This is a genomic window from Foliimonas ilicis (assembly GCF_039939195.1).
Taxonomy (GTDB): Bacteria; Pseudomonadota; Alphaproteobacteria; order Rhizobiales; family Rhizobiaceae; genus Foliimonas; species Foliimonas ilicis.
This window is the reverse complement of the sequence record NZ_JBDUUH010000006.1, coordinates 111,611-167,650: the sequence shown is the minus strand read 5'-3', so window position 1 is coordinate 167,650 and position 56,040 is coordinate 111,611. Positions and strand designations below refer to the sequence as shown.

53 protein-coding genes and 10 pseudogenes (2 of these 63 only partly in view) are annotated in these 56,040 nt (G+C 57.5%); 39 read left to right on the top strand and 24 right to left on the bottom strand.

Going from position 1 to position 56,040, the window contains the following annotated elements; all coding sequences use genetic code 11:
• The 6 genes from ABFT80_RS14935 to ABFT80_RS14910 all read right to left on the bottom strand — a co-directional run.
• Positions 1–632, bottom strand: partial view of a GXGXG domain-containing protein gene (locus ABFT80_RS14935; protein ID WP_347972719.1) — the 5' portion only. Its footprint begins 55 nt before the window's first position; the window shows 632 of its 687 coding nt (coding positions 1–632); it begins with the start codon at positions 630–632; its stop codon lies off the left edge, out of view.
• A 4-nt stretch (positions 633–636) separates the two neighbouring features.
• Complete coding sequence (locus ABFT80_RS14930; RefSeq protein ID WP_347972718.1) at positions 637–1,533, bottom strand: class II glutamine amidotransferase; 897 nt, start codon at positions 1,531–1,533, stop codon at positions 637–639.
• Between the two features lie 130 nt (positions 1,534–1,663).
• Positions 1,664–2,371: a helix-turn-helix domain-containing protein gene (locus ABFT80_RS14925; protein ID WP_347972717.1), complete on the bottom strand. Its 708-nt coding sequence runs from the start codon at positions 2,369–2,371 to the stop codon at positions 1,664–1,666.
• Positions 2,372–2,539: 168 nt separating this feature from the next.
• Complete coding sequence (locus tag ABFT80_RS14920) at positions 2,540–2,797, bottom strand: hypothetical protein (protein ID WP_347972716.1); 258 nt, start codon at positions 2,795–2,797, stop codon at positions 2,540–2,542.
• A gap of 23 nt (positions 2,798–2,820) precedes the next feature.
• The gene (locus ABFT80_RS14915; protein WP_347972715.1) at positions 2,821–4,242 is read right to left on the bottom strand and encodes an ammonium transporter; all 1,422 of its coding nucleotides are present in this window, start codon (positions 4,240–4,242) and stop codon (positions 2,821–2,823) included.
• 195 nt (positions 4,243–4,437) lie between these two features.
• The gene (locus tag ABFT80_RS14910) at positions 4,438–4,587 is read right to left on the bottom strand and encodes a hypothetical protein (protein ID WP_347972714.1); all 150 of its coding nucleotides are present in this window, start codon (positions 4,585–4,587) and stop codon (positions 4,438–4,440) included.
• A gap of 313 nt (positions 4,588–4,900) precedes the next feature.
• On the opposite strand from ABFT80_RS14910, the gene ABFT80_RS14905 reads away from it, so the two are divergent.
• The 7 genes and pseudogenes from ABFT80_RS14905 to ABFT80_RS28100 form a co-directional block, all read left to right on the top strand.
• Positions 4,901–6,580 carry a formate--tetrahydrofolate ligase gene (locus ABFT80_RS14905; protein WP_347972713.1) on the top strand — a complete coding sequence of 560 codons (1,680 nt, stop codon included), beginning with the start codon at positions 4,901–4,903 and terminating at the stop codon, positions 6,578–6,580.
• 26 nt (positions 6,581–6,606) lie between these two features.
• A complete protein-coding gene (gene folD / locus ABFT80_RS14900) occupies positions 6,607–7,512 on the top strand; it encodes a bifunctional methylenetetrahydrofolate dehydrogenase/methenyltetrahydrofolate cyclohydrolase FolD (protein WP_347972712.1) in 906 nt (301 codons plus the stop codon).
• A 154-nt stretch (positions 7,513–7,666) separates the two neighbouring features.
• On the top strand, positions 7,667–8,800 hold the full coding sequence (locus ABFT80_RS14895) for an aminomethyltransferase family protein (RefSeq protein WP_347972711.1): 1,134 nt from the start codon (positions 7,667–7,669) through the stop codon (positions 8,798–8,800).
• Between the two features lie 8 nt (positions 8,801–8,808).
• Positions 8,809–9,399: a dimethylamine monooxygenase subunit DmmA family protein gene (locus ABFT80_RS14890; protein ID WP_347972710.1), complete on the top strand. Its 591-nt coding sequence runs from the start codon at positions 8,809–8,811 to the stop codon at positions 9,397–9,399.
• Positions 9,396–10,361, top strand: coding sequence for a PDR/VanB family oxidoreductase (locus tag ABFT80_RS14885; protein WP_347972709.1), 966 nt, complete (start codon positions 9,396–9,398; stop codon positions 10,359–10,361). Before ABFT80_RS14890 ends, ABFT80_RS14885 begins: the two co-directional genes overlap by 4 nt.
• 27 nt (positions 10,362–10,388) lie before the next feature.
• The gene (locus ABFT80_RS14880; protein WP_347972708.1) at positions 10,389–11,429 is read left to right on the top strand and encodes a heme-dependent oxidative N-demethylase family protein; all 1,041 of its coding nucleotides are present in this window, start codon (positions 10,389–10,391) and stop codon (positions 11,427–11,429) included.
• Between the two features lie 619 nt (positions 11,430–12,048).
• Positions 12,049–12,149: pseudogene (locus ABFT80_RS28100) on the top strand (Lrp/AsnC family transcriptional regulator); the annotation flags it as partial.
• 22 nt (positions 12,150–12,171) lie between these two features.
• Here ABFT80_RS28100 and ABFT80_RS14875 read toward each other — a convergent pair.
• Entirely contained in the window at positions 12,172–13,602 is a 1,431-nt protein-coding gene (locus tag ABFT80_RS14875) for an NAD-dependent succinate-semialdehyde dehydrogenase (RefSeq protein WP_347972707.1), read from the bottom strand.
• 181 nt (positions 13,603–13,783) lie between these two features.
• Between ABFT80_RS14875 and ABFT80_RS14870 the strand changes: the two genes are divergently transcribed.
• The 10 genes from ABFT80_RS14870 to ABFT80_RS14825 all read left to right on the top strand — a co-directional run bounded on the left by ABFT80_RS14870 (position 13,784) and on the right by ABFT80_RS14825 (position 24,709).
• Positions 13,784–14,431: a GntR family transcriptional regulator gene (locus ABFT80_RS14870; protein WP_347972706.1), complete on the top strand. Its 648-nt coding sequence runs from the start codon at positions 13,784–13,786 to the stop codon at positions 14,429–14,431.
• A 6-nt stretch (positions 14,432–14,437) separates the two neighbouring features.
• Positions 14,438–15,430 (top strand): proline racemase family protein, encoded by a 993-nt coding sequence (locus tag ABFT80_RS14865; RefSeq protein ID WP_347972705.1) that lies wholly within the window; start codon positions 14,438–14,440, stop codon positions 15,428–15,430.
• A gap of 24 nt (positions 15,431–15,454) precedes the next feature.
• Positions 15,455–16,291 (top strand): transporter substrate-binding domain-containing protein, encoded by an 837-nt coding sequence (locus ABFT80_RS14860; RefSeq protein WP_347972704.1) that lies wholly within the window; start codon positions 15,455–15,457, stop codon positions 16,289–16,291.
• 91 nt (positions 16,292–16,382) lie between these two features.
• Positions 16,383–17,039 (top strand): amino acid ABC transporter permease, encoded by a 657-nt coding sequence (locus tag ABFT80_RS14855; protein ID WP_347972703.1) that lies wholly within the window; start codon positions 16,383–16,385, stop codon positions 17,037–17,039.
• The gene (locus ABFT80_RS14850) at positions 17,036–17,887 is read left to right on the top strand and encodes an amino acid ABC transporter ATP-binding protein (protein ID WP_347972702.1); all 852 of its coding nucleotides are present in this window, start codon (positions 17,036–17,038) and stop codon (positions 17,885–17,887) included. The genes ABFT80_RS14855 and ABFT80_RS14850 overlap by 4 nt, the downstream gene beginning before the upstream one ends.
• Before the next feature lie 75 nt (positions 17,888–17,962).
• Positions 17,963–19,441, top strand: a complete 1,479-nt coding sequence (locus ABFT80_RS14845) for an aldehyde dehydrogenase family protein (RefSeq protein ID WP_347972701.1) — start codon at positions 17,963–17,965, stop codon at positions 19,439–19,441.
• Between the two features lie 13 nt (positions 19,442–19,454).
• The gene (locus ABFT80_RS14840; RefSeq protein ID WP_347972700.1) at positions 19,455–21,149 is read left to right on the top strand and encodes a GMC family oxidoreductase; all 1,695 of its coding nucleotides are present in this window, start codon (positions 19,455–19,457) and stop codon (positions 21,147–21,149) included.
• Between the two features lie 13 nt (positions 21,150–21,162).
• On the top strand, positions 21,163–21,945 hold the full coding sequence (locus ABFT80_RS14835; RefSeq protein ID WP_347972699.1) for an HpcH/HpaI aldolase family protein: 783 nt from the start codon (positions 21,163–21,165) through the stop codon (positions 21,943–21,945).
• A 24-nt stretch (positions 21,946–21,969) separates the two neighbouring features.
• Complete coding sequence (locus ABFT80_RS14830) at positions 21,970–23,253, top strand: NAD(P)/FAD-dependent oxidoreductase (protein WP_347972875.1); 1,284 nt, start codon at positions 21,970–21,972, stop codon at positions 23,251–23,253.
• Between the two features lie 43 nt (positions 23,254–23,296).
• Positions 23,297–24,709, top strand: a complete 1,413-nt coding sequence (locus tag ABFT80_RS14825) for an NAD(P)-dependent oxidoreductase (RefSeq protein ID WP_347972698.1) — start codon at positions 23,297–23,299, stop codon at positions 24,707–24,709.
• Between the two features lie 228 nt (positions 24,710–24,937).
• Here the strand turns inward: ABFT80_RS14825 and ABFT80_RS14820 are convergent, their stop codons facing one another.
• Positions 24,938–25,657, bottom strand: coding sequence for a DMT family transporter (locus ABFT80_RS14820; protein ID WP_347972697.1), 720 nt, complete (start codon positions 25,655–25,657; stop codon positions 24,938–24,940).
• Positions 25,658–25,666: 9 nt separating this feature from the next.
• Between ABFT80_RS14820 and ABFT80_RS14815 the strand changes: the two genes are divergently transcribed.
• On the top strand, positions 25,667–25,915 hold the full coding sequence (locus ABFT80_RS14815) for a hypothetical protein (protein ID WP_347972696.1): 249 nt from the start codon (positions 25,667–25,669) through the stop codon (positions 25,913–25,915).
• A 53-nt stretch (positions 25,916–25,968) separates the two neighbouring features.
• Here ABFT80_RS14815 and ABFT80_RS14810 read toward each other — a convergent pair whose 3' ends face one another.
• Entirely contained in the window at positions 25,969–26,439 is a 471-nt protein-coding gene (locus tag ABFT80_RS14810) for an Lrp/AsnC family transcriptional regulator (RefSeq protein ID WP_347972695.1), read from the bottom strand.
• A gap of 103 nt (positions 26,440–26,542) precedes the next feature.
• On the opposite strand from ABFT80_RS14810, the gene ABFT80_RS14805 reads away from it, so the two are divergent.
• A complete protein-coding gene (locus tag ABFT80_RS14805; protein ID WP_347972694.1) occupies positions 26,543–27,547 on the top strand; it encodes a DMT family transporter in 1,005 nt (334 codons plus the stop codon).
• A 300-nt stretch (positions 27,548–27,847) separates the two neighbouring features.
• Here ABFT80_RS14805 and ABFT80_RS14800 read toward each other — a convergent pair whose 3' ends face one another.
• Together ABFT80_RS14800 and ABFT80_RS14795 are read right to left on the bottom strand one after the other, a co-directional pair.
• Entirely contained in the window at positions 27,848–28,267 is a 420-nt protein-coding gene (locus ABFT80_RS14800) for a hypothetical protein (RefSeq protein ID WP_347972693.1), read from the bottom strand.
• Positions 28,260–28,502: a type II toxin-antitoxin system Phd/YefM family antitoxin gene (locus ABFT80_RS14795; RefSeq protein ID WP_347972692.1), complete on the bottom strand. Its 243-nt coding sequence runs from the start codon at positions 28,500–28,502 to the stop codon at positions 28,260–28,262. Before ABFT80_RS14795 ends, ABFT80_RS14800 begins: the two co-directional genes overlap by 8 nt.
• 130 nt (positions 28,503–28,632) lie before the next feature.
• On the opposite strand from ABFT80_RS14795, the pseudogene ABFT80_RS14790 reads away from it, so the two are divergent.
• Positions 28,633–29,190, top strand: a pseudogene (locus ABFT80_RS14790) (IS30 family transposase); the annotation flags it as partial.
• A 54-nt stretch (positions 29,191–29,244) separates the two neighbouring features.
• On the opposite strand, the pseudogene ABFT80_RS14785 reads toward ABFT80_RS14790, so the two are convergent.
• Positions 29,245–29,367 (bottom strand): annotated as a pseudogene (locus tag ABFT80_RS14785) (helix-turn-helix domain-containing protein); the annotation flags it as partial.
• 363 nt (positions 29,368–29,730) lie between these two features.
• Here ABFT80_RS14785 and ABFT80_RS14780 point away from each other — a divergent pair.
• The 4 genes from ABFT80_RS14780 to ABFT80_RS14765 all read left to right on the top strand — a co-directional run bounded on the left by ABFT80_RS14780 (position 29,731) and on the right by ABFT80_RS14765 (position 33,581).
• Complete coding sequence (locus ABFT80_RS14780; protein ID WP_347972691.1) at positions 29,731–30,207, top strand: 3'-5' exonuclease; 477 nt, start codon at positions 29,731–29,733, stop codon at positions 30,205–30,207.
• Between the two features lie 141 nt (positions 30,208–30,348).
• Complete coding sequence (locus ABFT80_RS14775; protein ID WP_347972690.1) at positions 30,349–30,936, top strand: DUF6088 family protein; 588 nt, start codon at positions 30,349–30,351, stop codon at positions 30,934–30,936.
• The gene (locus tag ABFT80_RS14770) at positions 30,926–31,870 is read left to right on the top strand and encodes a nucleotidyl transferase AbiEii/AbiGii toxin family protein (RefSeq protein ID WP_347972689.1); all 945 of its coding nucleotides are present in this window, start codon (positions 30,926–30,928) and stop codon (positions 31,868–31,870) included. Before ABFT80_RS14775 ends, ABFT80_RS14770 begins: the two co-directional genes overlap by 11 nt.
• 481 nt (positions 31,871–32,351) lie before the next feature.
• Positions 32,352–33,581: a Fic family protein gene (locus ABFT80_RS14765; RefSeq protein WP_347972688.1), complete on the top strand. Its 1,230-nt coding sequence runs from the start codon at positions 32,352–32,354 to the stop codon at positions 33,579–33,581.
• 154 nt (positions 33,582–33,735) lie between these two features.
• Here ABFT80_RS14765 and ABFT80_RS14760 read toward each other — a convergent pair.
• Both ABFT80_RS14760 and ABFT80_RS14755 read right to left on the bottom strand, forming a co-directional pair.
• Positions 33,736–34,089, bottom strand: a pseudogene (locus ABFT80_RS14760) (transposase); the annotation flags it as partial.
• A 206-nt stretch (positions 34,090–34,295) separates the two neighbouring features.
• A complete protein-coding gene (locus ABFT80_RS14755; RefSeq protein WP_347972687.1) occupies positions 34,296–34,757 on the bottom strand; it encodes an NUDIX hydrolase in 462 nt (153 codons plus the stop codon).
• Between the two features lie 674 nt (positions 34,758–35,431).
• Between ABFT80_RS14755 and ABFT80_RS14750 the strand changes: the two genes are divergently transcribed.
• The 3 genes from ABFT80_RS14750 to ABFT80_RS14740 all read left to right on the top strand — a co-directional run bounded on the left by ABFT80_RS14750 (position 35,432) and on the right by ABFT80_RS14740 (position 37,218).
• Positions 35,432–35,554, top strand: coding sequence for a hypothetical protein (locus ABFT80_RS14750; protein ID WP_347972686.1), 123 nt, complete (start codon positions 35,432–35,434; stop codon positions 35,552–35,554).
• A 91-nt stretch (positions 35,555–35,645) separates the two neighbouring features.
• Complete coding sequence (locus ABFT80_RS14745; protein WP_347972685.1) at positions 35,646–36,152, top strand: PTS sugar transporter subunit IIA; 507 nt, start codon at positions 35,646–35,648, stop codon at positions 36,150–36,152.
• A gap of 157 nt (positions 36,153–36,309) precedes the next feature.
• Entirely contained in the window at positions 36,310–37,218 is a 909-nt protein-coding gene (locus ABFT80_RS14740; protein ID WP_347972684.1) for a mechanosensitive ion channel family protein, read from the top strand.
• A 370-nt stretch (positions 37,219–37,588) separates the two neighbouring features.
• Here the strand turns inward: ABFT80_RS14740 and ABFT80_RS14735 are convergent.
• Positions 37,589–38,572: pseudogene (locus tag ABFT80_RS14735) on the bottom strand (IS5 family transposase).
• A gap of 191 nt (positions 38,573–38,763) precedes the next feature.
• Positions 38,764–39,177, bottom strand: a complete 414-nt coding sequence (locus ABFT80_RS14730; protein ID WP_347972683.1) for a helix-turn-helix domain-containing protein — start codon at positions 39,175–39,177, stop codon at positions 38,764–38,766.
• Positions 39,178–39,938: 761 nt separating this feature from the next.
• Here ABFT80_RS14730 and ABFT80_RS14725 point away from each other — a divergent pair.
• Positions 39,939–40,154, top strand: a complete 216-nt coding sequence (locus ABFT80_RS14725) for a hypothetical protein (protein WP_347972682.1) — start codon at positions 39,939–39,941, stop codon at positions 40,152–40,154.
• Positions 40,155–41,079: 925 nt separating this feature from the next.
• On the opposite strand, the pseudogene ABFT80_RS14720 reads toward ABFT80_RS14725, so the two are convergent.
• Positions 41,080–41,590 (bottom strand): annotated as a pseudogene (locus tag ABFT80_RS14720) (ISNCY family transposase); the annotation flags it as partial.
• On the opposite strand from ABFT80_RS14720, the pseudogene ABFT80_RS28095 reads away from it, so the two are divergent.
• Positions 41,589–41,989, top strand: a pseudogene (locus ABFT80_RS28095) (DDE-type integrase/transposase/recombinase); the annotation flags it as partial. The pseudogenes ABFT80_RS14720 and ABFT80_RS28095 overlap by 2 nt on opposite strands.
• Before the next feature lie 450 nt (positions 41,990–42,439).
• Entirely contained in the window at positions 42,440–42,694 is a 255-nt protein-coding gene (locus ABFT80_RS14715; protein ID WP_347972681.1) for a helix-turn-helix domain-containing protein, read from the top strand.
• A 639-nt stretch (positions 42,695–43,333) separates the two neighbouring features.
• Here the strand turns inward: ABFT80_RS14715 and ABFT80_RS14710 are convergent.
• From ABFT80_RS14710 to ABFT80_RS28090, 3 genes and pseudogenes are all read right to left on the bottom strand, one after another.
• Positions 43,334–43,546 (bottom strand): annotated as a pseudogene (locus tag ABFT80_RS14710) (transposase); the annotation flags it as partial.
• Positions 43,459–43,713, bottom strand: a complete 255-nt coding sequence (locus tag ABFT80_RS14705) for a hypothetical protein (RefSeq protein WP_347972680.1) — start codon at positions 43,711–43,713, stop codon at positions 43,459–43,461. The gene ABFT80_RS14705 and the pseudogene ABFT80_RS14710, both read right to left, overlap by 88 nt.
• A 214-nt stretch (positions 43,714–43,927) precedes the next feature.
• Positions 43,928–44,455: a cupin domain-containing protein gene (locus ABFT80_RS28090; RefSeq protein ID WP_455189945.1), complete on the bottom strand. Its 528-nt coding sequence runs from the start codon at positions 44,453–44,455 to the stop codon at positions 43,928–43,930.
• Between the two features lie 93 nt (positions 44,456–44,548).
• On the opposite strand from ABFT80_RS28090, the gene ABFT80_RS14700 reads away from it, so the two are divergent.
• The gene (locus ABFT80_RS14700) at positions 44,549–44,848 is read left to right on the top strand and encodes an ArsR/SmtB family transcription factor (RefSeq protein WP_347972679.1); all 300 of its coding nucleotides are present in this window, start codon (positions 44,549–44,551) and stop codon (positions 44,846–44,848) included.
• Between the two features lie 67 nt (positions 44,849–44,915).
• A complete protein-coding gene (locus ABFT80_RS14695) occupies positions 44,916–46,184 on the top strand; it encodes an MFS transporter (protein WP_347972678.1) in 1,269 nt (422 codons plus the stop codon).
• Between the two features lie 157 nt (positions 46,185–46,341).
• On the opposite strand, the gene ABFT80_RS28085 is transcribed toward ABFT80_RS14695, so the two are convergent.
• Positions 46,342–46,647 (bottom strand): EAL domain-containing protein, encoded by a 306-nt coding sequence (locus ABFT80_RS28085; protein WP_455189944.1) that lies wholly within the window; start codon positions 46,645–46,647, stop codon positions 46,342–46,344.
• A 484-nt stretch (positions 46,648–47,131) separates the two neighbouring features.
• The gene (locus tag ABFT80_RS14685) at positions 47,132–47,530 is read right to left on the bottom strand and encodes a winged helix-turn-helix transcriptional regulator (protein ID WP_347972676.1); all 399 of its coding nucleotides are present in this window, start codon (positions 47,528–47,530) and stop codon (positions 47,132–47,134) included.
• Between the two features lie 114 nt (positions 47,531–47,644).
• Here ABFT80_RS14685 and ABFT80_RS14680 point away from each other — a divergent pair, with 114 nt between their 5' ends.
• Positions 47,645–48,043: a nuclear transport factor 2 family protein gene (locus tag ABFT80_RS14680; RefSeq protein WP_347972675.1), complete on the top strand. Its 399-nt coding sequence runs from the start codon at positions 47,645–47,647 to the stop codon at positions 48,041–48,043.
• Between the two features lie 324 nt (positions 48,044–48,367).
• Here the strand turns inward: ABFT80_RS14680 and ABFT80_RS14675 are convergent.
• Positions 48,368–48,959: pseudogene (locus tag ABFT80_RS14675) on the bottom strand (transposase).
• A gap of 649 nt (positions 48,960–49,608) precedes the next feature.
• Between ABFT80_RS14675 and ABFT80_RS14670 the strand changes: the two are divergent.
• The 3 genes and pseudogenes from ABFT80_RS14670 to ABFT80_RS14660 all read left to right on the top strand — a co-directional run.
• Positions 49,609–49,701: pseudogene (locus ABFT80_RS14670) on the top strand (TetR family transcriptional regulator); the annotation flags it as partial.
• A gap of 124 nt (positions 49,702–49,825) precedes the next feature.
• On the top strand, positions 49,826–51,217 hold the full coding sequence (gene nhaD, locus ABFT80_RS14665) for a sodium:proton antiporter NhaD (protein ID WP_347972674.1): 1,392 nt from the start codon (positions 49,826–49,828) through the stop codon (positions 51,215–51,217).
• A gap of 1,804 nt (positions 51,218–53,021) precedes the next feature.
• Positions 53,022–53,510, top strand: a complete 489-nt coding sequence (locus tag ABFT80_RS14660; protein WP_347972673.1) for a retropepsin-like aspartic protease — start codon at positions 53,022–53,024, stop codon at positions 53,508–53,510.
• On the opposite strand, the gene ABFT80_RS14655 is transcribed toward ABFT80_RS14660, so the two are convergent.
• Positions 53,507–53,752 (bottom strand): hypothetical protein, encoded by a 246-nt coding sequence (locus tag ABFT80_RS14655; protein WP_455189951.1) that lies wholly within the window; start codon positions 53,750–53,752, stop codon positions 53,507–53,509. The two genes, ABFT80_RS14660 and ABFT80_RS14655, sit on opposite strands and share 4 nt — an antisense overlap.
• Before the next feature lie 107 nt (positions 53,753–53,859).
• Here ABFT80_RS14655 and ABFT80_RS14650 point away from each other — a divergent pair, with 107 nt between their 5' ends.
• The 3 genes from ABFT80_RS14650 to ABFT80_RS14640 all read left to right on the top strand — a co-directional run.
• The gene (locus tag ABFT80_RS14650; protein ID WP_347972672.1) at positions 53,860–54,348 is read left to right on the top strand and encodes an HIRAN domain-containing protein; all 489 of its coding nucleotides are present in this window, start codon (positions 53,860–53,862) and stop codon (positions 54,346–54,348) included.
• A 365-nt stretch (positions 54,349–54,713) separates the two neighbouring features.
• Entirely contained in the window at positions 54,714–55,694 is a 981-nt protein-coding gene (locus ABFT80_RS14645; RefSeq protein WP_347972671.1) for an SDR family oxidoreductase, read from the top strand.
• Between the two features lie 81 nt (positions 55,695–55,775).
• Positions 55,776–56,040: the 5' portion of a PRC-barrel domain-containing protein gene (locus tag ABFT80_RS14640; protein WP_347972670.1), read on the top strand. Its footprint extends 32 nt past the window's final position; only the first 265 of its 297 coding nucleotides appear in the window; the start codon lies at positions 55,776–55,778; its stop codon lies off the right edge, out of view.

The following is a 56,040-nucleotide window of genomic DNA, read 5'->3' as shown; positions in this document are numbered from 1 at the left end:
TAGCGGGTGAACTCGCTGGGACGAACGTCGCTGATACCCGCATCCGCAAGCAGTCCCTCAAGAAGGGAAATATGCTCGGGCCGCATCTCCTTCTCGATGCAGTCCGCACCCAGGCTGTTCACCCTGCCGCGCACGAAGAGCCGCGCCTCGTAGATTGAATCGCCCAGCGCGTCACCGGCATCGCCAAGCACGACAAGATTGCCGGACTGCGCCATGAAAGCCGACATGTGACCGATATTGCCGCGCACGACGATGTCGAGGCCTTTCAGCGAAATGCCGCATCGCGAAGACGCATTGCCATCGATGACCAGCAGACCGCCACGGCCGGTCGCGCCTGCATATTGGCTGGCGTCGCCCTTGACCACGATTTTGCCCGACATCATGTTCTCGCCGACACCAGGGCCAGCCGATCCGTCGACGATGATCGTCGCCTGCGAATTCATGCCGCCGCAGTAATAACCCACGCTGCCGCGCACCTCTACGGTCACGGGGGCATCAACACCCACCGCGACAGAATGGCTGCCTCGAGGATTCAGAACTTCGAATACCGTTTCGTTGGCACCTTCACGCACTTCGTGGAGCGCCTGATTCAGCACGCGCAGGGGCACTTCTGAAAGGTCGATGACCGGCATGAACTCAGTGCTCCCAGAAATAGACGGTGGAGGGTTCGGGTTCCCAGATTTTCGCGTCTTCGATCCCCGGCAACATGGCGAGCGCCCTGTATTCGGACCCGAAGGCGACATACTGATCTGTCTCGGCCAGCACCGCTGGCTTGCAGGCAATCGGATCCCGCACGACGCCGAAACCCGACTCCGTACCGACGACGAATGTGTAAAAGCCATCAAGATCGTCGAGCCCGCTTTCCAGCGCCTCGCCAAGCGAAGCGCCCTGCCCGATGCGCGAGGAAACATAGGCCGCTGCCACCTCTGTATCGTTCTCGGTCTCGAAGGTGATGCCCTGCCGTTTCAACTCGCGGCGCAGATTGTTGTGATTGGACAATGATCCATTGTGCACGAGGCACTGGTCGGGGCCGGTAGAGAACGGATGTGCGCCAAGCGTCGTTACCGCCGACTCTGTCGCCATGCGCGTATGCCCGATACCATGCGTGCCCGACATCGCGTCCACGCCAAAGCGCTCGACGACCTCTTGAGGCAGACCGACTTCCTTATAAATCTCCACGACACCGCCGGAGCTCATGACGCGTATGTCGGGGGCCAGCTCGCTAATGACCGCGCGGGCCTCGTCCACCTTATCGGCAGGCACGGCGACGACCGCATGAGTGGATTTGCGCGTAAGCTTAACATCCACGCCCAGCTTCTCCGACAACGATTTCTCAAGTCCTGGAAAATCGCGATCGGGGAAGGGTGACTGCACCGTGATCTTGGCGCGGTTGCCATCCGGCGCACCATAGATCGCTATTCCGGCGCTATCGGGGCCGCGATCGGTAAGTGTCACGAGCATTCGCGACAGCAGCGCGCCAAGCTCAGGCTCAAGCGACTTGTCCTTCAGGAAAAGTCCGACAATTCCGCACATCTCCGTCACCTCATTCGGATAAGGTCTTCTCAGAAACTGCTAGCAGCTTCGGAAACCAAATTCAACTGAGATGAATTTTATTTTCTTAAGAGAAAACGTCGGATGGCACCGGTCGCCAGAAAAAACGCGTTTATTCGCTCTGCCTGCCTAGCGGATAAGAGATGATCGAGAGATATCTGATCGGCCGGCGGGTTAGTTCTTCGGGACCGTGCGGGGCATCGGCATCGAAGAACAGGCTATCGCCTGCCGTCATGCGGAAAAGGCCGTCGCCATGCCGGTAAACGACCTCGCCTTCCAGCATATAGATAAATTCCATCCCTTCGTGCTGGAAGGTAGGAAACACGTCGGAATCCTCACTCAGCGTGATCAGATAAGGCTCAACAACGACACCGCTGGAATTGGCACCGATATGACCGAGCAAATTATATTGATGGCCCGCCCGCGTGCCGCGTCGTTCGACATCGACCCCTTCGCCCGCCTTGACGAATACGGCGCTGCGTTCCTCCTCGAAGCGGCGAAACAGTGAGGTAAGCGGCACGCCGAGTGCCCGCGACAGCGACTGGAGCGTGGTGAGCGACGGAGAGGTGATGCCGTTTTCGATCTTGGACAACATGCCCAGCGAGATGTCCGTCGCGGCAGCCAAATCTGCGACGGTAATTCCGAGTTGCTTGCGAAAGGCACGCACTTCATGGCCAATCGCGACCTCCAACACCTTTTCGCGTGTGTCGCGAACGGCGTGAGGATTCTGTACCAGCCGTGCACCTGCCCGCGGCACTGTCGGCTGGTCTTTGACAGAGCCTTCTGCCGGTGCGGACTTGCTGCTTTTCTTCGGTTTCATTGTTCCAGCCATCTGCGCCCACAGCTATCGGCCACTCATCGGCCCACTGGCCTCTCCTAACATGAATGGCAAGGGACTCAAATCATACTCTTGGCCCGAGCATAGCGAATGCGGCGCATTGGGATGTGGCGGCGACGCCCGGCGCTTTTGCAGCGCCGGGCGTCTTCTTTACTCTCCGATCGACAGAGGCGCGTCTTCTTTCGGTCGACGCGGCTTTCCGTCAGGTGACAGACATTTATTGATGCCGTGGCGGCGATAATACTCCACGGCCTCCCGCATCTCTTCATTTTCATCGCGGATGCAGCGCCAATGCCACCACAGCCAGAAGATCACCGTTGCAACAACGAGCAGCCATTCCAACCCCTGGAAAGGGTAGAAGGCGTTGATCTGGTCCAGATTGGTCCAGTCAGTGAGTCCATTCCACATGTCAGGTCTCCCTTTGTTGGAAATTAAAGTTTGCTGGCTTCGTCCCGCTCGATTTCCTCGAACTCGGTCACCACGCCTGCGCCGTACGGATACATGTCCTGATTACGCCAGGCATCGGCACCAGCCAGTTCGATCTCGATCGGTTCCCGCAGAATTCCCATATTCTGGAGAATCTTGGCGACCACCCAAGTAGCCAGGAACCCGAACAGACCGAAGCAGAGGATCGCGCCGATGATCATGCCCAGCGGGTTGATCGCCGGATCGCCCGCTGCGGTGACGCCGAGCCAGCCGACCGAGCCTGCCCAATTCTGCACAGCAGGTGCGGCCGGCGCAGCCGGATAACCCCACAATACAAAGCCGCAGATGATAAGACCCCAGGTGCCTGCATAGCCGTGCACTGCGATCGCGCCGACAGGATCGTCGATCTTGAAACGGCGCTCGACATAGTAATGCATCTTATAGGCGATGACGGCGCCCGCAGCACCAATGAACATTGCAATGAGCGGGTGGTAGAGGTCATTACCGGCCGACGCCGAGATAATGCCTGCAAGTCCGCCTGACAAAGTCCAGAAAGGATCACCGCGGCTGACCGTATAGGCTGCCATCAGGCCACCGGCCAGCGACATCAGGAAGTTGAAGGTAATGGCCGACAAGGTCGTCGGGGTACCGTAGATGGTCGTGGCGGCAAAGCGCACGATGCCTTCATCTCTGCTCACATCGATGATCGGGATATTGCAGGCCGCATAGAAGCCCCAGAACCCGGTGTAGATGATGAACAGGCCGATGACCGACTGGAACGAGTTATGCGGTTTGATGTCCCGCACTTCTCCATTGGGTCCGAACTTGCCGATGCGCGGGCCGAGCACGATGGTCAGCGCAAGGCAGGCGCCGCCGGCGATGGCGTGAATAACGCCCGACGCGTATGCGTCGTGATAGCCGAGAAGCTGAACCGTCCAGCCTTCCGCATGCCATCCCCATGATGCGTGCCAGATCCAGGTCACCGAGCCGATCAGCACCGCCAGGATCATGAATGCGCCCGTGCGGACGCGCTCGATGGCGACGCCCGACAGGATCGCCGACATAACCCATGAGAAAAGTAGAAAGGCCGCCCAGAAAACACCTTGAATGTTGTCCTGGAAATTCGGTCCCATCTCCCGCGCCCATGGCAGCGCCGCGGCAGTGGCATCATTGGAAATCAGGCCACCGAACAGGAACGGACCGTTGTTGAAGGCCCAATAGATCCACCAGGCGAACAGGAACCACGTTACGGTCACAAGTGCCAAGCTCATTGTGTGACGGGTCAGCGTCTGATTGAGGTTCTTGGGTCGTGTAACGCCAAATTCGTAAGCAAGCAGTCCCACATGAATCAGGAACATCATGACCACGGTGACCCAGTAGTAAAATTCAGTGAATATAATTGTCAGTGCTGTATGTTCATTGTCCATCACTTCCCCCTGGAAATGGGTACGTCTTCTTTTGCACTTGGCTCTGGTTGTTATCGGCAGCTTACCGGGGGAGGCATGAAGGGAGGACGGAAATTGCATCCGGGCATGAGTACATTGCGCGTGCCGGAAAGCCTTGCCGCTGTCATTTTGCTTCTCATATTCAGCGCGGCTTGCCTCCCTGTGTCATCGTGCGAGTCAGGTCGTCGAACAGTTCACGAAAGCGGTAGCAAAACGGGGCCGGAGCATCAGGTCGATGCCAGCCGACAACAACTCGAACAAATCAGTCCAGCAATCCATGATGGTGGCGGCGAGCGAGCTGTCGCCGCAGGCATTATGGTCCATCATCCCCTCCTGTTCAGGTAGAGCGCTCTTGCTGGCGGCTTTCCTTTACAGAAATATCATTTCCTAAGAGGAATTTCTAACAGAACCGAAGGATTGTCAACTCGCTATGAGTTTGCCGGCCAACCGCTTTGTGCGGTCTTTTTGGAAGGCCGATCACTTATTCTTTTTATGAAACTTTCTTTCTTTAAGGTTGACGCCCTGAAATGCCGATTGTTATGATTCTCGGCAATTGACGGTCAGTAACGGCTGGGCGAACTGGATACGGCTGACACTACGATTTCCTGTCATCAATCGACGTTTCTTAATTGAGGAATCCATGGCCCAAGTAAAAAGCGACATCGAAATTGCGCGCGCAGCGCAGAAAAAGCCGATTCAGGAAATCGGCGCCAAGATAGGCATACCCTCGGAACATCTCCTGCCCTACGGGCATGATAAGGCCAAGATTTCGGCTGCCTTCATCGCGGAGGCCCGCCAAAAGAAGGATGGCAGGCTCATTCTGGTGACGGCCATCAATCCGACGCCGGCCGGCGAAGGCAAGACCACTACGACCGTTGGGCTGGGCGACGGCCTGAACCGCATCGGCAAGAAGGCGATCATCTGCATTCGTGAAGCCTCACTCGGCCCTTGCTTCGGCGTGAAGGGCGGAGCCGCTGGCGGTGGTTATGCGCAGGTCGTGCCTATGGAGGACATGAACCTGCATTTCACCGGCGATTTCCACGCCATCACCGCCGCGCACAATCTCCTCTCGGCGCTCATCGACAACCACATTTATTGGGGCAATGAGCAGAACATCGATACGCGCCGCGTTGCGTGGCGTCGTGTGATGGATATGAACGACCGGGCACTGCGCGAGATCATCTGCTCGCTTGGCGGCGTCACCAATGGCTATCCGCGCGAGGCAGGCTTCGACATTACGGTTGCCTCGGAAGTCATGGCGATCCTCTGCCTTTCGAAGGATTTGAAGGATCTGGAAGAACGTCTCGGCAACATCATCATCGCCTATCGCCGCGACAAGACGCCGGTCTTTGCGCGCGACATCAAGGCCGATGGCGCGATGACCGTTCTGCTCAAGGATGCAATGCAGCCGAACCTTGTGCAGACGCTGGAGAACAATCCGGCCTTCGTCCATGGCGGCCCGTTCGCCAACATCGCGCATGGCTGCAACTCGGTCGTCGCGACGACGACGGCGTTGAAGCTTGCCGATTATGTGGTGACGGAAGCTGGTTTTGGTGCCGATCTCGGTGCCGAAAAATTCTTCGACATCAAATGCCGCAAGGCGGGCCTCAAACCTGCAGCCGCAATTATCGTTGCAACCGTGCGCGCCATGAAAATGAATGGCGGCGTCAAGAAGGACGATCTCGGCACGGAAAATGTCGAGGCAGTCAAAAAGGGCTGCGCCAATCTCGGCAGGCATATCGAGAATGTGAAGCAGTTCGGCGTGCCCGCTGTCGTTGCCATCAATCATTTCCATTCAGACACCGAGGCCGAAATTCAGGCCATGAAGGACTATGTCGCTTCGATGGGTGAGGACGCGATCCTCTGCAAGCATTGGGCAAAGGGATCGGAAGGCATAGAAGAACTGGCGCACAAGGTGGTCGCTCTGGCCGAATCCGGCGCATCGCAATTCGCGCCGCTCTATGCAGATGAGATGCCGCTGTTCGAAAAAATGGACACGATCGTCAAGCGCATCTATCGCGGCTCGGAGGCGATTGCCGACAAGAGCGTGCGCGACCAGCTTCATGCCTGGGAAGCTCAGGGCTACGGCAAGCTGCCGGTCTGCATGGCCAAGACGCAATATTCCTTCTCGACCGATCCGAATCTGCGCGGTGCGCCGACCGGCCACACCGTCCCTATTCGAGAGGTGCGCCTTTCGGCAGGTGCTGGCTTCGTCGTGGCGATCTGCGGAGAGATCATGACGATGCCCGGCCTGCCAAGATCGCCCTCCTCCGAACGGATTTTCCTCAACGAGTTGGGGCAGATCGAAGGGCTGTTTTAGAGCGCTGTATCAAGGGCACAATCAGCATGAAAGGCACGAGACCAGGCCATGGCGCAAAGATCATCGACGGCAAGGCCGTCGCGGAAGCGTTACGCGAAGAATGCCGCCAGAAGGTGCATTTGCTTCAGGCGCGGCACAATGTAACTCCCGGCCTCGACGTCATTCTGGTCGGCGCCGATCCAGCGTCTCAAGTCTATGTCCGCAACAAGATCCGCGCTTCGGCGCTCGTTGGCATAAATGCGCGGCTGCACGAATTTCCCGCGACGATCGATCCACAGGAGGTGCTGGGTCTTATCGACCGGCTGAACGAGGATTCGGCGGTGCACGGCATTCTTGTTCAGTTGCCGCTGCCGCCGCATTTCAACATCTACAGTGTCCTTCATCGCATCTCGGCAGCCAAGGATGTCGATGGTTTTCATCTCTACAATGTCGGTGGTCTCGTGGTCGGCGAAACCGTGTTTCCGCCTTGCACGCCTTTCGGCGTCATGAAGCTTTTTGAGCACGAAGGCATCGAGGCGGCGGGACAGAATGTGGTGATCGTCGGCGCGAGCAACATCGTCGGGAAACCGATGTCGCTGATGATGATGCGCGAGGAGGCGACCGTGGCGGTATGCCATGCGCGTACGCGCGATCTCGCCCAGTTCACCATTCTGGCCGATATTCTGATCGTCGCAGCCGGCGTACCGAACCTCATAGTGCCCCAGATGGTCCGGCACGGCGCAGTGGTAATCGACGTCGGTATCAATCGTTTGCCTGACGGCCGGATCGTTGGCGATGTCGACTTCGAGGGCGTGCGGCAGAAAGCCAGCCACATTACACCGGTCCCCGGCGGCGTAGGACCCATGACGGTCACCATGCTGCTGGCCAACACTATCGCCTCGGCAGAACGAACCACTATGCTGGATGGCGCAGCAGGGCTTGCGGCGTCCTGAATATATCCTATCAGTAAAAAAAATTTCCTTATAGTGTTGCAACCCTATGTCAAATTGTTGCACACTCTTCGAGCGGCAAGGGAACGTCGCCATAGGGAAAACGCCGAAGGCGACCGGCCTGCTCAAAGGCATTTGCAATGCGGAGGCGATTTGAATGACAGCATCATGGCGATTCTCGGCCCTGGCGGACAGGCATCGCGCGCTGGGCTCAAAGCTCGAAGACTGGAGCGGCATGGGCACCGCCTGGAGTTACGATGGGGATCCCGACGCCGAATATACCGCGATCCGCACCAAGGCCGGGCTGATGGACGTTTCGGGCCTCAAGAAAGTTCATATTACCGGCGCACATGCCTCACACGTCATCGATCTGGCGACCACGCGCAATGTTGAAAAAATCTATCCAGGCAAATCTGCCTATGCGTGTCTGCTCAACGATGCCGGAAAATTCACGGACGACTGCGTTATCTACCGCACCGGTCCAAATGCGTGGATGGTCGTGCATGGCTCGGGTACCGCATATGAAGAGCTGACAAAGGCTGCGGTCGGGCGCGACGTATCGATCCGCTTCGACGACAACCTCCACGACCTGTCCCTGCAGGGGCCATTGGCGGTGGACTATCTGTCAAAACATGTGCCCGGGATAAGGAACCTCCCCTATTTCCACCACATGCAGACGCAGCTTTTCGGACTGCCGGTGATGATCTCGCGCACTGGTTATACGGGCGAGCGCGGCTATGAAATCTTCTGCCGCGGCCAGGACGCCCCGGCGATTTGGGACCGAATCCTCGACGAGGGCAAGGAACTCGGCATCATCCCATGCCGCTTCACGACGCTCGACATGTTGCGTGTGGAAAGCTACCTGCTTTTCTACCCCTACGACAATTCGCAGAAATACCCGTTCGAGAACGAAGGCCCGGGCGACACGCTGTGGGAACTTGGCCTGGACTTCACAGTCAGCCCCGGCAAGACGGGCTTTCGCGGGGCGGAGGAGCATTACCGGCTGAAAGGCAAGGAGCGCTTCAGGATTTACGGCGTGTTGCTTGAAGGCAGCGAGCCAGCCGACGAAGGAGCGGAAATCCGCGCCGACGGCAAGAAAGTCGGTGTTGTGACCTGTGCGATGTATTCGCCTCTGGTGAAGAAATCGATGGGCATTGCCCGGCTCGATGTCGGCAAGGCGGTCAAAAACACCCCGCTGGAAATCGTCAACACGAGCGGGACCATCAAGGCTACGGCGCAGCCGCTTCCGTTTGACGACCCGACCAAATCAAAGCGGACTGCCAAGGGCTAGGTTCCGGTATGAGCATTATCAGCCGACCCTTATATGGCAGGCTGTCGCCCCAGACCGGGGTGGACCAGCTTCTCGTCGGCGACGCCGAAGGTGCCGAGGCAATAATCGATCTCTCTGACCGGATCCCCGAAGGCTTCTTCGACGCGGCTGCTATCGTTTATATTCCAGGCCGCTCAGGTGACGCCTATCTTGAGCGTCTCGCCGCGCTCCGGCCTCGAAGCCTGCGCGAAAAACCGTCGATCCATGCCGCATTGCCGGGGCTGAAGCAGGTATTTACAACCGGCCATATGGGCTTGCGTGTCTACCTCGCCGGCACTGAAGGGCTAATCGGACAAGTCATGCAGGCGGCCCTCGAAGCCGGTATCGACCACACATCGATCCAGGCCGAGCAGCGCGGCTCGCTGGCGCGGCGCGTGCAATGTGTGCATTGCAAAGGCATTACCGAAAATGTGACGACTCAACCGGCGACATGCTCGCATTGCGGCCTGCTTCTGCTTGTAAGGGACCATTACTCGCGCCGGCTCGCCGCTTTCCAGGGCGTATGCATCAATGCAGAGGATCCAAGCGACATTCCAGCAACGGAGGAGCTTTTCCGATGAGCGCCGGAACCGACAAGTTGCAGGTGACCGTTACCGATGTGGTCGAGGTCAACGAGTTGATCAAGCGCTTTCACTTTCGCCGCACTGACGGCAAACCCCTGCCGACTTTCTCCGGTGGCTCCCATATCGTGGTTGAAATGCCGGACGACGATGCTACCCGGCTCAATCCTTACTCACTGATGAGTTCGCCACTCGACACAAGCGAATACACAATCAGCGTGCGGCGAGACGATACCGGTCGGGGCGGCTCACTATTCATGCACAACGCCGTCAGGCCAGGCATGGGGATGCAGATCAGTTATCCAGTCAATCTGTTCGCGCTCGACCTGCGGGCGAAGAAGCATCTGATGCTGGCGGGCGGTATCGGCATCACGCCGTTTCTTGCGCAGACGGCCCAGCTCGCGGCCGTAGGCGGAAATTTCGAGCTGCATTATTGCGCGCGCTCGGCCCCGCTCGCGGCCTATGCAAGCCAGCTCCGGGAACGCTACGGCAACCGCCTCCACATCTATCATGATAAAGAGGGGCAACGGATCGACTTCAAGCGTCTGTTCGCTCTACAGCCTCTCGGCACCCATCTCTATGTCTGCGGGCCGGCAGGGATGATCACGGCGGTTCGTGAGATCGCCGCAGCCGCTGGCTGGCCCCATGAAAATATCCACTTCGAGCATTTTGCGGCACCCCCGCCTGGCAAACCTTTCGAAGTCAAATTGGCCAAATCGGACCTCACCATCCAGGTCGGCTCGCACCAGAGCCTGCTGGAAGCAATCGAAGCGGCCGGCGTCGACGCCCCTTATCTGTGCCGCGGCGGTGCCTGCGGACAATGTGAAACCAAAGTGGTGTCGAGCGACGGCCTCTTTCTTCACAATGATCATTGGCTCACCGAGGAAGAACACGCCTCGGGATGCAAGATCATGCCATGCGTATCACGCTTCGAAGGAAAATCGCTCGTCTTGGAACGCTAGAGGGATCATATGCTGAGGAGCCAGTAGATGGGTATCGATTTCAGGAAAGAGACTTTCCGCGGCGACTTCACCTACCGCAACAGTCCCGACCACATCAGGCGGTTTCCTTTCCCGTTCCATGAAGACTCCTACATGTACGCCGTCAACATCGAGCCCCACACGGCAGGGCCGAAAAACAGCGTGTTCGAACATCTGATCGACGTCGACGAGCATTATATATCGGAGATGGAGGATCGGGCGCTTGTCCTGGCAGAAGACCCGCTGCGCTGCCAGTCGCTGCCCCATATGACGTTGGCGGGCTGGGACCTGCTCGAACTGCTGATGATTTCCAAGGCAGAGAGCTATCCCGAGCACTTCGAACTGCACCGTGAAGGCGACCGCTGGCGCTGGGTCAACTGGCCGCTCGGCATCGACGACACATTCACCTTCGGCGACGTTTCCACCCTGCCCTATGGACCCATGGAATACATAACCCGTCAGAGTCAGGGCGACTACGTATTGCTCGACCAGCGCGACGGCAATCTCTGGATGGACGCGGGCATGGTCACGACACAGGCCGACTGGTCGCTGGATTTCGACATCAGCATGAATTTCTTCGAATGGCATGCACCCGTGCCGCTTGCACACGAAATGGGCGTATTCCAAAGAGCATTGAAATTCCTCCTCAACATTCAGCAAGGCAGGCCCGCCCGTCGCCTCAACTGGACGATGACGATCAACCCGCGCCTCGACACCAGCCCGGAAAATTATCACAAATGGGGAACCGACCGGGCCACGGTGACGACGGAAAATGTCGGCGAAAAGGTTCATCTGCGTGTCGAGCTGCAAAGCTTCTGGCGATTGCCGCGTTCCAACGCGATGGTGTTTCCGATCCGCTGCTACCTTATCAGCATGAACGAACTCGTCACCTCGCCAAAATGGGCGCGCAGGCTGCACCGCGTGATTCGCGACCTGCCAGACGAACTGGCCGACTACAAAGGCCTTACCCGCTATCGCTCGACGCTGCTCGAATGGCTATCGAAACTCGATGACGGAAAGTCGACAGGTCCTGGTTTTGGTCCAGACTAAGCGAGTGATCAACGCCTCCGCTATAGTAGGCGCGGTCTATTTCAGTTGTTTTGCGACTTTTGAATCGCAGATTTTCTGGCAGCGACCGACTTTCAAAGCATGTGCCATTTGAAACCTGCTCACATTCTATTGCCTTCTCATCGCTTGTAAGAACCGAGCATATGAACGCTGCCGCACAAAACCTGCCACGGTAGCGGCAGGATAGCCCGGCTGCAGACGGAATAAACCGGTCATCTATTTTCCTTCTGCAACACTGCAGCTGCGCTTGGCTTGCTCGGCGGGTATGCCGAAGTGTCAGGCTGCGAAGCATTTCGATATCACGCGACGGCGTGGCGCGTGGCCAAGTTGCTGGCGTGTCCGACACCGCCCGGTTATCGGCGTATGCCGCGAGACCGAGCCCGTCATGCGGGCCTCCGCGAAGCGTTGGCAGGTCTCGGTTACTCGCGCTAGCGCACCGCGAGCCGGTGACCCGGTCGGTTGCGGGATGGGGGATTGTGGATCCTGCAATATCCGCAGACCGAGGGCGAAGTACAGATAGAGAATAGCGCAACGACGGTAGGAGCACAGCATGCCGCTGGCGCTGTCGATATCATGGCCAAAGATGTAACGTAGTATGACGACCGTGCACATCATGGCGGAGAATCCGCAAATCAAGCGGATTCACACCGATGTCGTTCTAAGGAGCTGAAAAAAATTGGGCTTTTCGTGCCGGTGCCTTAAGCCCCGGCACCAACATTTATCATTAGATCTCAGTAACGAATTTGGTCCTGAGATATGCGTCAAGGCCTTCGCTGCCGGATTCTGAGCCGTACCCGCTTTCGTTTACGCCGCCGAAAGGCGTTTCTGCGGTCGAGACCATCATGTGGTTGACGCCCACCATGCCCGCTTCAAGCGCCATTTCGGTCTTCTGAGCGAGTGAGCCATTCTGGGTGAAGACGAAGGAAGCGAGGCCATACGGCAAAGAATTTGCCCGTTCGATCACCTCGTCAAAGGTCGAGAAGGTTGTCGTGGGCGCAATCGGACCGAAGGGCTCCTCCGACATGATGCGGGCGTTGTCAGGTACATTCTTCAGGAGCGTCGGAGCGTAGAAATACCCCTTGTTGCCAAGGCGCTCACCGCCAGTCACCACTTCGGCACCGCTGGCCCTTGCGTCTGCAACGAAGCCATCCATCACGTCGAGACGGCGGGCCGCGATCATTGGACCCATCTGGGTGCCTTCTTCCAGGCCGTGGCCGATCTTCAGCTTTCGGGTGCGATTTGCGAAGCCATCGATGAAGGGCTCATAAAGCGCTTCATGCACATAGAAGCGGGTCGGCGACGTGCAGACCTGGCCCGCATTGCGGAATTTGAAGGCAACGACGGTATCGAGCGCCTTTTCAAGATCAGCGTCGGCATGAACAATGACGGGCGAGTGGCCGCCGAGTTCCATCGTACAACGCTTCAGCGTATCTGCCGCCTGTTTTTGCAGCAGTTTGCCGACGGTCGTCGAACCGGTAAGCGAGACTTTCTTCGGGATAGGCGAAGCAAGGAGGTATGAAGAGACTTCTGATGGCACGCCGAAGACAATATTGAGCACGCCCGCCGGGAGGCCCGCCTCTTGGAAACAGCGGCCGAAGGCGATCGCCGTGCCGGGAGTTTCCTCGGCCGGCTTGATGATGATCGAGCAACCGGCACCAAGGGCGCCACCGATCTTGCGGATAACATTGCTGGCCGGGAAGTTCCAGGCGGCGAAGGCCGCGACGGGACCGACCGGCTCCTTGAATACCATCTGGCGAACGCCCGGCAGTCTCGCCGGTACGATGCGGCCATAGGCGCGTTTGCCTTCTTCCGCGTACCAGCGCACGACATCCGCGGAAAACTGCACCTCACCCGCCGCCTCGGCAAGCGTCTTTCCGTTTTCGAGCGTCAGAGTGCGGGCAATCTCAGCTTTGCGGGCCTCGATCAGGTCGGCTGCCTTATACATGATGGCGAAGCGCTGAATTGCAGTCATCGCCTTCCAGACCTTGAAGCCGCGCGCTGACGCAGAAAGCGCCTCGTCGAGATCGGCGGTCGACGCGTGCGGCAGATGCCCCAGCACGTCACCTGTCCCTGGATCGATCAAATCCTCGCCAGCCCCTTCGCTGCCCTGCCGGAACACGCCGTTAATCAGTAGCTCAAGTCGCTCGTGGTACATGTCTTTAATCCCTTATCTCTGACCATTGAGAGTCAGCCAGCTGCTGCTCCCAAGCTGCGTCCTGCACCGCCCAAGCGAACGTTTGAGACGGCGCTCGAAAATCTTTTCTAATCGCGATTGACATGTACATTGTATACACTATGGTGTCGACATGATTTTGCAAAGCGCACCCAAATGGTCGATGTCAATTCCAGAGAGCCTCGCTGAGACTTTGCAGGAAGAGATAATCGTTGGCCGCCTGACTTCAGAGGAGCGTTTGACTGAGGAGATGGTGGCTGAACGCTATGGCGTCAGCCGATCACCAGTTCGCGAAGCGCTTCGCCTCCTTGAGCGTGACGGATTGGTCATTCGCGAGGCGCGTCGTGGCATCTGGGTCTCACCCATGTCTCAGAAGGACTTCGATGAGGTTTATACCTGTCGCATACCACTGGAAGGGCTCGTAGCGCGCCAGGCGGCCGAATCCGCCAATGCCGAGCGCAAGGCGGAATTCCGTACAGTGCAGGCTGAGCTGGAAGAGGCGCAGGCGCGCGGCGACGTTCGCGAATTCTTCACTGCCGACATACGCGGCTCATTCATGATTTATGAACTGGCGGAAAACCGGACGCTTAGCCGGCTTCTAGAAGGCCTTGAAAAACAGGCCCTTCGCTACCGGTTCCATGCCTACGAGCAGAACCCGGACATGATTAAGCTCTCGCTTGACGACACGACGCGCATCTTCGACGCGATCCTGGCCGGTGACGGAGCGACCGCACAAGCCGTTACGGAAAAACTGATCCGTGAAATCTGGCAAAACATGCGCGGGGAAGTCGGCCGGTTCTTCGGAAAGTAACAAGTTATGGTGTCCCTGAGTGCTTCATTCTCTGTCATAGACAGCCACACGGCGGGGCACCCGACACGAGTCATTCTGAGCGGTATCCCGAAGCTTTCAGGCAACAGCGTTCTGGAGCGCCGCGACGATTTCCGTAATCGCTTCGACCATCTGCGATCGGCGCTTCTGCACGAGCCTCGCGGCCATGCGGCAATGGTCGGTCTGGTCCCCGTGCACTCGGATATTGCAGACTACGGCGCCTTCTTCATTTCGTCCTATGTCTATCTCGATATGTGCGGCCACGGCACGATCGGCTTTGCCAAGACGCTGGCCTTCAGCGGGCAGATAAGTCCGGCAAATGGAGACAGCTTCACCCTGGAGACGCCCGCAGGCATGGTGATCGTCGGCCTTGACTGGCAGGAAGACGGTTCGCTGGGCGCGGTCAGGATTTCCAATGTGCCAAGCTATGTCGGACTGGAAAACCTGACAGTGGAGGTTGCCGGCATCGGCACGGTAACGGCGGATATCGTCTATGGCGGCATGTGGTACGCGCTCGTCGATGCATCGCCGCTCGGGCTGGAGCTCAAGCCGGACTACGCCTCGGCCATGATGCTCAAGGGCTCGGCGATCAAACAGGCAATCAAGGAAGCGATTTCCGGCATGCCGCTCTTTGCGGGATCAGCAGCGCCCAGCGTCCTCTTCTACACCGCGGATGCTGCGGATCGGGCGACACATTTCCTCGTTCTGGAATCGAACAAATTCGACCGCTCGCCTTGCGGCACAGGCACCTCCGCCCGAATGGCTCACCTTCTCCATAAGGGCACTCTGAAAGCAGGCGACACGTACCACGCCAGCAATATCTTCGGCATTCCGTTCATAGCACGCCTGTCAAAAACGACACGCGTCGATGACCGGCATACCGCAGTCGTCGAGATTGAGGGCAACGCCTTCATCACCTCGTCCCAAACCATCTTCTTCGAGGCGGGTGATCCGCTTTCGCAGGGATTTCTCAGTCGCTAACGTCTAAAAATAAAGGGGAATATAATGATATCGCTTAGCAAAATCTTCTCCGCTGCAGTCGTCGCACTATCGCTGCTAGCTGCACCGATGACGGCATCGGCACAGGACAATCCGTCTGCCGTGATCGACCAGATCCGGTCTTCGGGTGTCCTTAAAGTTCCAGTTATGACCGGCGAAGAGCCGGGCTACATCAAGGATCCGGCAACCGGCCAGTGGAGCGGCTTCTATTATGAGTTCCTCGGCGAAATCGCCGCCGAACTCGGCGTCAAGCTCGAGCCGGTCGAAACCACTTGGGGCAACCTCGCTGCGGACTTCCAGTCCAACAAGATCGACATCGCCATTGGTGTGAATCCGAACCCCAAGCGCGGCCTCGTCGTCGACTATCTCTGGGAACCACTGTTCACCGACGCCTGGGCCGTTCTTACACCTCCCGGCAAACCCGTAAAGACATGGGCTGAACTGAACGATCCTGCGAAGACAGTCGTCGTTCAGAAAGGCTCGACCATGCAGATCGTTGCCGAAGCGCTGCTTCCAAAGGCGAAAATCACCCCGGTTGAAGATCGCGGCCTTGCGCTGATGGAACTTCAAACGAACCGCGCCGACGCCGTCGTGTTTGCTGTGTTTGACGCCCTGCAGATTTCAAACCAGAAAGTCGGCGAAGTCTCTGTACCGGAACCGCTTCTGCGCAATCCGGCAACGCTTGCCGTCGCCCGTAAACCCGGCAATGCAGGCTACATCAATTTCCTGACCAACTGGATACAGCAGCAGCGTTCGCTGGGCCAGGCTCAGGGCAAGTTACAGCGCGCCTGGGAAGCTCGCGGCATCGATCTTTCGATCCTGCCTTCGAACTTCAGCTTCTAGGTCAAAGTCGCTTTAAAATCCGACCGTTACTGACGGTCGGACCCGCCGGCCTTATCCGGCCTCCCCTCGCAATGAACGAGTGAGGACAGTCATGTTCGATTATACCGTCATCACCAACAATATCGGCCTGCTTTGGCAAGGTCTCTTGATGACCCTCTACTTTACGGTGATCACGATCGCCGCGGGCCTTGCTATCGGTCTTCTGGTTGGCCTCATTCAGCTAAGCACCTTCCGTCCGCTGGTGCTGCTCGGTCAGATCTACGTCGAGTTCTTTCGCAACATACCGTTGCTCGTCACGCTCTTGTGGGTCTACTACGCACTGCCAATCTTCACAGGTCTGGACATCACCAAATTCTGGGCTGGCTTCATCGGGCTGAGCTGCTACATCGGTTCTTTTTATGCCGAAATTCTGCGCGCCGGCGTCCAGTCGGTCGATCCCGGGCAGACGGATGCCGCGACCGCCATCGGCATGTCCTATGGCCAGCGCATGCGCCGTATCATTCTGCCGCAAGCCTTCCGCCGCATGATCCCGCCACTGGCCGGCCAGTCGATCATCCAGATGAAAAACACCACGCTTTTGTCCATGATCACAGTTCCGGATCTGCTGTATCAGGCAAGTTACATCTCCAGTTTCACCTATCGTCCGATGGAGGTTTATACGGCTGTCGGCGCGATATTCCTGATTATCCTCGTGCCTCTGACCTACCTTTCCCGGAGGCTTGAAAAAGGCGGGGTACTTGCAAAATGACCACTAAAACCCTCGATCCTGCAACGACTGCCGCTCAGATTCTTCAGCTCAGCAGCATCTGCCTCAAATTCGGCGAGCTCCATGTTCTCAAGGGGGTCGATCTTGCCGTCACCGAAGGTGAGGTGGTCGTGCTGATCGGCGCCAGCGGTTCTGGCAAGACCTCGCTTCTCCGCTGCATAAATCTTTTGAATACGCCTACGAGTGGCAGCATCACGATCGACAATGATTTGCTCTTCCAGAAGGAAGCCGATGATCGTGACGCCACCAGAATATCCAAGCAGGAAGTCAATCGCATTCGCTCGATGACCGGCATGGTATTCCAGCAGTTCAACCTTTTCCCGCACATGACAGCGCTGGAAAACGTCATGGAAGGCCCGGTCATCGTCAAAAAAGAGCAGCGGGCGGCCGTTCGCGAAAAGGCCTTTCAGCTTTTGTCGCTGATGGGCCTCGAACAGCATGTCGATAAATATCCGCGCCAGCTTTCCGGCGGACAGCAGCAGCGCGTCGCGATCACCCGCGGCATGGCGATGCAGCCGAAGGTCATGCTGTTCGATGAACCGACCTCCGCGCTGGACCCCGAACTCGTCGGCGAAGTGATGAAGGCGATCGTGCAACTGGCCGAAAGCGGCATGACGATGGTCATCGTTACGCACGAACTTGGCTTTGCCTTCGAGGTGGCCGACCGCGTTGTCTTCCTCGACCAAGGCGTGATCGTCGAGCAGGGTCCGCCAGAACAGGTATTGCTGCATCCCAAGCACCCTCGACTGAAAAGCTTCGTTGGCCGTTTCCACGAATCCGCAGACCTGCTGCGACCGTTCCTGGAAGCGCGCATGAAACAGAACCAATGACTTGCAGCACCGGCACGACGCCTGCGTAGAAAATGCAGATCGCGCATATGCGTGGCCGCGAAAGGAATATCTGTCATGACTTTGAGTTTCGATCCCGCAACCGTTGCCGTTCCAAAAGGGCATCACATCGGCGGGCGCTATGTCGAATTGCCCGGCGCGGAAATCTCCGTGCTACGCCCTTCCGACCATGAGAATATGGGACCGATCACCGATGGCGGCGATGCAGCCGTCGACATGGCGGTGGACACCGCCAAGTCTGCACTGAGGACCAGTCGCTGGGCAAAGATCGCGCCACGCGAGCGCGCGAAGGTTCTGATGCGCTTCGCACAGCTTATCGAAGAAAACACGGCCTATCTCGGTCAGTTGGAAGCCATGGGGTCCAGCCGTCTGATTTCCGGCACGATTACGGGCGACGCCGTACGTACCGCCGGGGTGGTTCGCTATTTTGCTGAATTCTGCGACAAGATCGAAGGTACCGTTACCGCGACCGAGGCAGATACGCTGAGCATTGTGCGCCAGGAGCCTTACGGTATCGTTGGCGCGATCGTTCCTTGGAACTTTCCGATGATCACGGCGGCATGGAAGTTTGCGCCTGCACTGGCAGCCGGCAATGCGATCGTCATGAAGACCTCGGAACTGACGCCGCACAGCCTGCTGGCACTTGCCGAACTGGCAGCGCAAGCCGGGGTTCCGGCAGGCCTTTTCAATGTCATCAATGGCTACGGTCACACGACGGGTGCGGCAATCGTACGCCATCCCGATATCATGATGATTTCGTTCACCGGCTCGACAAAGACCGGTGCAGCGATCATGTCGCTGGCCGCGCAATCCGGCATCAAACCGGTCACACTCGAACTCGGCGGCAAGAGCCCGCAGATGGTACTTGCAGACGCCGGCGATCTCGACGTCGTCGCCGGTCGCGTAGCTGCCGCGTTCATGGCAAATGCCGGGCAGGTCTGCACCGCCGGATCGCGCATTCTGATCGAAGAGAAGATCGCTGATGAATTCGTAGAGCGCTTGATTGGAAAGACGAAGGCAATTCAGGCCGGCGCGACCTGGGACGAAACGACGACATTCGCTCCCATCATCAGCAAGAAGCAGATGGAACGCATCGACGGTATGGTGCGAGAGACGGTTGCCCAAGGTGGCTTCGTCATCACCGGCGGCGGCCCGCTGGAAACGCGCAATGCCGGAAGCTTCTATGCGCCGACGCTGCTTCAGAACGTATCCGACGAAAACATCGGATTCCGTGAAGAATTCTTTGGTCCTGTGGCAACAATCCGCACCTTTGCCGATCTGCAAGAGGGCATCACCCTCGCCGCACACCCGACCTACGGTCTCGCAGCCAGTGTTCACACCACTAACATGGCAAAAGCCCTGAAGGCCGCTGACAACATCGAGGCCGGTATGGTTTTCGTCAACCAGCATGGCCGTGGCCCGGAATTTACCTACACGGCAGGCGGCTACAAGGGATCGGGCTTCGGCAAGGATATGGGGCGTCCCGGCTTCGAAGAATTCCTCCGGCAAAAAGCAATCTGGGTCAACTACGCCTGAATCGAGCCGCATTATGCAATTCGACTACATCATCATCGGCGGCGGTTCGGCAGGCGCCGTGCTCGCCAGCCGGCTTTCCGAAAACGGCACCAAGCAGGTTGCCCTTTTCGAAGCCGGGCCCGATACGCCGCCGGATGCGGTGCCGGACATAATATCCGACAGCTATCCCGGTCTGTCCTACTTCGATCCGAGATATCACTGGACGAAACTGCGCGTCTATAATCGTTCCCCCAAACTGAACTCCGGTACGCCGAAAACGGCAAAGCTGGAGCAGGCCAAGGTCATGGGTGGCGGATCGAGCATCAACGGCCAGTTCGCCGTTCGCGGCCTGCCGCACGACTATAACGAGTGGGAAAACCTCGGCCTGAAAGGCTGGGGCTGGGCCGGCATGCTGCCATATCTCAAGAAGCTCGAGCGCGACCTCGATTTCGACGGCGAGATGCACAACAAGACCGGAAATATCCCGATCCGCCGGGTCTTTCCCGAGGACTGGGCCGGTTTTACCAAGTCGGTGTTGAAGGTAACGGAACAGGAATACCCCTATCAGCCGGATTACAACGGCACATTCGACGACGGCTCCTTCCCGCTGCCGCTTTCAAACGAAAACGATCGCCGTGTTTCGACGGCTGTCGGCTATCTTCACAAGGAAGCTCGCGCCCGCAAAAACCTGCACATCTTCGCCAACGCTTTCGTCGAAGGGCTGACCTTCGAGGGCAGGCGCGCAACCGGCGCTCGTGTCACGATCGATGGTCAGACAAAGCAGTATGTGGCGAGCGAAGTCATCATCTGTGCAGGCGCTCTTCATTCGCCGGCCATCCTTATGCGCGCAGGGATCGGCCCGGCAGCGCAGTTGCGTCGTCTGGGTATCGACATGATTGCCGACCTGCCCGGCGTCGGCGAAAACCTGACGGACCACCCACATCTCGCAGTCGCAGCGCATTTCAAGAAATCGGCGCGTTTGCGGCCCGGTCAGCGACGCCACATTTTCCTCGGAGTGCGCTATTCATCGAACCATGCCGACTGCCACCCGGGCGACATGCTGATGATGCCGGTCAACAGGGCCGGTTGGCATCCACTCGGCAAGGCAATGGGCGCGCTGAATGTCTGCGTCAACAAATCATATTCACGTGGAACAGTGACGTTGAAGACGTCCGACCAGAACGACGAGCCGATCGTCGATCTGAACCTTGCTTCCGACGGCCGTGATTTGATGCGCCTCGTCGATGGCTTCAAGCGCATCTATCGTATCATGATGACCCCGGACGTGCAGCAACACGTCAACACCTGGTTTCTCGCAGGCTACAGCGATGATGCGCGGGCGCTCAGTATTCGCAAGCCGTCGAACTGGCTCAAGACCGCCAGCGCAGCCTATGCCTTCGACTACCTGCCCTTGTTCAGGGAGATGCTGCTGCGCCGGAAATTCGGCACGGCAGATCGCATGCACACGATGATGAAGGATGAAGAGCTGATCATCGATTGGGTCAAGCAATCCGTCTGGTCGGGCTGGCATGTATCCGGCACCTGCAAGATGGGACGCGACGACGATCCTATGGCCGTTCTGGACAGCGAATGCCGTGTTCGCGGCGTGGAAGGTCTGCGCGTCGTCGACGCCTCCATCATGCCGACCATCGTTGCCGCAAATACCAACATCACGACGATCGCGATTGCCGAGAAGGCCGCCGATCTGATTCTCGACAAAACGCACTGAAAGGACGAATAAAATGCGTAAGAACAAGGCTAAGGAAATATGGGCAGCGGGCGGCGAGGTCGTGACCGGCTGGCTCGGCATTCCTTCTTCCGTCTCCGCGGAACTGATGGCACAGCAAGGCTGGGACGCCCTGACGGTCGATCTCCAGCATGGCGCTTCCGACTACACCGACATGCTGCCGATGCTTCAGGCGATCTCGACGACTGACACCGCCCCCTTCGTGCGTGTTCCGTGGAACGACCCATCCATTATCGGCAAGGTGCTCGATGCCGGTGCTTATGGCGTCATATGCCCGATGGTCAACACGGCTGACGAAGCTGTCGCTTTCGTAAAAGCCTGCCGCTACTTCCCGCAGGGCGGCCGCTCCGTGGGTCCGTTGCGAGCTTCGCTTTATGCAGGCTCCGACTACTTCCAGCACGCCAACGAAACCGTCGTCACCATGGCGATGATCGAGAGCGAAGAGGCGGTGAGGAACCTGGAAGACATCCTGAAAACCCCATATCTCGACGCGATCTTCGTCGGTCCGTCCGACCTAGCCGTCACCATGGGCGAAGCGCCCGGCTTCGATCCGCGCTATCCGGCTGTCTACGAAGCGATCGAATATATCGCCGCAAAGTGCAAGGAAGCCGGTGTCATTCCAGGCATTCATTGCGGTTCTGTCGCCTATGGTGCGGATATGCGTAAAATGGGCTATCGCTTCATGGCCTATCTTTCCGACTTCCGCATGCTGCAGCAGAGTGTTGCGCGCGGCCTCACAGCCTTCCGCGCAGGCACAATCAGCGAAATCACGCCATAACGCGGATAGAAGGCGATTTTGAGCATGTCTTCGCAGGGTATTGGGCTGCCGGACAAACCCGGCGCAGGCCGCCGGGTTACTGTTGTGGGTGGCGGCATCATCGGGGTTTGCTCTGCCAATTATCTGGTCCGGCAGGGGTTTTCGGTCGAAGTTGTCGACCCGGCCCTGCCGGGATCGGAAGAGCAGTGCTCCTTCGGAAATGCCGGCGGGATCTGCCCGGGATCCTGCATTCCCAATTCCATGCCCGGCGTGCTCAGGAACGTGCCGAAATGGCTGATGGACCCGGAAGGACCCCTTTACGTGCGGCTAGCCTATCTGCCGCACGCCCTTCCATGGCTGATCCGCTTTCTCGCCGCGAGCCGCAAGCCGCGCGTCGAGGAAATCTCGACGGCGATGCACTCCCTGCACCGCATGACCTTCGAATGCTACGAGCCACTGATCAAGGAAGCCGGCTGCGAGGAATTGCTGCAGAAGCGCGGCCAGCTCTTCGTTTATGAAAACGCCGATGGACCCTCTGGCAGCGCCTACAGCCTCGATCTGCGCCGTCGCCACGGCGTGAAGGTCGAAATCCTCGACGCCGACGAAATCCGCCAGCTCGAACCGGCGCTGGCCCCGATCTTCAAGAGTGCGGTCTATCTGCCGGAACAGGGCCAGTGCCCAAATCCGGGACGGCTCGTGGCAAAGCTTGCAGAGAATGCCGCACGCTTGGGCGCAGTCTTTACCCGCGCCCGCGTCGTCGGTTTTGAGAAGGGTCCCTCCGGCATTGCCGCAATCCGGCTCGATAGCGGCGAGCGGCGAGCCATCGATCAGATGGTTCTTTCGGCCGGGGCGTGGTCAGCCGACCTTGCCCGCAATCTCGGTGATTCCATCCCGTTCGAAACCGAGCGCGGCTATCATGTGATGGTCAAAACCGATACGGGCCTTCGCGTCCAGACGATCTCGGCCGATCGCAAATTCGTCGCTTCGCCGATGGAGACCGGCCTTCGCATTGCTGGCAATGTCGAGTTCTCCGGTCTGACGCGCCCGCCGAACATGCAGCGTGCCGACGCCTTGCTGAGGCAGGCTCGGCCAATGTTCAACCGGCCGCTGGAAGGTGAAGTCTCCCGCTGGATGGGCCATCGCCCGGGTACTCCCGACAGCATCCCCGTAATTGACCGCGCAACGAAGGCGAACAATGTCATCTATGCTTTCGGGCACGGACATCAGGGCCTGATTGCCGGTTCCGTTACCGGCAAGCTGGTTGCCGAACTCGCGGCAAATCAGAAAACATCGATCAACCTTACGCCATTCCGCGCGAAACGCTTCTGAAACAGTTGCTAAAAGAACAAGAAAGACCGGGTAGGGAGCACCTATGACTGCAATCAAGATTCTTATCTGCGATCTCATCGGACTTCGCTTTGACGGGGCCGGCCGGCCGGACTTCAGCGAAGCCAAAGCTCATGTGGAAGGGCGCGGGGGCATCTTCCACGATGGGCCTCTCGACAGCGCAACGGCATTGGAGGCCGGTAAACTTCATTTTTTCTACCAGCCCGATATCAGCACGCGCGAAGAGCTTCTCGCGGTAGCAGGCGGCGGTCAGTACGATGCAGTCATCGCGGCAGCGACCTTTCTGCCCCAGGAAACCATATTCCCGCTCGGCGGCGTACGTATCGGTGTAGGCACCGGCAATATGGGCTCAGCATCCTGGGGCGGTGGCAGTGGGGTCGGCGGAGCCGCACCTTTGATGAACACCCCCGGCATCAACAGCCGGGCAACAGCCCAAATGGCTATGAAAGCCCTTTTGAAAGTTCGGCCGGACCTTCCCGTTGATGAACTTCACAGGCTCGTCGCAACCGGTAGTTTCGATACCGGAAAGCAATTGCGCGATTTCCCGACGGAAAAACTCGAGGGAAAGCGGCTTGCCATCATCGGTTACGGCAATATCGGTCGCGAGCTTGCCAAGCTCGGCCGCGCCTTCGGCATGAGCGTGGTCATTCACGCTCGCGATCGCCATCGTGAATGGATCGAACGAGAAGGCTTCGACTACGCTCCAACGATTGTCGACGCAGCCCGCGGTGCCGACGCGCTGTCTGTACATGTCGGCCTCGGCGCCTTCGACGAAACTACGCAGCGTTATGCGAATGACGGTCTGATAGGTGACGAAGTTTTGCAGGCGCTCAATACCGGTGCCGTTTTGATCAACTACGATCGCGGCGAATTGGTCGATATTTCCGCACTTCGAAGGGCGCTCGATTCAGGCCGGGTCGCGCATGCAGCAATCGACGCTGACCTATTCAAGGATCAGGCCACTGGCTCCCTTTCCGGCCCAATGTTGCCTTACCTCGATCTTGTCGAAGAGTTTGGAACCCGGCTCGAACTTCTGCCGCATGCCGCCGCCGACACCGACCATCCTTCGCGGGTTGCAGGCGCGAGACAGGCAATCGACCAGATATTCGAGACAGCCCTCAACCGCCGAATTTTCAACCTTAAGGGTACGTTGCCGGACGGGTATGAAAGTGGTGGCGCGCAGCTTCCGAGTGGCATCGGCCCCGTCACCGACAATCTCATTTCGGCAATTGCCGCAAATCACGACACAGCAGCGCAATTGGCCAGCATCGGAAATGCGTTCACAGCATTCTGGCAGCCACTTAGCAAAGTTCCAAGCGACCTCGAGCGTCAGACACTTGTGCGTAGCGGCGCTCGGGAAATGATCTTAGCGGCTAACCAACTGTCGAGGTTATTGCGCGAGCTTGGATTGGACTCTTTCTACTCAAAGGACCATTGAAGTTCTCGGTGCCAACGGATCGCTAGTAGTTACGCGAATAACCGGAACGGTATTTTATCCACATCGCCATGCTGTCGAGGATTTGATAGTCGGAAGAGTAGATGATGATACCGATCCCGATCACGCAGGGCTAAAAGTGGCGTGTGGAACCAGCCGCTTTGGGGGTGGACTGCTGCCGGTCAGGTTAGAGCCATCACGCAGGAAAGCCGCGATTTCGGCCGATCAGTTTCATCTGGACCGCCGATGCCCCTCTCGAACAATGAGAATACCAGCCGCCGCAATTAACGTCATTCCCGACGCCTCGCTCCACGTCGGGATTTCGAACATGAGAACGAAGGCCCAGAAGGCGGCGAAGGGCAGATAGGCGTTATCGAATACTCCGATGATCGTCGATGGCGCGAGTTGGTAGGCTTTCGCGACGGCCATCTCGATCACGGGATGCAGAAGAGCCAGAAAAACGATCAGCAGCCACTCTGCCGTTCCAAGGGACGGCCAAGCGGAGAGAATGAAGCCATCCGCATCTGCCGGCGCGAAGAGCACCAGCATGGCGGTGCCGACAGAACCTGCAATCACAAGAATGATATTCAGGTTGAAGGCCAATGCGAGTGGAGCCTCCTCGGCGCAGCGGCTCCATGTGATAATCGCGGTCAAAGCGTAGAACAACGCGGCCGCGAGCGGCAGAAGTACGGCGAGCGACAGCTCGCTTCCAAGTGGATCGACAGCGATCATAACACCTACAAAAGCCGTAAAGATTGCGATCAGTTTTACGCAACCGATCCTCTCGTCGAGTAGGATGCGCGAGAGCAAAGCCATCCAGACCGGCGCGGTGTAGTAACAGGCGGCGGCGAGAGAGAAAATCATGAAGGGTAGCCCCGCGTAGTAGCAAAGCCACATCCCTGCGAGGCATAGGTTACGGGCCCATACCCATCGGGGGCGTTTCAGCCGCAATCGCTCTCCTTGAGCGAAAATGGCGAAAGCAACCAATGGGGCCTTACGAATGTCGCGACACTAAAACCTGAAGAGATCGCGCCGAAAATCAGCCAAATTACCAATCTGATCCAAAGTGGCGAAGCTGATAAGTACGAATTCTTCTCAGGCAACGGCGAAGTGACGACGAGATCAATTCACCAGTACCTCTATTGGCTGCAAATCCGCCAACAAGACATTGACAGCGACGGCACCTATACACCTACGACGTTGAAATAGGCTACACGTATAGGGACCTGTCGCGAAACTCCCAAAGCCCGCGACAATGGTTATCATGTGCGGGCAGCGTCGTGAGGCGTGATCTTCGTCGTCTCCTTATAGGTCTCGACAGCGAACAGCGTCGTGTAGCGAACCACGTCCGGATCACTGTCAAAGAGGCGGTCGCAGAGCGCCTGATATTCTTCCATGTCGCCGAAATGACCGATCAGCACTGCGTCCAGATCGCCGGTGACGCCGTATGCCTGGGTGATCGCCGGTTCCTCTGAAATGCGTGACGCGAAGGAAGATCGCAGGTCCCTGGTGTGGTTGCGTGTGGTGACAGTGATAACAGCCCGAATGCCGCGCCCGAGTTTGGCCGGGTCGGCGAGATAGACACAGGCTTTCAGGACACCCGTTCGCCGCAGCTCCGCGACCCGGCGCAGGCAGGTCGAAGGCGTCGAGCGAACCATCTCCGCCAGCTCCGCCTTGGTGAGCGTACCGTCTACCTGAAGCGCGGCCACGATCCGCAGGTCCAGTCCATCCATATACAGTGGCTCCCGTGGTCTGAATTGCCATTTTCTAAGATATTTTGACCACCCTATCCGCCGCTTTCGCCGTATCAAAATGAAAAATTGATGTGGTGAGACGATGAACAACGCGACGCTCGGGCTGATCTGGGCCTTTTCCTTTGTGATCCTAGAAGCGGCACAGGCGGTGTTCTTCGGCGGCGTGTTTCAGGACTACGACTCGTTCCTGATCGGCGGGGTGGTCTTCGGGCTCACGGCAGCCGGAGCGCTGATCTGGGCGAAGGTGCGCGCCCCGGAGCAACTGAAAATTGCGTGGGCCGACAAAGCCACCCTGTTCGGGTTGAACCTCTCGACCACCCTTGTCTGGATCGCATATTTCTACGCGCTTCAAATGATCGAACCGGCGGTGGTCTTCACCGCGTTTTCGGGGCTGATCCCCATCGCGGTCGTGGTTGCCTCGGCTTGCGGGGTTTCCGAAGCATCACCATTGCGCAACCGGGTCGAAGGCGTCGGCCTGATCGCTGTGGTGATCGGCGTCGGTTATCTCGCGGCGATCACGCTGCTTGGACAATCAGGCTTCGTGCGAGGCGGCTGGACTGCCGCAATAGTCGGATTGCTGCTGACCTGTGTGTCTACCGTCAGTCTCGCGGCAATGATGATTTACAGCCTGAGGCTCGACCGCCTCGGCGTCGCACCGATTGCACAATATGGGCTGCGATTTCCGCTCTACGTGATGGTGGCACTCCCGGCCGCATGGCTCGGCCTCGATGGGAAAGGTTCGGTCGATCCCGGCGGGCTGCTCGCTGTCATCGTGATCGGCCTTGCGATCATGGCGTTTCCGGTCTTTGCAATGCAGAAGGCGATATCGCTGATGTCCATCCTGACGCTGGCCGCGATCACGGCGCTCGGTCCACTGTTCGTTTTCCTGTTTCAGATTGTCGAAGGCCGCGTGGCCTACGCACCAGCCACTATGACCGGTCTGATGATCTATTTCGCAGGGGCAGTTCTTGCGGCCTATGGCGGGGCCAGGCACTCGGGCGGAAAGTCGATCGTCCACGAGCGAACGGACATTACAGCTAAGCTCGACCGTGAGCTTGCGAAACTGGACACGACCCATCTTCGCTGAGGGCACTTTGTGACAGGCTTCCGCCGAGTGGCGGTGGCACGGTGATGCGAAAACGCGGGGTTTGACCACACCGGCTGTCGTGTTTGGGTCAATCGGCTGATCTGTCCTGCGGGCAGATCAGGCTTTCCATCGGCATGGAGCGGCCGGGCTGAAACGGCCCATTCTCCGAGCGGCTGAAAAGACCGCATGCGCGCCCAGATGGGCGCGCTCGTCCGTGGTGGGGAAAGGGAGTGTGAGGGAAGGGGCTTTAGGGGCTTCCCTCATACCGGATAGCGACCGCTCGATGCGGTCGCGCGCCGGTCATCGCCGGCTGGTGCGGCTGATCTGTCGCGCCTTGAGCGCGTCGACCATCAGTCCCTGCACCTGCTTGGTGAACGAGCTGGAAAATCGGCCAATGCGGTTTCCAGGCTCGAAATAGAAACTTTTGGCGGGAATGTCTTCGTTTGCCTCGTCGGCCACGATCCAAAGCGCCATGTGGGCGTCCAATCCCGCGCGCCTTTTTTCGATGTCAGGCACTTCCATGCTGTAGGGGCTATGCTGGAGAACACTGGTGATCGGCAGCATCAAAACGACAAGCTCATCGCTGCGATTGCGCACCAACAGCGAGAGCACGACGGGACGGTCCTTTCGTCCCTCGGTCTCGCCGCGCGCTGCTTCCCGGCTCCACAAGAATGGATAGCGCCATACATCGCCCAGGGCTGGCGCGGCTGCGTCAGTCATTGTCGATGCTGTGCTGAAGGCTGGTGATCAGGCTGGCGGCTTCGTCGTCGCTCAGATCATCGACATGGAAGGCGCGGCGTGTATCGTGATTGTGGGTCAAGTCCTCGTAGCGCTCCATCGACATGATGACATAGCGCGGCTTTCGGTGCTTGGTGATGGCGACCGGGGAAACGGATGCGGCTTCGAACAGATCGCCCGTTTTGCGGGTGAGGTCGGCGGCGGCAAATTCTTTCATGGCGAAGATCCTCGCGAGTGGCGAATAACCTGAATATACAGATATTCGGTAAATTCTGCAAATCTCCATTTTTGGGGGGAAGGAGCGCGAGGGAAGTGACCGGGTTCCCTCGTAGCGGAGCGCTGCGGCTCTCACAGCGCATGCTATGGCGGCGGATCGGCGGCGTAAGTATCGCAAGCTGTTGCGCGACCCGAACCTGTGCGCAGCAGTCATCGATCGCCTGAAGGATGGCTGGTCACCGGAGCAGATCTCCGGGCGGCTAAGGCTTGCCAGCGGCTCTTCTGCCAGATTGAGCCATGAGACGATTTATCAGTATGTTTATTCGCAGGAAGGCCAGGATCAGCAACTGGCCCGGCATCTGCCTGAACGACGACGGAGACGGCGTCCGAGATATGCGCGCAAGCCCAGAAGTCTCGTCTTTCCAATAGAATGCGCCATTCGAAACAGGCCTGAAGCGGTCAACTCGCGCAGTGAATTCGGTCACTGGGAGGCGGATCTGATGATCTTCAGGAAAGAGCACGGCTCCGCCAACATTGCCACCGTTGTCGAGCGCAAGAGCCGATACACCGTTCTTTTCCGCAACAACGACAGGCGCTCGAAGCCGATCATGAGCCAGTTGATCCGTCATCTGGCACCCCTTCCCGTGCAAGCCCGGCAAAGCCTGACATTCGATCGGGGACTGGAGTTCTAGCCGTTCCTCGAGGGCCGCCACCTGACGGTTGATCGCCGAGGGTGCGACTGCCAGCGCCTCTGCTGCTGCTGAGAATGAGCCAAACTTGGCCACGCTGTAGAAGTAACGCAGGCCACTGAGATACGGCACTCGTGACTTCGAAACGATTGCGAATTCCGTCGGCTTGATGTCCATGCTCTACCTGTTTGCCATGAAGCGCTGAGCGGAAGCTTTTGCAGCTATCATTGTCAACACCCCGCGACTATGTCCGGTGCCTAGGCTACTTATCTCAAAGGGCGAGGCCGCATTCAAGCGGCGGTTTCCAGTGTCGACGCCCTTAGAAGCGCGCGCTTTTTGAGCGTGTTGGAATAGGCAATACCTCCAAAGGTTTCCTAACACTTCGGCGAACTGTCCAAAGGACATGAAAGAGCGGATCCTCTGTGTTGCGAGTATCGCTCCAAATATCTTTTTGGTCTTGAAGGGATATGAAACGACGGCCCGTCGTTCAGCGGATTTATTCGTATTAGATTTTTCCAACCCGGACAGCTACATAAAAAGGTGGCCTGCGAGATCAATACGGCGAGCCTTGCCACATCGCACCGCAATAGCGCCGCTATTTGTGCATTGTCCTCCAAACTCTATCCTGCCATGGCAGCGACCGCTGCATGCGACTGCGACCATTGCCGCCAGCCAGTCCCTGATGATGCAGGACTTCATATTGTCAGGCGCAAGGACCTGCCTCGCTATCTCAAAACGGGTAAGCCGGTGCAGCTTCGATGGAGTTCCAGCATCAAGGTTGTGGCGGCCGATCTACCGACGCTTACGTTCGGACGATCTAAAGGTCTCGGTTTTGACCGCGTCGTTATCTATCCCACGGAAAAAATGATGTCGTGGCTGGAAAAACCAAAGGACCAACTGGAAGGAGAGGCACGTGCCAAGCTGTACGTCGCCTTGACGAGGGCACGTCATGTCGTCGCTATCGTCCATGACCTTCCGGGGGGTAAGTCAGTTCCGGGATTTTCGATATTCGAGTAGTGGAGATTTCCGGAAAGTCCCCCTATATAATTCAATTAGTTCAGTAAGATAGATGCTAAGCCGCCGCCAAAATTTGCATGAAATTTGGAAAAAATTGCATTCACTACCATATGTCGCTATAGTGAGTGCAGGAGCTAACCCATGACGAAGTTACAGGAATTGAAAAAGCATCTGCGGTCCGGCAAGGTCTACCGTCGGGAGGATCTCGCCCAATGGTCGTCGTCTGTCGATCGGCATCTTCAGCAGCTGCTGGCAGAAGGATACCTGACCAAGCTATCGACCGGCGTCTATCACCGGCCGAAGCAGACCGCGTTCGGCAAAGCCCCCGCCGAGGATGACGCGCTCGTCGAGGCTTTCTTGAAAGATGACCGTTACCTCGTTACCTCGCCCAATGCCTATAACAGCCTGGGTGTCGGCGCGACGCAGCTCTATAACAAGACCGTCGTCTATAACCATAAGCGCCACGGCAACTTCATGCTGGGCGGCCGAGAGTTCGAGTTCCGCAGAAAGCCAGCCTTCCCCAAAACCCTGACCAAAGAATTCCTACTGGTCGACCTGGTCAACAATCTCGACCAGCTGGCCGAGGACCGCGATCAGGTGCTGGCCCGCGTGAAGGAACGTGCCCTGCAAGGCAATCGCACCGCCCTCACCCGTGCCGCCAAGGAATACGGCATGGTGCGCACGCGGAAATTCTTCAACACCCTCGCCGCGGATACGCATGCCAGCTGATTTCCTCCATAGGCACAAGGATTTTGCTTCCCTGCTGCGCATCGTCGCTGACCAGATGAAGGTGCAGCCGGTGCTGGTCGAAAAAGACTACTGGATCATGCACTGCCTGTACGGCCTGCAACAGTTGGAGATGGCGTTCGAGCTCAAGGGCGGTACCTCGCTCTCGAAAGGATACCGCATCATCAACCGCTTCTCGGAGGATATCGATATCCGTATCGAACCGCCGAAGGCGATGGAGGTAAAAACCGGCCCCAATCACGACAAGGCGGCGCATCGTGAAAGCCGGAAGGCCTTCTATGACTGGCTGGCCGAGACGATCACGATCGACGGTATCCAAAAGATCGAGCGCGATACCGAATTCGACAACGAGACGTATCGCAGCGGCGGCATCCGCCTCTACTACGACGAGACGACCGGCACGAAATCGGATCTCAAGGACGGAGTTTTGCTCGAAGCTGGCTTCGACACGGTGGCTCCCAATATCGACAAGGATATCAGCTCCTGGGCCTATGATTACGCGGCATCGCGCGTCGAGCTGATTGATAATCGCGCACTGGCCGTTCCCTGCTATGAGCCCGGCTACACGCTGGTCGAGAAGCTCCAGACCATTTCCACCAAATATCGCAAGCAGCATGAAACCGGCCAGTTCCCCGCTAATTTCCTGCGGCACTATTACGACGTCTTCTGCCTACTGGACCAGCCGGAAGTGCAAGACTTCATCGGTACGGAAGCCTATCTCGCGCACAAGGACCGACGTTTCCCGAAGGCTGACGATCAGAACATAAGCAGCAATCCCGCTTTCAGCCTTTCCGCCCCCGGGACGTTCGGGCTTTACGAGCGCGCATATGAGCGGACCTCGGCGCTCTATTATCACGGCCGGCCCAGCCTGAAAGAGATCCTTGCCCGCATCACCACCTACGCGGAGCGTCTCTAACGATCCCGTCGCATTAGGCTGATCTTCTCGAAAGTCCACTTATATACGTGTCAGGGTGGACGCCTTCGCTATGCAGTATTAGGACGAGCTCATACCGCAGATCCGCCGGTGAACGCAGTTTACAAACCAGGATCGACAACATTGCAAATCGACTATCTTACCTCGCCTTGAGCGGAATCGAACCGCAGACCGTCGCTGCTTTGCTCATCAGTTCAGTCGGAGACCTTACCAGCACCGCCTGCCCGGTTCTCATGTCCATGGCATATTCAGAGCACGAGAACGGCTTCGTTTTCTTCAAATGCTGAGTATGATTTGAGGGTGATGGTGAACGTTCAACCCGCGTCATCGTTCGGTTTCCTGGGCTGATCGGCATCCAAAACCGGCGAAAGAGATCGGCAATCAACATCGGCAATTATGTTGGATTTTTTACTCAAATACCCTATAAACGTGACCATTGAGACGACACAAGGATCGGCAAAAAATGCTGGAAACGGCTGCTCGTATGGAGCCTTTGTTTTTCGATGATGTGGTGCCGACGAACCTGGCCGATATTGCGATCGAGTTACAGCGGGCTGCCGACGATCTCGGCCGAGGCCTTCATCCGGAATCAGCCGCCGAACTAGCCGATCTCGTGCGTGTGATGAACAGCTACTACAGCAATCTCATTGAGGGTCACAACACCCGCCCTCGCGATATCGAACGCGCTTTGGCTGGAGCCGAGATCGATCCAGAACGACGTCCCCTCGCCCTGGAAGCGAAGGCCCATGTCGAAATCCAGCGACAGATCGACGGCCTCGCATTGCGTGGAGATTTGCCTTCCCCAACTTCGATTGATTTCATCCAATGGGTTCATCGGGCGTTCTATGAGGAGATGCCCGAAGAATTGCGATTCGTTGATAAACCGAATGGCTCCAAGGCCGAGATCGTTCCTGGAGAATTCCGTGCGATATCCGACCATGATGTTGTGGTCGGCCGTCACCAGCCGCCCTCATCGGAGCGTATTCTTACTTTCATGGAGTATTTCCAGAAAAGATTCGCGATGGCAGACAGGCAAGCCAGTCTTCGTATTATAGCCATTGCGTCAGCACATCATCGGTTGAATTACATCCATCCGTTCCCCGACGGCAACGGACGCGTCAGCCGTTTGATGTCTCATGCAATGGCGCTGAAGGCCGGAATCGGTGGAAGTGGCCTCTGGTCGATATCGCGGGGATTGGCACGTGGCCTTAAAGACCGCGGCGAATACAAGCGAATGATGGATTATGCCGACACCCCGCGCCAGAATGACCGAGATGGCAGAGGAAATCTGTCGGAAAGTGCTCTGAAAGATTTCGTTGAATGGTTCCTGACAATCGCTCTCGACCAGGTGCGCTTCTCAACGGCGATGTTCGACCTTGGACGTCTCGAGACGCGCTATCGAGCCTTGGTGAAGGATGTCGTCGATGACAAACGGGCACCCGAGCTCGTGTCAGCGGTCCTGCGTTACGGCAGCCTGCCTCGTGGAGAGGCCAATTTCGTATTGAAGACTTCCGAACGCACGGCCCGGAACACCTTGTCAGACCTCGTCGATCGCGGATTCTTGAAATCGGACACGCCGAAGGCACCGGTTCGGATCGCGTTTCCATTAGACTATAGAGAGCGCTTATTTCCGAACCTATTTACAGATGCTGAAGTGATGATGGCTGAAACGCCGGTTCTGTCCTTCAAGTAATAATCAAAAAAGCTGGAAAAGGGTTGGAGCGCCGGAACTAGTCTACACTCGATCCGCCCCAATATGCCAAATATCCCAGGTTGCAATCTTATGCGACTATTCGAAGACCGAAAGTGGGTTCAAGGATGAAGTGCGACTTTGCAGTGATACCAATAGCCGATGGCTCCCATGTCAGCGCCCTGCGGCTCAGTGTGGTATGATCTGGAACCGGCAGATCAAGACCCATTAGATCGAGCGGCGATGCCATCAATCCCTCGCTTTGGCGCAGACGAAGCCCGAACACGCAGCCCAGCATCAAGATGGTCTCGATGGCCAGATCGGAATAACGGAACTGGCCGCCGCGGGTTGATCGTCGTGGCGCATGCCACAAGGCCAAGGCTTCTTCCGTCACCCATAACGTCAGGCTACCCCGCCAGCGAAGACCCTCCTCATATTCCGCCCAATTCGTCACCTTGAATTTCATCTTGCCAATGCGATGACGGCGGGCGGCGTTATGTTTATGGGGCATGGTCTAGGATCACAGTGATTACGGTATCAACTGCTTACAGTTCAACCGTTGAATGATCCGTGCACCAACGCCATTCCGTAGCTGATCGGTGTCGATTCCTTGCGTGCGCAACGCGACAAAGGTGGAGGAGAGCATTTCCCGTTCCTGCAATCATCTGGTTGTCGCGGCGGCATCCGGCGCCATAGCCGGACCCCGGACAATCTGCGTCAGCATCCGCGGCTTGGCACGAGCTCCCGTATGACCTGCGCAAGCTCGGCATCGTCGACCATCCGGGCTGCCTCGCGGAGTGCGAACCAGCGCCGCTTGCGCTGTCCGCGCTCCGGCCAGTTGGTCAGCGTTCCGCGCACCTGCAGGCTGAACAAGGTCACGCGGCAGCGCCGAAGCGAGCCGTCCTTGCCCGCCTTCAGGTAGTGATAACAGGCCGTCGGATTTAAAAGGATGTCACCGATCACGCCCGCCTCCTCGAACGCCTCCAGCGCGGCCGACTGATATGGCGGCCGGCCCTCGGCCAGCCAGCCCCTGGGCACGATCCAGCGCCCGCGCCGCCTCGACGTAATGAGAAGGACCTGCATGGCGCCGCCGCGGTCAATTCGCCACGGTAGCACGCCGTACTGCTGCATGACCTCGTCGGTGCACTTATCGACTCCTTGTGTTGGAACGACGCTCATGCATGTTCTCCCTGGATGAGAGTTAGAGTTCGCGGAAGATGAGAACCACTGGTGCGTGGCGACCAGTGGTTCTCAGCAAAAGCGATGCCAGGCGATTTGCACCACGGACACCGTCCAGGGGCGCGCGGCAGGCGGCGATTGCACGGGACACAGAATTGCGGAGGATGAGCATGTCTCACGAATACGCTCCATCAGAGGCGACGCTCCCGCGTCGCCAAATGAACCGCATTGTCGAGGCAGGTCCCGGAGCGAGGGTTATGTGCGGCGTTCAAAGGTCGATGGCGTGCCGCTCCGGGATGAAGAACGTGCTTCCCCGGCCAGCCTCGACGTCCTGATGAACGCTTCCATGCACATGCTCCCAATCTAGCCATTGAAAGCGGCGATTCAAGGGTGGTGGTGGTTCGCTGAGGCCGATTTTTTCTTTTTTTTCAGTTATTTGACTTTTATGGCGCGGCGGCCGATATACACGTCATGAACACGCGTCCGCATTCCATCTGCAATCAGACCAGGCTACGCCCGCTCATTGGCCGCTAGCCCTGGCTCGGGCTTCCGCGTTTGCGGAACCGGGCCAGGGAACGCTCCCCTCCATCTTGTCAACTTTCCCGATACGTCGATCGCCCGGACGCTTCCGTACGGCGATTGCTAATGTTGAAGGACAGTCAGGAGCGCCTGACATGGCCAAAAAAAATGGCAACCGTGAAGCTCGCAAGCCGAAGAAGATCAAGGAAAGGCAAGTCGAGGCAACTTCGATCTCTTCCTTGAGCGCCAAGCCCGTAATGCCGAGCAGGAAGAAGTAGTCGCCGGTGCGGTGTGATGGGCCACCGGCTCGCCGCACCGCGTGGTTGTGGTTTGGATTGCAGTCTACTGCAAGCTCTCATGGAGGTGAAAGTGGATAGTCTGAAGCTCTTTCTCGAGGCAGATATTTCCCTTGGCGCCGTGTTGCCGCACAAGGACGCCGTCATCGCGCTCGCGGCCGATCGGCTCGCGGAGAAAGCTCGTATGAGCTACGAGCAGGCCAGGTCCGCCCTAGCCGATCGGGAGAAGCTGGGCTCCACCGCTCTCGGGCAGGGAGTCGCGATGCCGCATGCGATGACGCCGCATTGCCGTCGCCCTGCATGTGCCCTCATCGGCCTGTCGAGTCCGGTCGATTTCGACGCGCCCGACGGCGAGGACGTGGACGTGGTGCTCGCGCTGATCTGGCCGGAAGGCCAGGCCCGGAAGTTTGTCGAGATGTCGTCCTCGGTCAGTCGCATCCTCCGGGATCCCGCGACGCTTCGGCTGGTTCGCAAGTCGGCTGACCCCGATCTCATCCGCAGATTGATCCTCTTCAGGGCGCAAGCCGATACGAACCAGCACTCGGCTGAAGCAGTGTCCGCAATGGAGATGCCGGGCTGAGCGCCCGGGACGGCGGATTCTCTTCCGAACGATCGATAGAAGCGCGCAGGTAGCCCGTCCCCCTTTTGTCGCACGCTTGCAAAGGAAAAGCAGGCTTGCCGTGCCTGCCGGCAATGCGGCCTTCGTGTTGGAGACCGGAGTTTACAGGAGAATACAGTTGACAGATCGAACATCAATCCTTCGCTTCTTCTGGCCGGCCCTTCTCTTCGGCTTTTCCGTGGCGGCCTATGTCTTCCACGAAACGGCCTTTCAGCACTTCGCACCGGAAGCAGACCGGAACGCTGTTCGGCAGCTAAGCACGGCGGCCGTCTGGTATTCCAGTGCCTGGCTGCTTGCACGGATGATCGGCGCAGCTCTGCAGAGAACCGGAAACGGCCGCCGCAAGGTGCCGAAGCTGCTCGGAGAGCTCGTCGGCGCCGCACTGTTTCTGGCCGCGACGGTTGCGACCGTGGCAATGCTGCTGGGCCAGTCGGCGGGCGGGGCACTGGCGAGCTCGGGTTTGATCATCGCCGTTATCGGATTCGCTATCCGCAATGTGCTCGCGGACGTCCTTTCAGGTATTGCACTTGGCCTGGAAGCGCCCTTCAGGATCGGCGACTGGATCGAGATCGACGGAGCCATCCGCGGCCGCGTTATCGAAATCGGGTGGCGGACCACGCGGCTGCTGACACTCAACGATACCTACATGATCCTGCCCAACAGCGAGATTTCACGCCAGAGGATGACCAACTACAGCGCACCGCGAAGGCATTATCGCGCCAGCCTGGAGATTGTCCTCGGTCACGACATTCCGGTCAGCCAGGGCAAGGAGTTGCTGGAGGCGGCGGCCGTGTCGAACGTAATCATCATGAAATCGCCGAAGCCCGATGTGCGCGCCCTCTCCTACGATACCGAAGGGGTGAGATACGCCGTCCGCTACTGGGTGCCGAGCTTCGTGGATAATGTCGATTGCCGGGACGTGATGCTCGTCGCTGTCGATGCTGCAATCCGTGAACGCGGACTGCCCCCGCCATACAGCCGGGTCAAGCTCGTGACACCGACGGACGATGGCCCGGGTGAGGCCTAATCTGGCATCAAGGGGCCCGTCACCGGACGACCGGAAGCAGCAGAGACGTACAGCCACTCGTTCCCGTTAACCGGTGATCAGCGGCACGAGACTTGTAGTTGCAGGCCAACTTAGCTTGCGTCGAAACTGTAGAGCATCATCACAACATGGTTTTCGGTGTGTTGAACAAGACAGAAGTGGCCTGGACGACAGCAGCTTTGATCAAATTAGCCATAACAGTCTGTCCTGTGAGGATTTAGACGACCGCTCGGAAGGCAAGCGACGGTTAGGATATGAGGTTTGTAAGGTGAAGTCATTTTTCAAAGCATCTCTGAACGGTCTTGGTGCATTGATCGGGGTGCGGACGGATTTCAATCTTTGATGCCGTTGGCTATCCTGTGGCTGCCTTGTAGCGGACAGACTTCGGGTGCGCGCATGCCAACATGCCATTGAGGACGGCACAACCAATGGCGACTTCCGTCTGCTGGCTCCGGAACGATTTTGCCCGCAGTCGGTGACCGATGATGGACTTGTAGCGGCCGATTGCGATCTCAACGAGCGAGCGCTTGCCGTAGCTGGTCGCAGCCTGCCATTTCATCCGGCCGTCTGTGTTGATCTCCGCGATATGTCCGTCCCGCTGGCGGGGAGGTCCAGTACCTGCCCGCTCGATTGCGTTTGCACGCGGCGGTATGACGATTGTTGCGCTGCCGCTATGGCTGGTGGCGACCTTGTGGGTTGGCTCGACGTCATAGGCGCCATCCGCTGTGGACTGGCCGATCGGCACATCGATCTGGTCGAGCAGCGGCTCCACCTGCGAGGATCTCCAGTGTCCTGATCGGTCATGACGTGAGCAATGATTCACCGCTGTCGGCATCCAGCGCCAGATGCAGCTTTCGCCAGCTTCGCCGCGATCTGGCGCCGTGCTTCTCTTCCATCCATTACCCGGCACCATAGATTTCGAGCCCGGTGCTGTCGATGAGGACATGTACGGGTCCCCTGGAAACCGGCGACCTTGGCGTCTGTCAGGCAATCGCGAGACACTTGCCCGACGGCTCTGCGCCGTATGATCGGGGACGGCGAGATCCAGTCCCATCAACTGCAGCACCGATGCCAGTAAACCCTCCGTCTGACGCAGCCGCAGGCCGAACACCAGACCCAGCGTCAGAGCAGTTTCAATCGCCACATCGGAGTAGCGCGGCTGGCCGCCGCGGGTCGTCCGCTTCGGTGCTCGCCAAAACGCCAAGGCTTCCGGCGTGAGCCAGAGCGTCAGGCTTCCTCGTTGGCGAAGGCCTGCCTCATATTCCCGCCGGTTCGTTACCTGGAACTTTATCTTGCCGAAGCGATGGCGGCGGGAGGCATTATGTTTGCAGGGCATGTAGATGACGAACCGGCTATTTCAATCGCCGCTCGACTAAACCATTGCCAATAAATGATCCGTGCACCAAGGCTCTGATTGAGAGGTTTTCTGGGTCACCCTGCCTGTTTAAAGGAACGACGATGAGCATCGCCTCGTCTCCCGTCAAGGCGCGCCTGTCGTACGATGAGTGCGTATCGGCAGATGGAAATCTAATCCTCGGTCTCGTCGCCAAGCGTTTTGACGAGGTCCAGGATCTTTTTGCGTACTTTCGGGTCCGATATCTTCACGAATGCCCGATTGAGCTGAAGCCCTTCGGTGCTGCTCATGAAATCGACGACGTAATTGCCGGAGCCATCCTCCGAAAGACCACGGGCCGGCTGGCCATCCTGGCCCGGCCCATCCTCGAAAAAGAACGAGACTGGTGCTTCGAGAATCGAAGATATGGCCTGCAATCGGCTTGCGCCGACGCGATTCGTGCCCTTCTCGTATTTCTGGATCTGCTGAAAAGTGATGCCGAGGTGTTCGCCAAGTTTTTCCTGGCTCATACCCATCATGTTTCGCCGAAGCCGGATACGACTTCCTACATGGATGTCGGTCGGGTCGGGCTTCTTTTTGTTTTCCACGGTAGTTCTCTTGTCGGTTCCAACAGCCTAGCCGGCTGCAGGCTTAAACGCGTATGCTTTCAATCAAGCAAGATTGTGCCAAATCTGAGCCATTTAGGGAAAAATACTCATACCACGATTTGCTAATATGCACTCTCAATTTGGCCGGAACTTACGCTGAGTAAATGTAAACGTCGATTCCAAACAAAAACCGATAAATGTGCGTCTGCCTTCTCAAGTGTTTCGCGACTGTGATGCCTGCAAAGCCATCCCTGGCCCGCGCCTGAACAACAGGATGGCATTTTTCACTCCACGAAAGCGGTCGTCCACGCTGCTGCAGTTCGACTTTGGGAACAAAATTGCACTTCGACGTCAATTGGATCTGCCAGCCAACGCCCCGGCGATATTGCAGCCCTGTCGAGATGGATCGTCGAAAGAACCGCTTGGGTTGATAGCCGGAAAGAAGATCAAGCCTCCGCCTAAGCGGTCCTGCTTGCTCTCGGCTACGGCAAAAGCGTTACCGCCGCTCTCGATCTCAGCAACCGCGAGCGGAGCTTCCGGCTCAATTCCGTGCTTGGCCGCTCGATCGGATAGCCGCGACTCATTTCGCGTCGAACATGCCTGGTTCTATCCCGCGATGGCGGATGATTGAAGGTGGAATGATTGGGTTGCATCTATTTTAGACAGGCGTAAAATACAGCCGGATCATTCAAATGAATGATTACGCGGCAGGTTAAACGCTTTAGAATGCGGGTCGCTTGGGCTGCTTATTGGGGGATATCATGGCTCCGCTGCGACGGACGCATTTGTTCTATTTGCTTAAGATTAAACAGGCAGAACAAAAACTGCCACAATATCATCGGCCTGTTCAGGACCTCGCCAAAAAGGGCTACGTTCGGATCTCCGATCCAGATGAACTCGGCGACTGCCTGGTCTCGATCACCAGCAAAGGTGTCAGAGCGGTTGAAGGCATGAATTCACTCCCAGACCACTTATAGCTTCGTAAGCTTTCATTGGAACAAATTTGCGGTTTTACTGTTCATGTGGATCGCAGCGTGTGCGACGCCCCAGAACCCGTCTCGCTGCGAAGTTGCTGCCGAGCAACGGAACCACGGGTGTGCCCCCTCGCTTCCCGTGGTTTTAATCGAAGCGAAGCATCTCCGGCAGCGTCCTGCATCGGCTCCATGAGTAACGCCCAAGGTATTGACGGCGCTCGAAGAGGCTGTTCCCAGCCCATAGGCAACTACTGATCAGTTTCATTGCTCGGTAATTGGAACTACTTAGAAATTCGCGTGTTGCATTAGACCGCAGCACGGGCGACGCTCCCACAAACAACAGCGCAGCGTCGTCGTTTCCCAGCGACTGGGTCACTGGAATGTCCCCTTGCCCGCGGTTCCCTCTTTTGTGAACAGTGCAGGCACTCTCTTTAATTGAAAACGCTGAACATCTGCGATACTTCAACCGCATGACGTATGGTCAAATCTACATCGTCGTCACTGCCACACTGGTTCTCTTTGCAACCGGCGCGGTGCTGTACGAAGCGATCTTGACTGACCCATGACGCCACAAGCACGCATTTTTGCACTCGTAGTGTTTGGTACCGTTTTAGGGGCAGCAATCCTGGTGATAATCATCAGTTAGGGAAATCCAGCCTCAATTGAGCCACTCGAATTCCCGCAACTCACCTGTGATTCCTCACCGGAAGGCTGCTCCCGTTCACCAGGAAGCACCTGTCGAGTTCGGCGTAGGCGTAAACCCAAACGGCATCGAGCCAAGCGACGAAGGCTTGCGCTCACGGGCCCATTCGGGATTTGTGCTGACAGCATAGGAGGCAAGCAAATTGTCATTGTGGGGTTAGAACAGGAGTCGTTCGGGCCGGCTTAAGAGGGAGGAGCGCAGGCGTGTGAGGGGCACCTTTCGGCCTTAGCTTTGAAAGTATGTCCGCACCAAACATTCCGCTGCCTCCATGCGCGCCAGTGCCTTCTGCCTTTTGGCAATGGCTTCCGGATCGTTCATGAAATCCGTCCGCCGACCGGGTTTGCGACCGCGCTTCTGATAACCATTGCTCTCGCTGCAATCCGGTATCCCAAACATATGATCCGGCTACCCAGTGCGGCGACGGCCGCTCTTGTTAAGCTGCTGTTCAGCGACGATCGACAGCACGTAGTCCAAACGCTTGTTCTCAACGACTTCCGTGGGATTAAGAATGAACAGCACCTTGTCGTAGCGCAGCGTCAGGGCCTGCGACTTCCTTCCGCACATGGCGCCGTAAAGGTTCTCATGATCGGCGAATGCGCGGTGCATATCTTTCGGATTGCGTGGCGGTTTTTTACAACGGGAATTGAAATCTGCAATGAATTCTGATGCATAAGCGTTGGCCGCCTCGATCCTATCGATGCCACGAAGCCGCAGCCTTGACCAGTCGATCCCGCAGCTTGGGCGATACGGTCAAGTTCTTCTTCAGCGAACATCGCGATCTATTGGCTGCCAAGCGCTTTTTATCCGGGAGGCGTTCTCGCGCCATAGCCGACCGGAGCACCTCGTCATCGACGGTAGCCAAACCAGTCAGAGGCGATCATTGCCTGTGATAGCGAAATCCACCTGCGAAATCGATCACGACGATCACTGAAGCCAATCCGCATCCGGCAAAGCCAATATCTGAACAGCCGCATCGAGCACCGTGTACGTTCCATGCTGGGGTCAAATCAACTGCCAACGCCGCGACGATCCTGAGTGGGACGAAATGGTTCACACGATGCGCAAACGACAAGCGTGGTACGTCTACAATCCGGCACCATCGCTCGCCGAGCAGTTTGGAATCCTCGCTGCCTGAATACCGGATCCGATCAACTTGGTGGTCAAAGCGGCAAGTTTGCGACAAAGCCTGATCGCCGGGTGGGCCGCGATACGCCCAACACGGTGATCGCAGGGGCTGGTGCGTCGTACCAGATCGACGAAAAGGCTAAGGCGACATCTGGGCTGCTTCGGCCAATGTTGCTTACGAGCTGGTACCTGGCTTAAAGATCACGCCAGAACTTATCTACGGGAACAGCAGCGATCTGACACCAGTTGGTAAAGACGAAAGCCAGTTCGGTGGCGTTCTTTGCCTCCCGTGTTCATTCTAATCAATCGACAGGTTGATTTAAGAAAACCCGTCGGGCAACCGCCGGGTTTTTATGCTATTTTGTTTCGCATACGCAAAAAGTCCGCCATCCCCTTTCGGATGAGGAAGCGTGAGTGAAAACGGCCGCGTGTGCGGATGGTTCTGTTCGAGGGACAATCTATGTCCATTACAGGAAATCAGATAAAAGCAGCCCGCGCTTTGGCCGGTCTAAATCAGTGGGAACTAGCAACTGCGGCAAACCTCGACATCTACACCATCAGAAACTTTGAGGCGTGGAATGAGAAGATTGTTCGAGGGCGACCCAACACACTGGAGAAGATTCACAAGGCGTTTTCCGACGCAGGGGTTGATTTGCTGGACGGCCAAGAATCGACCGGAGGTCGCGGAGTTCGTTTTAAGGGCGAGGCCCCATGACGGAGAGTGCGGCACGTGGCGAATGTCTCAGACTCCTCGTATCAGACCGTTTGAAATTTGTGTAGGGAGAGGCAGCTGCCCAAGTTGCGCGGTGAGCGAATCCGAAACGAATATTTTAGCTAATTGGAAATCTCTAAAGAGTGTGTTGAAATATTCGCTCAACGCGCTCATGGAGGTAAATTAACTGTCGTATCGAGCGACCAAGAGATCAGATTTACGTTTCGCTTGCAGATTTCGTAATCTGAGCGACGGGAGATTCTCTGTAGCGCTTGCTCTCTGCCCGTTGCGAGTGCCGCGACCAGCCGGTTATGCTCTTCCTTGCTCGCTACAGACAGATCGACAATATCTGTCGCGTGCTTCACGCGTTGCTCGTCATTCTCGTCCGGCCGTGAGCTCAGATTAATTGCGGATTTAATCGCATCCACTCTTGGCTTATTCCTATCTGCGAAAAAAGATATTGAACCGCCATGGCTCCCTCCCGATCTGGGGGCGAAAGCATGATCTTCGCTCACAGTCGGCAATCCCTTAAAAGGTTGCCGATAATTTATTATCACGTACAGTTGCCGGGTGAATGGAGCTGGGAGGACTAAGTTGTGTGGTTGTGCTGGTTCCAGCTTGAATGCAACGCCGGCCGAAAATCTACATGTTTTGCCTTTCCATAGCCAATAGGTGCTGGCTGAACATCTCCTTTGGCGTCTGGAACCCAAGGCACTTGCGCGGCGTGTCGTTGAGCCGGTCACACAGGGTACGGATCTCCTGATTGGTCACATCCAGTACGACTGTCTCCGGTGGCAGGTAACGCCGGACGCGCTTGTTGGTGTTCTCGACCGTGCCTTTCTGCCATGGCGCTTGCGAAGTGCCGCCGTCAGGAGAGTCTCGCCGATGCGAGGCCGGTTGGGATGGGACCGGTCGATCTCCGGACCAAGCGCTCGCAAAGCATCCACCTCCGGTGCGTCGCCGGCGGCTATGCGCAGCGCCATGTCGCGAAGCGGCTCTGGCGCAAGAGCGAAATCGAGCATTGCCATCTCGCGCCGTTCTTGTTCTTCGGTCGGCCGCGAATTCGAGGACGGCTGGATAGACACCAAGAGCGAAGCGCCGACAAGAGCGACGGCCGCGACATGAAAGACAGGTCAGTGTTTTCGATAGATGCGGATCAATGCCTTGAGTGCCATAGCCCTCATTCTAAACGCTCGTCAGCCTTTGCCAAACAACGGCATTAAAAATGGCACCTATTCATAGCGGTAGTCCAGAACCTGACGGTCTCTTTTCCACCCCGTTGCGGACACGCAAGTCCGTGAAGGCAACCGGCGAAGCGGTCGAGCGATAGGCGCCATTTCGGTTATCGGCTCGGGACTGGCCGCGGTTCGATTTACTCGGCCCGGCGTCTGGCGGCGAAAGCGCCAGGTGGTGTTCCGACATGCTTCGAGAAAGCCGTGCTGAATGCGCCGGGCGACCCGTAGCCAACACGCCGCGCCAAAGCCGCCCCAGCACCCTGTCGCGCGCCGCACGATCGCTCTGCGTCTCCTCCTGAATCATCTGAACAAGCGTAGTCAGGCGTCCGTGTGCGCGCACATGGATGACCGCCGGCAGGAGCGAGATAAGCAGGTCCCTGTCAGGTGAGGCGAAGCTGCAGGTGCCCACCAGGCAACTCACCTCGGTCGGTGCGTCCGGCTCGCCAAGGCGGAAAATGCCCGGGCCTATCTCCAGCGGTAGGTGCGGGGCGCCGTTTGGTGGCGGATTGATGCTCGACGCGGATGACATGGGACACCGCCGTAAAAGGATTTCGGGCACGATCGGTCTGCACCTACAGGCCTGAGATTGACAACAATTCGTCTTTCCACTAATCGATTAATCATGAACGAAGTCGTCGTCAAGGCAAACGCCCTGTCCAATGATAAGCGGCTCCAGATCCTGGAGTGGCTGAAGGACCCGTTGGGCAATTTTAGCCCACAATATCCAATCGACGAGAATGAGGGTGTTTGCGGCCTGTATATTGCCGAAAAGCTCCGCGTGTCTCCAGCGACAGCATCTGTTCACCTGAAGATCCTGACCCAGGCCGGCTTCTTGAGGCCGCTGCGGATCGGGAAATTCACCTATTTCAAGCGTGTCGAAACGTCGTTTGCCGACCTCGCCCGCGCCATAGAATCCATCTGAACGTCGGCTCTTACAGGCCCGCCGGCGACTCCCGGCGCCGTCCACCGGTACCAGGAAGGCTAGATCGATGACCGCACGCCCCCTCATCAAGCCCGGTGCTGGCAATGGAGTCTGGGGCATCGTCGCCCTCGGATTCATGACCCTCGCGCTCGCCTTCACGATCCGCGGCTCCCTTTCGCTCGCCATGCCCGTCTGGCAGGCAGAATTTGGCTGGTCGCGTGGATACATCTCCGGCATTGCCGCCATCGCGCTGATCGTCATGGCGGTCATCGCGCCCTTCGCGGGGGGGCTAGTTGACCGGCGTGGCCCTCGAGCGCTCCTGATCTTTGGAATGGCTGCGATCGGCGCCGGGGTGGCAATGGTTGCGTCGGCACAGCCGCAGATGACGTCCTGGCTGCTTCCGTTGGGCTTTGCCGGAATAGGCGCAATCGGGTTCGGTGCAATCGCGCAGCATGTGGTCGCGGCCGCCATCGCCCAGCGCGCCGTGGAAAACCGGGGTCTGGCCGTCGGAATCGGCACCGCCGGCTCAACCGCCGGCCAGTTGCTCCTGATGCCGCTGCTCGCATATCTGATGCAAAGCGGCGAATGGCGCTTTGCCTTCATGCTGCTGGCCGCCGCCTGCTTCACGGTCATCCCGGTGACCTGGTTCGCCTTGCGCCTGCCGGCGGCTTCGTCGGAAGTCGGCAGGCCGGCGTCTTACCGTCAAACGTCTGCGCCCAGCACCGTCGGAAGTGATTTGAGGGCGCTGGGACGCAGCCCCGCATTCCATGCCGTCTTCTGGAGCTACACGATCTGTGGGTTCACCACGAGCGGTGTCATTGAAACCCATTTGATGCCCTATGCAGCGCTCTGCGGCTTTGGGCCTGTACCGAGCGCAACCGCCTACGGCGTGCTGGCTGCCCTGAATCTCGTTGGCATGATTGGCGCGGGATGGCTGTCTGACCGTGTCCATCGCCCCCTTTTGCTAACCTTCATCTACACGGCAAGAGCCGGCGCCTTCATCCTGCTCCTGTTCGTTGCGGACAGCTATCCACTGCTGATCGTCTTCGCGATCCTGTTCGGACTTTTCGATTATTCGACCGTCCCCGTAACTGCGAGCTACCTGGCCAGTCGCCTCGGCATCAAGCTGCTCGGCCTGTCCATGGGCGTTCTCGCGGCAGGCCACGCGCTTGGAGGTGCGGCGGGCGCATGGGCAGGCGGCGCCATATTCGACGGGAGCGGAGACTACCGTATCCTTTGGCTGGGATCGGTGGCGCTGGCCCTCACCGCGGCCCTTCTCGTCATCTCGCTCGGAGACAGTGAGAGGACCAGATGGCGGAGGTCCGTTTCTGCCTGACAGGCTGCGAACTGTGCCGGTACTTGCCTCGCCTCAAGACGCCAGGACGTGGTGGATCGCTCAACCTGCCGCTTTCGTGGCGTGGGGCGCGAGCGGGAAAAGTTCTGGCGCGGCGAGGACATTGGCGGCAGCTCGTATCGGTGTCGTCCTCGGTATTCTATGCGCATGGCTCTGAAGAAGGTGGGCAGCGGTGCGGAGATCCACTGCTGGAGTAGAGTTTTCCCTGTCCCAGCCTGCAGCCCATTGCGAGGAGCTGGCCAGCCTGAACTTCGGTCTCGACCCCTCCGCAACCAGCGTCATGCCAAGATTGAGAGCGATGTCGATGATTCCCCGCGTTATCGCCGAACTCGGATCGTTGTCGCAGCCGCGATATGATCGTGTGGTCGATCTTGATCGTGTCGACTGGAACATCAAGCAAATGGGTCAGTGAAGCGCTGCCTGTCCCAAAATTGTCAAGAGCCACTCGGACACCCTTGTCGCGAAGCGCCTGATCTGGCGGGCGACGGTCGGATCCCGATGTCCAGCGCAAACGTTCTCGCTGACCTCGATTATCAGATGGGACAGCGGGACACTCTGTCGGCCGAAGGCTTCATCGAGCCGACTCATGGGGTATGTCTCTACGTCAGACGTGATGACGCAATGGGACTAGGAGGCGACGGCGGAAAACTGCGCAAGCTTGAATTCCTTTTGGGCGGAACCATACACAAAGGGGCTGACACGATCATTGCTGTCGGCGGTCGCCAGTCGAACCATGCTCGGCTCTGGCTGTTGCCGCTCTGCTGGCGAGCGGGATGAGTCATGGCGGTAGCGGCTTGGTTCGGGAGCCCTCTACGCCGACCTCGATCTTATGGCGTGGACCGGGTTCAGTTTCCCATTACCCGCGACATTGCAATTGCGAAGATCATCGAGGCGATGCAGCAGGGCTCGTCCGGCTCAGCCGGGCGGCCTCACGGCTTACTCGGCGTCCGGTCGCCGGCATCGTATTGTTCCTGGGAATGGAGCACTTGCTCGATATGCTGTTCAGACCACTGGCGCAGTTGGTCGACGAGCCCGCCGAGCGATCGACCGAGCGGGGTCAAGGAATAGTCGACCCTTGGCGGCACGCTCGGAAACACCTGCCGATGCACCAGGCCGTCACGCTCGAGCGCGCGCAGGGTTTGCGTCAGCATCTTTTGCGAGATGCCCTCGATTTTGCGCCGCAGCTCGCCGGTTCGCCTGTCACGTTCGAGCAGGCACCCGATGACGAGCACAGCCCATTTGTCGGAGATGCAGTTGAGTACCTGCCGTGTCGGGCAGGTCGCCTTGAAGACGTTCCAAGGAGTAAGCGGCGGATTGGCATTCGTCACCTTCAGGCCCCTATGGCACCAATTGGTGCCGTCTTGTATGCGGTTTCGCACCTTTGGTACTATAGCCACCCCAACCTACCAAATCGAAACCATAAAATATGAGAAGACCACCGAATGAGTAGCGAAAACATCAAGATCGTCCGCGACTACTTCGACGCTGTTGCCAATGGCGATCTGGCGAAGCTTCCAGAGCTGTTGAGCGACACGCTGGTCTGGCATCAGCCAAGTTCAAGCGATCTTTCCGGCACGTACAACAGCCGGGATGAGGTGTTCGGGCTGATCGGCAAGTTCATGGAGCGCAGCCAGGGCACGTTCAAGTTTGACAGCATTGGTAACATTCTGGCCAACGGCGACCAAATAGCGGTGACGCTGCAGTTCTCGGGCAATACCGACAGCAAGTCCATGTCGATGGCGGGCATCGACGTTCTGCGGATCGAAAACGGCAAGATCCAAGAAGTCTGGCTATTCTCCGACGACCCGGCGGCCGAGGATGCTTTCTGGAATGCCGGCTGACAGGTTCAATCCGCTGAATGGGGGCGGCGGCACATATGGGCCGCTGCTGTACCTTGGCGTTTGTCGCGCAAAGGTACATTCGCTATACTGCGATACAATTCTTCCACTTAAAAAAATATCCAGGATACTTCGCCCTGTCAGAAGGATGGCTGAAGCTCACCTAACCCGAGAGATCAGCAATGACCCTGTTCATAGTATCCTACCTTGCGGAAGGGCTGACCATCGTCAGTCCCTGCATCCTCCCGATTCTGCCCTTCGTGTTCTCCCGATCGGCGTTGGTGCGAGGATCAGCAAATGTGCGGGATTCGGTCTTTGATCGACCGCTTATTTGGTTGCTCCCGTCGAGGCTTGGCAACGAACGGATTTCGGGCGTCCGCAGGCAAGTATTCGGTTAAGGATGGCGACGTCGATCGCAGCCTCTGTCTGTTGAGCAAGGAATGACCGAGCGCGCAAACTCGGTCCAATGACGCCTTTGTATCGACCCATCGCGGTTTCAACCAAAGCTCGTTTGCCATAGCCGGTAGATGCCTGCCATTTCAGCCGGCCATCTATCTGCACGGAGGCGATGTGGTCGTCTCTCTGGTAGGACGCTCGGGCGTTGGGTTGTTTAATTGCGTTCGAGCGTGGTGGAATGACGACCTTTGCGCCTGGGCTGTGACCAGGACAGCGTAATAGGTTGGGGTGCTATCATACGCGCCATCGGCAGTAAAATGGCCCCTTCACTCTGGCGCAACCGCAATCCGAATACCATGCCCAGCATCAGCGTAGTTTCGATCGCCAGATCAGAGTAACGCGGCTGGCCTCCTCTCGTCTTGCGTCGTGGGGCAAGCGCTTCCGGCGTTACTCAAAAGATCATGCTGCCACGGCGACGAAGACCGGCCTCGTACTCCTGCCAGTTCCTCACTTTGAATTTCATCTTGGTGATACGGTGTCGACGGGAGGCGTTGCTTATGCGGCATGCTGGACCAATCAAGCTATTTTCGATCTCGGCCGCATAGATGCGAAACGTTGAAATTTGATCCCTGCACCAATTCTATGGCGCTGAGCTTGTCAAGGCGATCCTCCGCCATCCGAGCGACATCGAGGCTGCGCTCGCGGGTTATGAAGGCGACCTGTTTCCTCGCAGCGGTGAGATCGCCGAAGTGTCCGCGCAGAACCTTGCCCGGTTTTTTTGGTGATGCCGCGCCATGGAGCGTGGTCGAGCTTTTCGAACGTGTTGGGCGTGCGGAAACATGAAGCAGCTTGCCAGAACGCCCGCGAAAACTGATACTGCGGTCGCCCCAAAAAGCCGCAGTCCGCGAAATAGTCCGGCGAGCCGACAACAGTGGTTGTGAATGGCTTTGTCACCGCTACCATGCCCTCGCCACCTCATTGCCGTCGCGGCGGTTGGGATGATCACCACGGAACGGGGCCGTTTTCGTCGGAAAACGTGCATGTAGGACCGTCATCGCCAATCAGGGCGAGCCGCACCGGCTCACGCGCGCCTTCTTCGACGCTGCGGGTGCCGTTGAAGTTGTTGAGCGCCGTGGATGTAAATCCGGGGCACGCGGCGTTCACCTTGATGTGAGGCGCTCGATCGTTGGGTGCAGCGCTATGTGGATTTTATCGTGGCAAAACGCGGGCTTGCGGCAGCACTTCATTCGGGCGCCTCTGCCTTTACGACGGTAACCTGCGAGACGACCACTTGTGGTAAAGTGATACTTTCCTTCTACGGCTCTTGCGTAGCGGCGCGGAGTCCGCCGATGATGAAGCCGGACTTATGTCACATTGAAAGGGGGGAGGATGACGCGCATTGGCAGCCAGCTATGGCTCATGGCCGCGCTCGCACTGATCCCGCCGTTTATCGCCCCGGCTCATGCCCAGGAGGGCGTTTCGCACATCGATCTGACGCAGCATCCTGTCGGCTATCTGGCACTTCTTATTTTCTTCGTTGCCTATGGATTTGTTGCGGTCGAGAACGCTATCCACATGCGAAAGTCGAAACCCGTGATGTTGGCGGCGGGCCTCATCTGGGCGCTTCTCGGTGTTGTCTATGCCGCTCGCGGCGAGAGTGCGGCGCTCGAAGCCGCTGCCAAACATGTGATCCTCGATTATGGCGAGCTGATGCTGTTCCTCATCGTGGCGATCACCTATGTGAACGCGATGAGGGAGCGGCGCGTGTTCGACGCGTTGAGGTCACGGCTTGTCAGCAGAAACCTCACCTACCGTCAGCTTTTCTGGCTGGTTGGTGGGCTTGCATTTGTCTTTGGCCCCATCATCGACAATCTCACCACGGCGCTGGTCATGGGCGCGGTGGTGGTAACTGTCGGCGTGGGCAATAACCAGTTTATCGTGTTGGGCTGTATCATTATAGTCGTGGCGGCAAATGCCGGAGGCGTTTTCTCGCCGTTCGGCGACATCACCTCGCTGATGGTATGGCAGAAGGGCAAACTTCAGTTTCTGGAGTTTTTTAATCTCTTCCTACCAGCGTTTGTGAACTTCCTCGTGCCGGCGGTCTTTATGCATTTCAGCGTGCCCAAGGGAGCGCCAGATCCGGTAACTCAGATAACGCGACTCAAGCCGGGAGGAGCAGTGATCGTCGTGCTATTCCTTGCCACCATCGCGACTGCTGTCTCGTTCAAGAGCATCGTCGGATTACCGCCCGCGCTCGGGATGATGCTGGGTCTCGGGTACCTGCAGATGTATGCCTACATTCTGCAATCGATCGGTCGGCGGCGTCACGACGACACGATTGGCTTTGACTCCTTTCGGGCCATGCGGCACGTCGAGTGGGACACGCTACTGTTTTTCTTCGGGATCATCTTTGCCGTCGGTGGACTTGGCGTCGCGGGCTACCTAGCACTTGTGTCAAACTATCTGTATGGCGACCTCGGGCCGACATTCGCGAATATTGCCATCGGCGTGCTTGGTGCGGCGTTCGATAACATTCCGCTGATGTTTGCGGTACTGACCATGAATCCTGATATGTCGAGCGGTCAATGGATGCTCGTCACGCTCAGCACTGGTGTCGGCGGCAGCTTGGTTTCCATCGGCACGGCGGCTGGGGTGGTACTGATGGGTCTCGTACGCAACCACTATACGTTCATGAATCATCTTCGATGGGTCTGGGCGATTGCACTTGGCTATGTGGCAAGCATTCTCACCCATCTCTGGGTCAACGCTTCGCTCATGTAGTCTTCGGCAGCGACGGTGTGTTTTCGAGTAAAATCTTACAGACGTTTTGCTCGAAAACGCACAGAAAGCAAAGCCCCTCTAAATTTAATCAAAGATAATACTGTGACGAGTGGCGGCAGTAGATAGGTGCTGGCCTTTACTCGGCTTCTTATACGCCGGACACCGCAAACGATACACCTTTTGATTGACTATGTGGATGTCGGGTCGTGTGACATGCTTCAGTGCTGTGGGGTAGCGCGATGGCGATGTGCAGCGTTTGTTCAGGCTATGGTTGGACATATGGCGATTATTCGGCGTGCTATTCGTGTGGCGGAACCGGAACGGGCAGCTTTACCAACATCGCCTGCATGTGCTGTAGCGGTAGTGGACGTGCCTCCACCCGGCAGCAGAATACTTGCTTCAACTGCGGTGGAATGGGAACGGTTCCCTGCAACGAGATGTGGGAAACTTCTGTACCTAGCGGATCCCATTGCGCAAGTGGAACTGCCGGCACGTCTCCAGTGCCAGCCCGGCCATGGACCAGAAACGAGTTGTACGCACTCGTGCCGGTCGTAGTAGTTGAGGGGGTCGGCAAAGCCGTTCAGACCGCCATTGATACGGCGCGTAATCGTTTCGATGACGTTCCGATGGACAAGGACGTTCAGGCTCTTTCCGGTCGGATTGCGCTTCTGCCAGTACTAGATCGCAGACAGGTCAGCCCATTTCTCAGATACGATCACCTCGGGTTTGGCGATGAAGTCAGGCGGGTTCAGCCCTTCGGATTTACACCAGTTGTAAAAGGCCGTGACGTTAGCGCGCCCTGTGACCTGCATCGGCCCGTAGCCACGGAACTTGGACCCGACGCCCTTCTGGGTATTGCCAGGGTCCTTCCGGCCTTCATAGCGCTTCTGCTCCGGCCCGTTGCCGGGTGATTGAAGGTTTCAGGATGTGGGTTAAGGTGCGCAGAGGGAGCGCGCTTATGGGTGACAAACGACTTTACGCTGGAATGGCCGCAATGTTGGTTTTGTTCGTGCTGGCGGTCTTGGGTGCCTGGATATATTTCCCGCACCCGTTCTAGACGAAGGGCGGGAACAAATCAGTGTTTGGCGTGTTCAGGCGATAGCAGCGCACCCGCCCTCTGATGCCCCCGCGACCTGATGCGTTGCGTAGCCGCTTGAATGTGGCGGGAGCTGCGGGAATTGCGAAGGCCCGCAGCTCCTTTTTTTAAGGCCGATTCCGTGCATTCCCCGTGTTTGAGGGGGTACAAATCCAGCCGATCATTCAAATGAATGATGCCACAAAAGGCAGAAGCGGTTAGACTTCGCTCGCTTGGACGAATTCAAGGGGGATATTATGGCGCCGCTGCGAGGGACGCATTTGTTCTATTTGAAGAAAATCTTGAGGAACAAAGCCAAACTTCCGCATTATCACAAGCAGGCCAACGAGCTTGCCGCCAAGGGATACGTTCGGCTTTCCGACCCTGACGAACTGGGAGAGTGCTGCGTTTCCATCACGTCAAAGGGGCTTCATGCGCTAGAAGCTGCAAGCCCTCGGCCCTATCCCCCAGACAGCTAAATCTCCTTCGCCACCATCACACAGCGCCACGCACCGTTGCCGGGTGACTGAAGCTGTGACTAAGGTGTGTGGTTGGAGGCGGGACGATGAACGACGACAAGAAATCAGCAGATCGGTTCTATTGCGCGGCGGTCGCAGCGGCGATTTTCCTTATCGCGCTGACTTCGTGACGAAGCGATACCGGTGTGTCTGACTCGACACGCGCCCAGCCTGATGCTTCGATGCCGCGGGCTTAATGGAGCGGCGCTCAGTGGTAAATCTACCTGTAATTCATCTGGAATCTGCGACGACTGCCATTGATGCAGAGAAAGCACTGCCATTCGAATTTGTGCGCTCTCACCCGTGCGTTAGCATCGGATTTTTCTTTGATGAGAAGGTGTACTCAGGACAACCGAACGCCATTAATTTTGATACATGTTGGGCCCTCATAGATACGGGGGCGGATCATATTTATGTCGATAAACGTTTGATTGAAAAGTACCGATGCCCTGTGGCGGTCGGAGGTGAGAAGATGAACGTCAACAACCAACAAGGCGCAAAAGCTTATCAGGGAAGTGTTTTTGTTAAAGAAGAAGGCCGTATTATTAACATGTGGGTCATCGCGGATGACTTCGTAGCGAAGGCGATGCCATTTTCCGTCGTGCTTGGACGGCGGTTTCTGCAGTTTTGCGAACTCACTTGGCAGGGGCCTCAACAAAAAGTGTCACTTTCAATTGGCGAACATTCCACCGCTTATTAGGCTTGGGGATGAAGCTCGGCCCGCAAGCCGAGATCGCCGGGCGGCAGCAGCCGGTCGAGCAAAAGGGTGATGGCGACGGGAAAGGCCAGTTCCAGCAGGCCGCCGGCGACCGCGCAACTCACGTCGAGCGCGAGCCGCGATGGGGCCGGTACTAGGCGGCGAAGCACTTGATGATCGGAATGGCGTCGGGAGCGACCATTGGGTAGAACGAGTCGGTTTCTGACCAGCAACTTATGTGACATCTCGAGCACGAAGCATAAACATTTTAGACGGTGCTTGATTTCCAAAGGGTGTCACTGATTGACCGAGTCATCGACCTCTGCAAATTTATAGAAGGGGTGGAGCGGATATGGGGATTTTAAGCTGGCTGTTTAGAACGAGGCCACGACAATTGGTTAGTGGCCGCTTTGGCACAGATCGTCATCAACCGTTCGGACAATGGGTTCAGGCCACACACCTCGTACAAGTCGCAGGAATCAATCATCGGCGAACGAATGTCCTCGCCTTTTTTGACGCTGTTCAGGCCGCTGAGAGATCGAACGGACATTACGGGATAAAGTTTAGGCCGGATCCGAATAATGCACACGATCGTTACGCGATCGCTGTTGACGGTGTGGTTGGTAACCGGAGGTGGCACATCGGCTATTTAGATCGGCAGACCGCCAAAGCAGTACATGACGATCTGCTTTCCAATGGCATACCGATCGCCGGCGAAATCTATAATCTCTGGGCTTCAGGCGATGATTACCTTGAAGTCAAGATTTTCGTGCTCGCTCCTCCAGGGAATAGGGTCAAGGGCAGATTGAAGCGCGCAAGTCGAGAAGAAAAGACAGGTTGACGTCTCCTTCGTTAAGAAGGGACAATGACTACCTGCTGTTGTTGCTCACGGGAGTGCTTAGATGACCAGGCGAACGTTTGGGTTACTGGCGATAGTTGCTCTCTTGGTTGGCATTGGCGCGGCAGAAATTCAGTTACGATATGGCGACGAAATCGTCAGCGCATTGTCTGATCGATATTTGAGATGAAACCGGAGCGTCACAAAGTGAAACAGCAACTGCATTTTTTGTCCAAGGTCTGATGACGCCGGATCGACGCGCGCTTGTACCCGACCGGAAAGCGGACGCCTCGAACATGAAATGCATTGCAGGCTCAACTTTCTAGCCGCTTCATGCGTTGCCGTCTCTCCAAAGGGAGACAAAGACCATGGCCAAACAAAGCGAAACCTCAACAGCGGCGAGCGAGAAGCGCAAGCAGCGGCAGATACAAACCAAGGTGGACGCGAACGATCGCGCCAAGCCACGCGTGAAGCCGAAAGCTGCGATGCAGGCCGGGGCGCGAAAATATCCCGTCCCGCCCTTCCCCAAACAGCACCATTCCAAACCTGGTGAAGAATGGAAGATCGACCCTCAACCGCTTTACGATGCACCTTTCTATATCGGTTCCAAAAAGCTCGACGGAAAGATCGCTCTGATCACCGGTGGAGATTCTGGAATCGGGCGTGCGGTCGCAGTGCTGTTTGCCCGTGAAGGAGCTGACGTAGCTATCTCCTATCTTACCGAACACAAGGACGCCGAGACGACGAAGGCAGCGGTCGAAGCAGAGGGTAGAAAGTGCATTCTGCTTCCCGGCGACGTGAGCAGCCGTGCCTATTGCAGGAAAGCCGTATCCCAGACAGTGACGAAACTCGGTGGGCTTGATGTGCTGGTGAACAATGCCGCGTTCCAGATTCATTCCGCCGACTTCGAAGACCTGACGGACAAGCATTTCGATACGACGCTGAAGACAAACTTGTATGGCTATTTCCAGATGGCACAAGCAGCCGTCGCCGAAATGAAACCGGGATCGGCAATCGTCAACACAGGGTCGGTTACAGGCATTTCAGGCAGCAAGAACCTCATCGACTATTCCATGACGAAAGGCGGCATTCATGCCTTTACCCGCGCTTTGGCAGGCAATCTGGTCTCAAAAGGTATCCGTGTAAATGCGGTTGCGCCCGGGCCGGTCTGGACGCCGCTGAACCCTTCGGACAAAGAGGCTGACGATGTCTCAAAATTCGGTGCAGACACACCTATGAAGCGTCCCGCGCAGCCGGAGGAGATTGCGCCAGCCTACGTGTTTCTCGCCTCACCGCATTGCTCAAGCTATATCACCGGCGAGATATTGCCGATCGTAGGCGGTTATTGACGGAACTGCCACTCCTAACAGCTTCATGGAACGATTGATTCCGAGAACTGTTATCACCGCTCCAACAGAGGAGGATTGATCATGGACCATTCGAAACACATTCGCCTTACTCAGACTGAGTTAACGGCAGATGTTTTGACCGATGCTACCGTTTACGGTGCCGACGATGAAAAGGTCGGAACCGTTTCTCATCTGCATGGCAGCGGACCAAGTGCGGAAGCCATCATTGATGTCGGCGGCTTTCTCGGGATCGGTGCGAAGCCGGTCGCCGTGCCTGTCGCGGACTTGGATTTCATGCGCGATGAAGACGGCGACGTCCATGCCGTGACGACATGGACCAAGGATC

Excerpts from the sequence above, each read along its gene's own strand:
- ABFT80_RS14930 (WP_347972718.1), bottom strand. The coding sequence starts at position 1,533 with ATGTGCGGAATTGTCGGACTTTTCCTGAAGGACAAGTCGCTTGAGCCT.
- ABFT80_RS14925 (WP_347972717.1), bottom strand. The coding sequence starts at position 2,371 with ATGAAACCGAAGAAAAGCAGCAAGTCCGCACCGGCAGAAGGCTCTGTC.
- ABFT80_RS14920 (WP_347972716.1), bottom strand. The coding sequence starts at position 2,797 with ATGTGGAATGGACTCACTGACTGGACCAATCTGGACCAGATCAACGCC.
- ABFT80_RS14915 (WP_347972715.1), bottom strand. The coding sequence starts at position 4,242 with ATGGACAATGAACATACAGCACTGACAATTATATTCACTGAATTTTAC.
- ABFT80_RS14910 (WP_347972714.1), bottom strand. The coding sequence starts at position 4,587 with ATGATGGACCATAATGCCTGCGGCGACAGCTCGCTCGCCGCCACCATC.
- ABFT80_RS14905 (WP_347972713.1), top strand. The coding sequence starts at position 4,901 with ATGGCCCAAGTAAAAAGCGACATCGAAATTGCGCGCGCAGCGCAGAAA.
- folD (WP_347972712.1), top strand. The coding sequence starts at position 6,607 with ATGAAAGGCACGAGACCAGGCCATGGCGCAAAGATCATCGACGGCAAG.
- ABFT80_RS14895 (WP_347972711.1), top strand. The coding sequence starts at position 7,667 with ATGACAGCATCATGGCGATTCTCGGCCCTGGCGGACAGGCATCGCGCG.
- ABFT80_RS14890 (WP_347972710.1), top strand. The coding sequence starts at position 8,809 with ATGAGCATTATCAGCCGACCCTTATATGGCAGGCTGTCGCCCCAGACC.
- ABFT80_RS14885 (WP_347972709.1), top strand. The coding sequence starts at position 9,396 with ATGAGCGCCGGAACCGACAAGTTGCAGGTGACCGTTACCGATGTGGTC.
- ABFT80_RS14880 (WP_347972708.1), top strand. The coding sequence starts at position 10,389 with ATGGGTATCGATTTCAGGAAAGAGACTTTCCGCGGCGACTTCACCTAC.
- ABFT80_RS14875 (WP_347972707.1), bottom strand. The coding sequence starts at position 13,602 with ATGTACCACGAGCGACTTGAGCTACTGATTAACGGCGTGTTCCGGCAG.
- ABFT80_RS14870 (WP_347972706.1), top strand. The coding sequence starts at position 13,784 with ATGTCAATTCCAGAGAGCCTCGCTGAGACTTTGCAGGAAGAGATAATC.
- ABFT80_RS14865 (WP_347972705.1), top strand. The coding sequence starts at position 14,438 with ATGGTGTCCCTGAGTGCTTCATTCTCTGTCATAGACAGCCACACGGCG.
- ABFT80_RS14860 (WP_347972704.1), top strand. The coding sequence starts at position 15,455 with ATGATATCGCTTAGCAAAATCTTCTCCGCTGCAGTCGTCGCACTATCG.
- ABFT80_RS14855 (WP_347972703.1), top strand. The coding sequence starts at position 16,383 with ATGTTCGATTATACCGTCATCACCAACAATATCGGCCTGCTTTGGCAA.
- ABFT80_RS14850 (WP_347972702.1), top strand. The coding sequence starts at position 17,036 with ATGACCACTAAAACCCTCGATCCTGCAACGACTGCCGCTCAGATTCTT.
- ABFT80_RS14845 (WP_347972701.1), top strand. The coding sequence starts at position 17,963 with ATGACTTTGAGTTTCGATCCCGCAACCGTTGCCGTTCCAAAAGGGCAT.
- ABFT80_RS14840 (WP_347972700.1), top strand. The coding sequence starts at position 19,455 with ATGCAATTCGACTACATCATCATCGGCGGCGGTTCGGCAGGCGCCGTG.
- ABFT80_RS14835 (WP_347972699.1), top strand. The coding sequence starts at position 21,163 with ATGCGTAAGAACAAGGCTAAGGAAATATGGGCAGCGGGCGGCGAGGTC.
- ABFT80_RS14830 (WP_347972875.1), top strand. The coding sequence starts at position 21,970 with ATGTCTTCGCAGGGTATTGGGCTGCCGGACAAACCCGGCGCAGGCCGC.
- ABFT80_RS14825 (WP_347972698.1), top strand. The coding sequence starts at position 23,297 with ATGACTGCAATCAAGATTCTTATCTGCGATCTCATCGGACTTCGCTTT.
- ABFT80_RS14810 (WP_347972695.1), bottom strand. The coding sequence starts at position 26,439 with ATGGATGGACTGGACCTGCGGATCGTGGCCGCGCTTCAGGTAGACGGT.
- ABFT80_RS14805 (WP_347972694.1), top strand. The coding sequence starts at position 26,543 with ATGAACAACGCGACGCTCGGGCTGATCTGGGCCTTTTCCTTTGTGATC.
- ABFT80_RS14800 (WP_347972693.1), bottom strand. The coding sequence starts at position 28,267 with ATGACTGACGCAGCCGCGCCAGCCCTGGGCGATGTATGGCGCTATCCA.
- ABFT80_RS14795 (WP_347972692.1), bottom strand. The coding sequence starts at position 28,502 with ATGAAAGAATTTGCCGCCGCCGACCTCACCCGCAAAACGGGCGATCTG.
- ABFT80_RS14775 (WP_347972690.1), top strand. The coding sequence starts at position 30,349 with ATGACGAAGTTACAGGAATTGAAAAAGCATCTGCGGTCCGGCAAGGTC.
- ABFT80_RS14770 (WP_347972689.1), top strand. The coding sequence starts at position 30,926 with ATGCCAGCTGATTTCCTCCATAGGCACAAGGATTTTGCTTCCCTGCTG.
- ABFT80_RS14765 (WP_347972688.1), top strand. The coding sequence starts at position 32,352 with ATGCTGGAAACGGCTGCTCGTATGGAGCCTTTGTTTTTCGATGATGTG.
- ABFT80_RS14755 (WP_347972687.1), bottom strand. The coding sequence starts at position 34,757 with ATGAGCGTCGTTCCAACACAAGGAGTCGATAAGTGCACCGACGAGGTC.
- ABFT80_RS14750 (WP_347972686.1), top strand. The coding sequence starts at position 35,432 with ATGGCCAAAAAAAATGGCAACCGTGAAGCTCGCAAGCCGAAGAAGATC.
- ABFT80_RS14725 (WP_347972682.1), top strand. The coding sequence starts at position 39,939 with ATGGCTCCGCTGCGACGGACGCATTTGTTCTATTTGCTTAAGATTAAA.
- ABFT80_RS14715 (WP_347972681.1), top strand. The coding sequence starts at position 42,440 with ATGTCCATTACAGGAAATCAGATAAAAGCAGCCCGCGCTTTGGCCGGT.
- ABFT80_RS14705 (WP_347972680.1), bottom strand. The coding sequence starts at position 43,713 with ATGCTCGATTTCGCTCTTGCGCCAGAGCCGCTTCGCGACATGGCGCTG.
- ABFT80_RS28090 (WP_455189945.1), bottom strand. The coding sequence starts at position 44,455 with ATGTCATCCGCGTCGAGCATCAATCCGCCACCAAACGGCGCCCCGCAC.
- ABFT80_RS14700 (WP_347972679.1), top strand. The coding sequence starts at position 44,549 with ATGAACGAAGTCGTCGTCAAGGCAAACGCCCTGTCCAATGATAAGCGG.
- ABFT80_RS14695 (WP_347972678.1), top strand. The coding sequence starts at position 44,916 with ATGACCGCACGCCCCCTCATCAAGCCCGGTGCTGGCAATGGAGTCTGG.
- ABFT80_RS14680 (WP_347972675.1), top strand. The coding sequence starts at position 47,645 with ATGAGTAGCGAAAACATCAAGATCGTCCGCGACTACTTCGACGCTGTT.
- nhaD (WP_347972674.1), top strand. The coding sequence starts at position 49,826 with ATGACGCGCATTGGCAGCCAGCTATGGCTCATGGCCGCGCTCGCACTG.
- ABFT80_RS14655 (WP_455189951.1), bottom strand. The coding sequence starts at position 53,752 with ATGTCACATAAGTTGCTGGTCAGAAACCGACTCGTTCTACCCAATGGT.
- ABFT80_RS14650 (WP_347972672.1), top strand. The coding sequence starts at position 53,860 with ATGGGGATTTTAAGCTGGCTGTTTAGAACGAGGCCACGACAATTGGTT.
- ABFT80_RS14645 (WP_347972671.1), top strand. The coding sequence starts at position 54,714 with ATGGCCAAACAAAGCGAAACCTCAACAGCGGCGAGCGAGAAGCGCAAG.